The sequence below is a fragment of the Capnocytophaga leadbetteri genome, from assembly GCF_003054025.1.
Taxonomy (GTDB): Bacteria; Bacteroidota; Bacteroidia; order Flavobacteriales; family Flavobacteriaceae; genus Capnocytophaga; species Capnocytophaga leadbetteri.
Window position 1 is genome coordinate 574,979 of sequence record NZ_QBKG01000001.1, and the last position, 57,671, is coordinate 632,649.

At 41.2% G+C, this 57,671-nt stretch carries 16 protein-coding genes and 2 tRNA genes (2 of these 18 running past the window's edge); 7 read left to right on the top strand and 11 right to left on the bottom strand.

Going from position 1 to position 57,671, the window contains the following annotated elements:
* The 5 genes from C8P65_RS02745 to C8P65_RS02765 form a co-directional block, all read left to right on the top strand.
* Positions 1–12,933: the 3' portion of a T9SS type B sorting domain-containing protein gene (locus C8P65_RS02745; protein WP_107781085.1), read on the top strand. The gene continues 2,388 nt to the left of window position 1, outside the view; 12,933 of the gene's 15,321 nt are visible here — the last part of the coding sequence; its start codon lies beyond the left edge, outside the window; the stop codon is at positions 12,931–12,933.
* A 165-nt stretch (positions 12,934–13,098) separates the two neighbouring features.
* A complete protein-coding gene (locus tag C8P65_RS02750) occupies positions 13,099–15,876 on the top strand; it encodes a 2-oxoglutarate dehydrogenase E1 component (protein WP_107781087.1) in 2,778 nt (925 codons plus the stop codon).
* Positions 15,877–15,893: 17 nt separating this feature from the next.
* Positions 15,894–16,415 (top strand): TonB-dependent receptor plug domain-containing protein, encoded by a 522-nt coding sequence (locus C8P65_RS02755; RefSeq protein ID WP_107781089.1) that lies wholly within the window; start codon positions 15,894–15,896, stop codon positions 16,413–16,415.
* 40 nt (positions 16,416–16,455) lie between these two features.
* The gene (odhB, locus tag C8P65_RS02760) at positions 16,456–17,682 is read left to right on the top strand and encodes a 2-oxoglutarate dehydrogenase complex dihydrolipoyllysine-residue succinyltransferase (RefSeq protein ID WP_107781091.1); all 1,227 of its coding nucleotides are present in this window, start codon (positions 16,456–16,458) and stop codon (positions 17,680–17,682) included.
* A 216-nt stretch (positions 17,683–17,898) separates the two neighbouring features.
* Complete coding sequence (locus tag C8P65_RS02765) at positions 17,899–33,174, top strand: T9SS type B sorting domain-containing protein (protein ID WP_107781093.1); 15,276 nt, start codon at positions 17,899–17,901, stop codon at positions 33,172–33,174.
* A gap of 58 nt (positions 33,175–33,232) precedes the next feature.
* Here the strand turns inward: C8P65_RS02765 and C8P65_RS02770 are convergent, their stop codons facing one another.
* The 11 genes from C8P65_RS02770 to C8P65_RS02820 form a co-directional block, all read right to left on the bottom strand.
* Positions 33,233–34,339, bottom strand: coding sequence for a hypothetical protein (locus C8P65_RS02770; protein WP_107781095.1), 1,107 nt, complete (start codon positions 34,337–34,339; stop codon positions 33,233–33,235).
* An 82-nt stretch (positions 34,340–34,421) separates the two neighbouring features.
* A complete protein-coding gene (gene rpsT, locus C8P65_RS02775; RefSeq protein ID WP_107781098.1) occupies positions 34,422–34,679 on the bottom strand; it encodes a 30S ribosomal protein S20 in 258 nt (85 codons plus the stop codon).
* Between the two features lie 67 nt (positions 34,680–34,746).
* Positions 34,747–34,818: transfer RNA gene (locus C8P65_RS02780), tRNA-Glu, on the bottom strand.
* 55 nt (positions 34,819–34,873) lie between these two features.
* Positions 34,874–34,945, bottom strand: a tRNA-Glu gene (locus C8P65_RS02785).
* A gap of 196 nt (positions 34,946–35,141) precedes the next feature.
* A complete protein-coding gene (locus C8P65_RS02790) occupies positions 35,142–36,152 on the bottom strand; it encodes an acyl-CoA reductase (RefSeq protein WP_107781100.1) in 1,011 nt (336 codons plus the stop codon).
* A 13-nt stretch (positions 36,153–36,165) separates the two neighbouring features.
* Complete coding sequence (locus tag C8P65_RS02795; RefSeq protein ID WP_107781101.1) at positions 36,166–38,676, bottom strand: DUF5686 and carboxypeptidase-like regulatory domain-containing protein; 2,511 nt, start codon at positions 38,674–38,676, stop codon at positions 36,166–36,168.
* A gap of 70 nt (positions 38,677–38,746) precedes the next feature.
* Entirely contained in the window at positions 38,747–40,312 is a 1,566-nt protein-coding gene (locus C8P65_RS02800) for a UDP-glucose--hexose-1-phosphate uridylyltransferase (RefSeq protein WP_107781103.1), read from the bottom strand.
* Positions 40,313–40,318: 6 nt separating this feature from the next.
* Positions 40,319–41,383, bottom strand: a complete 1,065-nt coding sequence (locus C8P65_RS02805; RefSeq protein WP_107781105.1) for an aldose epimerase family protein — start codon at positions 41,381–41,383, stop codon at positions 40,319–40,321.
* A 12-nt stretch (positions 41,384–41,395) separates the two neighbouring features.
* Entirely contained in the window at positions 41,396–42,553 is a 1,158-nt protein-coding gene (locus tag C8P65_RS02810; RefSeq protein WP_107781107.1) for a galactokinase, read from the bottom strand.
* 66 nt (positions 42,554–42,619) lie between these two features.
* Positions 42,620–43,663 carry a phosphotransferase enzyme family protein gene (locus C8P65_RS02815; RefSeq protein ID WP_107781109.1) on the bottom strand — a complete coding sequence of 348 codons (1,044 nt, stop codon included), beginning with the start codon at positions 43,661–43,663 and terminating at the stop codon, positions 42,620–42,622.
* A gap of 51 nt (positions 43,664–43,714) precedes the next feature.
* Positions 43,715–44,578, bottom strand: coding sequence for a nucleotidyltransferase family protein (locus tag C8P65_RS02820; protein ID WP_107781111.1), 864 nt, complete (start codon positions 44,576–44,578; stop codon positions 43,715–43,717).
* A 425-nt stretch (positions 44,579–45,003) separates the two neighbouring features.
* Here C8P65_RS02820 and C8P65_RS02825 point away from each other — a divergent pair, with 425 nt between their 5' ends.
* Positions 45,004–56,946: a T9SS type B sorting domain-containing protein gene (locus C8P65_RS02825; protein WP_107781113.1), complete on the top strand. Its 11,943-nt coding sequence runs from the start codon at positions 45,004–45,006 to the stop codon at positions 56,944–56,946.
* A 304-nt stretch (positions 56,947–57,250) separates the two neighbouring features.
* On the top strand, positions 57,251–57,671 hold the 5' end (the start) of the coding sequence (locus tag C8P65_RS02830) for an anaerobic C4-dicarboxylate transporter family protein (RefSeq protein ID WP_107781115.1). Its footprint extends 905 nt past the window's final position; the window shows 421 of its 1,326 coding nt (coding positions 1–421); its start codon is at positions 57,251–57,253; its stop codon lies beyond the right edge, outside the window.

Here is a 57,671-nt window from a genome sequence, read left to right on the forward strand (position 1 = left end):
TATAATGTGCTTATCAAACAAACAGCTACTAATACAGCAGTAGTGCCTTGTACTTTTGAAATCAGCAATATAGTTATCAATCAAAAGAACCCTTCGTTGACAGTGATCACTACAGATATGGCTTGTGATACTAACAAAGGGAATATGCGCATTCAGGTAAATGATCCTCCTTATAATCCTTATACTATAGTGGTGCGTGAAAATAACCAGACGGGAGCTGAGTTATATAGGTTTACCTCATCAGGTACTACTACTTATAATGACATTACCCTAAATAACTATTTCAATCACGGTACTTATTTTGTAGCGGTAGAAAATAGTTATGGTTGTACAATTACTAAAGGGGGGGTAAAGATAAACAAAATACCAGAGCTAAAAGCTACAGCTTCAGTATTTAAGCCTATTACCAATTGTGCGCCAGGTGTTATACGAATAACAGCTTCAGGAGGTAAAAAAGTAGGCTCGTATGACTTTGAATATAATGGAACTCACAATACTAGTGCAACTGATTATTTTGACTTAGAGGTTACTACTGCTGGTGTTTATAATTTTGTGGTAACAGATGCTAATGGTTGTACAGCGAGAGCTTCAATAACTATTACTAAGCTAACACCACCAGTTGTTACAGCAAATTATGAGATAAAGCAATGTGGTCAGCAGATATTAATAAACTTTACTGAACCACAAAGTACATATTCTTATACTTACCAATACGCCTTAGAGGGCAAGGCTCCACAGACGGCACGTACAATCGCGGGGCTTACGGCTAATACTACTTATACTCCTACGGTACTATATACTATCAACGGGCAAACGTGTACGCTTACCTTACCGGCTATCACTATTCCAGATTTAACGGCCACTGATAACCTTATTGCTGCGGCAGGGGTAGTGAAATTAGTGGGCTGTGAACAAGGTGCTAATGCTAATAAAGCTTTAGTACGTTTCTCTAATGTACAAGGAGGGGTGCCCCCTTATGAATACAGTTTTGATGGAGGAGTTCGTTTTGGTACGGTTAGCCAAACGTGGCTGTCACCAGGTACTTATCAGTTGGCAGTAAGAGATCGCCATGACTGTAGTAGAGATAATATTACTATAAAGGTAGATGATAAAATAGCAACTCCTACTTTTAGTACCAACCTCACTTATAATTGCGAGGGTAAGGCTACTTTAAAAATAAATAATGACAAGGGTACTTATACTTATACCTATCGGGTAGATGGGGGTGCGCCGCAAAACAGCAATACCTTTACTAATCTTGCTGTGGGTACCCATACTATCCTGATACAGTATGCTAATGCCAACCCTCCTACTAAGAATGTATTATTCTTGGAAGATTTTGGAGTAGGTACTACCCACGTAAAGACTCCTTATATAAATGACTCTTATGTATTTGAACCTCAAGATGGTAGTACTATCTTATATAATCGTGCTGGAGTAGGTAGAGCCAATCCGTATGGACCTACTGTAAATGATGGTGAGTATACAGTAGTAGATAAAATGCGTCCAAACCTATGGGGTGATGACCCTGTAGACCATACAGGAAAGACTAATGGGCGTATGCTATTTGTCAATATAGGTAGTTCAGCAGGAGTAGCAGGTATATTGTACCAGCGAAAGATGATGGACATTATTCCTAACAAGCCAATACAATTTTCTATAGCTCTTTATAACCTAATAAGGGGAGATGGACGCACTACAGCTACTAACGACCCTAATATCAAATTAGAACTTTATAAGACAGAAGCAGATGCTTTAGCACAAACTAATGTATTAGCATCAAATAATATAGGTTATATACCTAAACATGCTAATGTAAATGATTGGAAAGAGTATAAGGTACAGTTGAATCCTGGTAATAATACTATTCTTTATGCGGTAGTGCGTTCGTTTAATGATCTGACAGGAGGTAATGACTTGGTGATAGACGATATTTATCTATACCAAGACCCAGAGACTTGTCCGTCTACTTATACTACTACAGTGGTAGTGAAAGATAATCAAGCATTTGGGGTACAAAGTAATACAGAGCAAGTAACCAATGCCAAATGTTATGGGGGTAGGGGTACTTATCAGATAGCAGTTAAGAACCCACAAAATACGACCTACTATGTACAGAAAGATAATGTAGGAGCTTTTGTACCAGTTACTGACGCCGTTTATAAATGGGAAAATATACCAGTAGGAGCCCATACCGTAAAATTCCGTGGGGAGCTGAACAATTCTAATTGTGAATTTACACGAACCTTTACCATTACACAGCCAGCAGTTCTTACGCTTAGTTTAGATGCGAGTAAGTCAGATACATATTTAGCTTGCAATCCAGCTATAGCACGCGTAACGATGACTGCTACAGGGGGTACACTACCTTATAGTTATGCACTTTACAAGGGTACAGTTACTATTACTGCAGCACAAACCAGTCCTCAGTTTACTCTTACTCAAACAGGTACTTATAGGGTTATAGTAACAGATGCTAATGGTTGTCAGCAAAATAATAATTTCACTATTATTAATGCTCCAGTCCTTACTCTTACAGGCACTACTGATATAACTAATAATAACTATTGTATGAGCAGTGCTACGGCAGGTAAGGTGCAGGTGAAAGTAACAGACGCACAAAATATAGGTACCTCGCCTTATACATTCTTCCACAACGGTACGAGAGTAGCGATCCAGACAGCAGCTGCTTATACGTATACCAACCTACAAGTAGGAGTTCACACCTTTACAGTGATAGACAAATACGGTTGTGTGGCAAGCTATACTACTGAGATAAAACGAATGATAACAGCTGATGGATCCTCAGGAGTAGCGGTAGTGGCTAAGGACATTACTTGCCATAGTGGTAATGCAGCACGTGGAGAGTTGAACTTCAAGGTAAAAGACGGCTATGCACCTTACACTTATATAGTGAAGAATGCGGCTAATACTACGGTACAAGGAGCGCAAGCAGTACCAGCGAATAAGATAGCAACTTACTTAACAGCAACCCCAGGGGCGTATACCATAGAGGTAACCGACAGCAAGGGCTGTAAGGTGAGCGGAACAGCAACGCTTACGGCAGCAGTAAGACCTACAGCGGTAGTAAGTACTACGGCAGTAGTGTGCTATGGAGCTAATGATGGGACTATTTCATTGACTATTAGTGGAGGGACAGCTCCTTATAAGATAAGTATAGACGGTGGTACTCAGCAGAATGTAACGGGCAATCAACACCGTTTTACAGGAGTAACCGGAGGTAATCATACCGTTAGGATAACCGATGCTCGCGAATGCTACAACGATATAACAGTAACAGTAGCAGCTCCAGCAGCACCGTTAAGAGGTTTTGCGGTAGTATCAAAGCTTATAGGTTGTGGAGATAATGATGGAGATCCTGCTCATAAGAACAAGGCTAAAGTAGCTTTTACGAATGTGACGGGTGGTTATGGAACCTCTTCAGATTATCGTTATAAATTTGATAGTAACTTTGATATATATCCAGACGGCTGGTTGCCAGCGGGTACACATACGGTTACAGTAAGAGATAAGGCAGGCTGCGAATTAGATATATCGGTAACTGTACCTAAGCGTATAGACCCACCTACAGGTACGACATATACTATTACCTCTTACGATTGCGATGGTAAGGGAACGATACGCATTAGTGGTTTGCCAAGCACTTATAGTTATACCTATACTATAGGAGGTAAGATAGCTACGGGCACAACAGCTACCATTATGGGCTTAACTCCAGGTAGTTATACAATGACAATTAGTTATACACAAGGAGCTGCATCATGTCCGCAAGAGATAGTTAAGACGGTGGTAATACCAGGAGGTCAAGAATTTAAGGCTAGTGTATTGAGTCAAACGAATGTAGATTGCAAGAATAATTCAACGGGTAAAGTAACCTTTAGGGTAGAGAACTTAAGGGGTGGTAGTTATAATGTATCGCTATCAAGTTCTATTCGTCATGCGCCGGGCTATACCTCTTATGTACAGTCACCTACTTTTGAGGTAGATAATCTCGAGGCAGGGACTCATACTATTACGTTTAATTATAGACCAGCAGTAGCGGGCGCACCTACTTGTGTGGTAAGTAGGACAATAACTATTACAGAGCCGGCAGAATTAACCTTAACAGCTACGATAGTGGAGCCAGCGATGTGTAGCAATGCTCATTTTGCAAAGGTACAAGTAACGGCTACGGGAGGAACAGGAGCTTATACATATTTTTATTTAGTAGGAGGTACTCTTAAGGCAACGAATACTACAGGATTATTTACTGGGGTAGCAACGGGAACACCTTCGTTTGTGGTAAAAGATGCGAATGGCTGTTCTAAACAGGTAGATTTAACGAACTTTATTCCTACTCCGAAGACGGTTAGCTTTACAATACAAGCTACAGAGTGTTATGCGGGCGATAATCAAGGAGTAATAAAAGTGAAGATAGCCGATGGTAATGGAGGTTATACAGTATCGCTTAACGGATCGGCAGCAGTATCGCCTACGACAGATAGTGTAACGCATAGCTTTACGGGCTTGCGTCAAGGTAGTTATACCGTTACGGTAAAAGACCAATACGGCTGTAGTGCTCAGAGAGCGATAGATATTTACCCATCACTAACGGTAAAGGTAAACGTTACTGATCAAGGGGCATGTACACAGGCTAAGTTAGAAGTATTGACAAGTGGAGGTGCTAATGGAAAAGAATACAGATTCTACAAAGCAGGCAGTACCCCACCACCTTACGGTACGGCTAATACATATACATTACTATCACGTTTTAGTACTCCTTCAGAAGATTGGGTAGTACAAGTGAAGTCTGACCTTTGCGAAAAGACCTATACGGTAACACTACAGAATGTAGGGGTAGCAACTTATACGCAGCAAGTAGTACAACCAGAATGTCAAGGTACGGCAACGGGTAAGATAATATTAGCCAACTTAAATGGAGGTAAACCGTTTAAGATAGGAGTACAACGCCCAGGAGTGGCGGGTACCCAAACTCAGACAGGGGTATCAGGTAGTTATACGATAGCCAATGCGGTAGCAGGGGTATACACCATTACAATACAAGACGTATTTGGCTGTAGTAGTGTACGAACAATAACGATAGAGGATAAACCAGAGTTGATGGGTAATTTTGCGGTAGCATCAACGGCTACTTGTACAACGGCGTTATTCCCATTAACGTTAACGATGAGTTCGACAACGTTTAACACTTATATTAGTGGTACGCCATTGCGTGATATATACTATAGTATCAATGGCGGGGCTTACCAACAGCTAACAACACCTCAAGCAGTGATTACGCCAGGATTTGCACCAGGGACAGAGATAAGAGTTAAGTTTAAGACGGTAGCTCAGGGGGCAGGTCCTACAGGGGTAGCGATATGTAGTTCATCCGAATCGACATATAAGGTACCTCATATGCTATCGAATGTAACAGTACAAACGAATTTAGGTAACTTTGCAAATGGCTGTAATGGTGTAAATGGTTTTACAGCTACGGTAACGATACCATCAGGAGAAGGGGAAGCGCCTTATCAGTTTAGTAAAGATGGAGGTCTTAGTTGGGTTTCAGCACTTTCGGCAACGCAAAGTAATACCGCAGTATTTACAGGCTTAGAAGTAGGTAGGACACATACCTTTATGGTGAGAGACAACAAAGGTTGTACGGCTGCTTATACAGGCGATGTGTACTCAGGAACGACTTTAGGCTTGCAGGTAGGATTGGTAGCAACGCCTAATTGTGCAGCAGGAACAGGAGGAGGCTTACGAGTAGAGCTAAAACGCAATTCAACCGCTTCACTGGGTAGTCATTTTGATTGGGAGATAGTACCGCCAGTACCAGGAGGTTCGGCCACGAATGTACCGATGATAAGTGCGGGAACTGCAACAACATTAATAACACTTACTAAAATTGTTCCTGTAGGCACTTATTATGTAAAGGTAACAGAGAAGAATGGTAGTAGTTGTGTGTGGTATAGTCGAGATGCAAAGGTAAAACAATTAGATCCTATCACAGGCACAGTATCGGTAAGTTCGAATATAACCTGTGATGCAGCGGGAGTAGTAGAAGTGCTTAATGTACAAGGCGGGGGCGGACAGTATACGTATACCCTTGAACCGGTAGCACCTACGACTTTTGTTACCCCGATAGCGACGGCTAATAATAGGGTACAAGTATTGCGTGATAATATTTCCAATCCTAATGTAAATACGTTGCGTTATCCAGCAGCACCAGTAACGATAACTGTAAAGGTAAAAGTTATTGATCAGTATGGTTGTGATATAGATTTAGGTAACCACAACCTAGTAGTACAACCTAAACCAGCGATATATACAGTAACCTATACAGGCTGTAGCAATGGTAACTTTACGCTTGTAGTAACGCCAACGGAGCGAACTATATGGGCACCATCGACAAATATAACAGCCTACGAATATTCTAAGGACGGAGGTCTTACTTGGACAACTACCAATGTATTTGCGAATGAATCAGCAGGTACTTATGTGATGGTAGTACGTGAGAAGAATACGGGCTGTGAGGCTACACAAACGCTAACGGTACACGATCCATTAGAGGCGAGTGCACGGGTGAGCAAATTGATAGGCTGTGTTACTGGTACTAATGCTGAGATAACCATTAGAGTAGACAAAGGTTCGGGTAATTATACTTATAATATAACTCCACCGAGTGGTACGACTTATACAGGTAGCACATTTTTACCAGTAACAGGCAGTACAGCCTCAGAAGCTGTACAGCCTATAGGAAATACACCGGGTACTTATACGGTAACTATAAAAGATAATGGTCAGTTGCACTGTTCACCTACGATAGTAGTAGTTTCGGTGGCTTCACCTTCTTATCCAGAGATAAAAGTAAGTACTCAGTCGGTAACTTGCTTTGGAAGTACAGACGGCTCTATGAATATAGTAGAGTTGGGTAGTGGTAATTACATCTATACCAGTATTGCAGGGCCTTCAGGTCCGGTAACGGCACCGAGATGGAATTTGGGTACACGTTCGGCCAAGGATTTAGAGGCAGGCGTGTATACGATAACGGTTAAAAATAACGATAGTGGCTGTAGTACTACAACGGTAGTTAGGGTAGGTACACCACCTGCTTTAACGCTAAGTGCTACGCTTATACAGGTAGACCAGTTTGCTTGTGGTAATAACGGTCAGACTAATCAGGCTAAGATAGTAGTACCACCGACTGCTATAGCAGGAGGTACGGGCACACGTACGATAGAGTTTGAAGATGCATATGGTAATAAAGTATATAGCAACACTTATACCTTAGGGATAGCAGAGGGTTCGGTAGTAACTATTACGCTACGAGATGCTTCAGGCTGTTATACGAGCGTTACTAAGACTATAGTGCCTTATGAACGCATAGATGTGGCTAACTTACAGGTGGTAAGTGCAACTACTTGTCAGGTAGCAACTGTTACCCTAACGATGACTAAAGATGGCGTGTTGCCATTTGGAGCAGGGGTTATCTACTACTATGAGGGAGCGACAGCCCCAACGGTAGCGATAGGCACAGCGCCTTGGCAGACAGGCAATACTTTTACGGTAACGCCTAATGCAACCCATAAGTTCTGGATAGGTAATAAGAATACGGGTTGTATAGTATCATATGATTATATATCACCTGATCCTAATACCTTTAGGATAGTAGATGTACAGACACGGAATATAGCTTGTGGTTCAGATGGTACGGCTACCTTCACCTTAGAGGGCTTAGATAGCTTGCATACTTATCAGGTATCGGTAACTCCATCAGGAGGAACGATAAATCCGTCACCTATGTTTGCAGGTACAAATACTAAGTTTAATATCTCGGGCTTAGCAGCAGGTATTTATACAGTAACGGTAAAAGACCAACAAACATTGTGCGAACAAGTACAAAGGTTTAGTATAGAGAGTCCGACACAAACTCTTACCGCTACGACGAGCGTACGATCAATTACCTGCGTATCGGGTAATAATGATGGAGAGATACGCATAGAGAATGTAAGTGGCGGCTGGGGAGGCTATCAATACCATATTGGTACGACTATAACACCACCAACAGCCTCAGGAGCGTGGACGACGACCACCTATAAGAGCGGCTTGGTATCAGACACATACTATGTATGGGTACGAGATAATTTGAGGAAAGACTGTCCGCTATTAGTAGCGAGCATCACGATGAATAATCCAACACCTATTAGCGGTACGCTAACGGTTACTCAAGAGAACTGCGTGGCAGGTACTGGAGAGATAAGCGTAGCGACTATAACAGGAGGTGATGGAGTGAATTATACTTACCAACTGATAAAAGACGGAGTGAAGGAAGGTATACCACAGAGTACACGAACCTTTACCGGTCTGGGAGCTGGTAACTACGAGGTAGTGGTAAGCGATAGTTGGGGTTGTCCGGCAACGCTAACATTAGCGACAGGAAAACTTCACGAGCCGATCAGCAATGTACAAGTACAGATAGTCAAAGAGGTAACTTGTGCGAGTCCTACGGGAGCTACCTTGAGTGTGACCCACCAAGGAGGTAGTAATAGTATCACCTATACGCTTACCCCATCGGGTGGTGGTACTACAACAGTAAGCACTATACCAGTATTTATAGGAGTGCCAGCAGGTAGTTATATAGTAGGAGTGAAAGACAACAAGACAGCTTGTGCTATAGTAACCACTACAATAGAGGTAACGCCAGCTGTACCGGTAGCCTTTACTTACACCCAAACTAATGTAGGCTGTCACGGAGGTAATAATGGTAGGATAGACGTAACCATACCAGGTACACAAACACAGACAGATTATGTGATACAGATAGAAGGAGCTGGAGGCTTTATAACAAGAACCGAAACGGTAAATACAACGCCTAAGGACTTCTCTATATTGGGACTAAAAGCAGGGGTATATACGGTAACTGTATATTCATCAAGAGCTTGTCAATCGTCACAAACTATTACTATTACAGAGCCTGCACAGTTGGTAGTGAGCAGTACAACGGTAACAACCCACTTTAGCTGCGATACGAATAATCAGGCACGTCAGGCAATCGTACAAGCGATAGCTGCGGGTGGAGTTACAGGTACTTACACTTATAATTTTGAAGTGTTTGACGGACAAAGCACCAGCACTACAGGCTATACAAATAGCAGTGTAGTAAGTATCAGCAGCAACGGTAGCTACACTCAAACGGTAGTAGTATATGTAAGAGATGCTAATGGCTGTACTGCTAATAGTGTAAACAGTCCAACGGTAATACCACCGCTAAAACGGATTACAGCTATTAAAGCACAACAGACCCGTCCGATAGATTGTCAAGGGCTAGAAGCGGTAGACTTTACTATAGAAGGCGGTTCTAATCAGGGCTATATAGTGAGAGTGACAGGAGGTACAACTACGCCAAGTATCTATACAGTAACCTCAGGGGTGAGTGTAGTATCAGTAACCTTTACTGCGCCAGGTTATTACGAAGTAACCGTAACAGACAGTGCTACGGGTTGCTATGATAGTGTAAACTACGGAATAGCTAATTACGATAATATATCGATAAGTGCGGCACAAACCAAACCGGTAACTTGTGCAGCGGGCAATGATGGTGAGTTGACATTATCGATGAGAGGTTATGCGGGCAACTATACCTTTAGAGTAGTAAATGAATACGGAGTAGAGGTAGTAAGTTCTACAGCAGGTAGAAATGATACAAGTGACCCGAGAACCCAACCTATAGGAGGTTTAAGTGCAGGTAAGTACTATGTAGAGGTAACAGAAACACAGTACCCATATTGTACAAAAACCGCTACCTTAGCTACTTTATCAGGTCCATCATCAGCATTAACGGCAAGTACAACGATAACGAACCAGATAAAATGTGGTAGCGGACAAACAGGTAGCTTTATGGTAACAGCCGCCGGTGGCTGGGGCAATTATGAGTATCGCTTAACAGTAGGTACGCCAACGCCAGCAGCACATAGTGTATATGGTAATTATAGCAGCACTTCAGTGTTTGAAGGCTTGGTATCAGAAACCTATACTGTATGGGTGAAAGACCAAAATGGCTGTGAGACTAGTGTAACTCAAGTTATGAGTCCACCAGCTCCTATAGCAGCAACAGTAACTAAGACTGATGTGAAGTGCTTCAGTGAAAGAGGTGGTAGCATTACGGTAAGTGGTACTACAGGCGGTAGTGGTAACTACACGTACGAACTGTGGGAAGTAGGAGGAGCGCAAATTTACGGAGCGCAAACCAGTACGACCTTTACAGGGCTTGATGCACGAGAGTATAAGGTGAAGATAGTGGACGGTTGGAACTGCGACTTGACCATACCGGTAACTATAGATGAGCCACAGGAAATAAAAGTGACGGCTTCGATAGTAAGTCCAACGACCTGCTTACAAACACAGGCTACGATACAAGTAACGGCTACGGGCGGTAGTGGTAGCTACCAATACCGACAAGGTACAAGCGGCACATTTACTACTAATAACTTGTTTACATTGCCACCGGGTACTTATGAGTTCTATGTACAAGATGCTAATGGTTGTCCATCAGCAGCATCTAACAAAGTAGAGGTAGTAGCAGTACAACCTGTAAGCTTAACGGTAAATACCGCTGATGCGTTTGTGAAATGTAATGGAGAAGCTACAGCACGTATAACCTTCTCGGCTACGGGTGGTGTAGGGGGCTATCAATATAGCTTGCACCACGGCAATCCAATAGCTCCAGCAATGACTATCTCGGCTACACAAATCAATGCGACCGACTGGGCGTTTAGTGGCTTGGCTACAGGTACTTACTTTGTGAAAGTGAAGAGTGGTGTAGACTGCGAGGATAATAGCTCTCAGATAGATATAAGAGAAGCAGACGCTATATCAGTAACCAGTACGGTGAGCAACGTTACTTGTAAAGGTGAGAAAGATGGTAAGATAATTGTAACGGCTGAGGGCGGTACTGGTACGATAGTGTACGCTATTAGCCCACGTTTTGATAGGGTAGTAGAGAGCGGTGTGTTTGAGAAATTAGCACCAGGAGAATATGTAGTGAGGATACAAGATGCTAATGGCTGCCATAGAGATGAGATATTCAAAATTACAGAGCCAGACTTGATCAGAGTACGAATAGATAGACAGACTGATGAGGTTTGCTATGGTGCTAATGACGGAACTATATCAGTAACTATTACTGGAGGCACCCAATCCTACAGTACCTCTATAGATGGTGGAGTTAATTGGTATCTAGGTAAGACCTTGTATACAGGCTTAGCATCGGGTACTTATATAATAAAAGTAAAAGATGCTATGAGTTGTACCACTGAAAGTGATCCGATAACCATAAAAGGTGGAGTAGACCTACAAGCAACAGCTACAGTAGAATACAGCTGTCCATCGAATAGTGTGAACAATGCTATTAGAGTGAGAGTAAATACAGATGTAGCAGCGCAAACTACCTTTGCTTTAGACGGGGTAGCACAAGCAAGCAATTACTTTACCTCAGTAACAGCCGGAGTACATACTATTACGGTAAGACACCAAGGAGGCTGTGTACAAACACTGACTGTAAATGTAGAGAACTACGCACCGCTTAGTAAGACGGTAAGTGTGACCCATATCACTTGTTATGGAGAGATAGATGGTAAGGTACAGATAAACGTGACAGGAGGAACGGGTAGCTATACTTATAGTATTACGCCACAGGCAGGTACATTTAGTGGTACTAATATGTTTGTGAACTTACCTAAAGGACAGTATACTATCCAAGTGAAAGATGCTGTAATAGGTTGTGAAGTTAGTGAGCGTATCACTATAGAAGAGCCAGATGTATTGAAATTAGGTGTAGTGAAGACAGTGACAGAAACTTGCTATCAGCAATCAGATGGACAACTTGAGTTTATGATACAAGGAGGACGCGCTCCTTATAGCTATGAGCTAAAAGACTCACAAGGTAATGTGATAGACACCAGAATGGGTATAGCAACAGGCACGACGGTATCGCGTACTAATATGGCGCCAGGGGCTTATAGCTTAGTCTTTAGAGATGGCAACTGTCCGCAAACCCAAAATATAACGATAGCAGCAGCACCTAGTCTGCAAGCAACAGCTACTGTAGGTTTTGAATGTTCGACAGTATCTACAACAAGCTCAAATCCATATATACAGATAACGCTTGCTAGAGATAACAGCGATGGGCTGATATCATCACAGACACTTTCTTACTCTATAAACGGAGAGCCTATTAAACCGTTTGTGGGTTATGTAGACGGTAATCTACAAGTGTTGAGGACAAGAAATATAGAGAACAATGGGATATATACGATAACGATATTCTATCGACCATTAGGAATGACCTCTCTATGTTCAAGTACCTTGGCAGGAACGGTAAGTGTAACGCGTTATCCGGGCTTAGAGATATTAGATAAGACAGATCCACGCGAAATCAACAAGGTTAGAGTGAAAGTAGTAGGAGGTAATCCACGAGAGGGAGATACACCTTATTCTATAACATTCAATGGCAGTTATGAGAATGGAGAGAGCGAATATATGCTTAAGCCAACAGACCCAACGAGTCGAGTGGTGAATGGACGTATCTTTAAGTTGGTAGTAGTGGAGGCTATAGATGCTAATAATTGTAGTTCTACACTTACGATAGAGAAGGAGTATATGAAGTCGGTACCGCCGGATTTCTTTACCCCTAATGGTGACGGACAGAATGACGGTTGGGATCCTGATATATACCGCAGTTATCCTAACTTAACGGTAGATATTTACGATCGTTATGGACGTTATATAAAGACACTTCGTTCGGGTCAGGTATGGGATGGTCGTTATGAAGGCAAAGAGATGCCATCAGGAGACTATTGGTATATACTGCGCACACACGAAGATGATGACCGACAAGAGTATATGGGACACTTTACCCTATACAGATAACAATAAAAGCAAGCACTACGAAAATAGTGCTTGCTTTTTATTTTGTTGTATATTAAGTAGTTAGTAACTTACTTAGTTTTTTTTAACACGATTTATTGCTTAATTCAAAACTAAATACTATCTTTGCATACCTTTAACGAAATATAAACGAAAAAATAACTATTTATGGATAAGTATTCTTTCTTGAATGCCGCAAGTACGGCGTATTTTGGTGATTTATATGACAAGTATCTTGAGAATCCTGATGCTATAGAACCCAGTTGGCGTGCTTTTTTTCAGGGTTTTGACTTTGCTCAAGAACAATATGGTGCTCCCCTTCAAGAAGCGGTGCCAGTAATGGTGCAGCAAGTAGTAAGCAATGAGGCTAATAAACCGTCAGAAAAAATTGAAAAAGAGTTTAAAGTGCTGAACCTTATCAATGCTTATCGCACTTATGGACATTTACTTACGCAAATAAACCCATTGGCAGCGCGTGAACCACAGTTGATAGACTTATCTATTGAGCGTTATGGGCTTAGTTCTGCAGATTTAGATATAGTGTTTGACAGTGCTAAAGAAATAGGGCTTTCTCCTACATCTTTGCGTCAGATAGTTAGTACTTTGCAACAGTTGTTCTGTCGTTCCGTAGGGGTAGAATATCAGTATATTCGAGAGGAAAGTGTACGTCAATGGATAGACAAACATCTTCAGAAAAATAACAATACAACTCCTTTTTCAAAAGAAGATAAAATAAGGCTTTTGCGCAAACTGAATGAAGCTACGTCTTTTGAAAACTTCTTACATACTAAATATGTAGGACAAAAACGTTTTTCGTTAGAGGGGAATGATGCTTTGGTAGCTGGCTTAGATTTTATGGTAGAAGCAGCTGCCGAGAAAGGAGTGACACATTTGGTGCTCGGTATGGCACATAGAGGGCGTTTGAACGTTCTTGCTAATGTTTTTGGCAAAAATCCTCAGGATATTTTTTCAGAATTTGATGGCAAAGACTATGAAATGGACGATTGGTTTGATGGTGATGTGAAATATCACTTAGGCATCACAGCTGAACGTACTTCGCGATCAGGTAAAAAAATAGATATGAACCTCGTGCCTAACCCTTCGCACTTAGAGACTGTAGCTGCTGTAGTAGAAGGGATTACACGAGCAAAACAAGATAGATATTGTAAAGATAATCCGTTGAAAGCACTACCTATAGTTATTCACGGCGATGCGGCAGTGTGTGGACAAGGTATTGTGTATGAAACAGTGCAGATGTGTGGCTTAAGAGGCTTCAAGACAGATGGTACTGTACATATAGTTGTGAATAATCAAGTAGGGTTTACTACTAATTATACCGATTCGCGTTCGTCTATCTATGCTACTGATATAGCAAAAGTAAATGATAGCCCTGTGTTACACGTGAATGCAGATGACGCCGAAGCAGTACTTCACGCATTCTTATTTGCTTTAGACTTTAGACAAGCTTTTGGTAAAGATGTTTTTATAGATTTGATAGGTTATCGCAAATACGGACATAATGAAGGAGATGAACCTCGTTTCTCTCAACCTAAAATGTATAAACTTATTGGTAAACACGATAATCCTCGCAATATCTATGCTCAAAAATTGATAACAGAAGGGCTTATACAACAATCATTGGTTACTGAAATGGAAAACGAGTACAAAGCACTACTCGATGCCCATTTAGAGACTTCAAGAAAAGAACCTTTAACGGTGATTAAACCGTTTATGCAAACAGAATGGCAAGGATTTAAAATAGCTTCTCCAGCTGAAATGCTTCAATCGGTAGATACTACTATCAACAAAGAGACGCTTACTAAAATAGCTGAAGTATTAACCGAAATGCCTGCTGATAAGAACTTTATTAGCAAGGTGAAGAAAGTTGTAGCAGATAGAAAAGAGGCATTCTTCCAAAATAATCATATCGATTGGGGAATGGCAGAGTTGTTAGCTTATGGTTCGTTATTGACAGAAGGTTATGAGGTGAGACTTACGGGTGAAGATGTACAACGAGGTACCTTCTCACATCGTCATGCGGTACTAAAGACCGAAGATACTGAAGAAGAAGTTTGCTTCTTGCAAGATTTAAAACATAAGAAATCAATGGCTAAGGGTGATTTTCATATCTATAACTCGCTTCTTTCAGAATATGGGGTGCTGGGTTATGAATACGGATATGCTTTGGCATCACCATATACACTCACTATTTGGGAAGCACAGTTTGGTGACTTCTCAAACGGAGCACAGATTATGCTTGACCAATACATTTCTTGTGGAGAAGACAAATGGAAAGTGCAAGATGGCTTAGTGATGCTACTTCCTCACGGATATGAGGGGCAAGGAGCAGAACACTCTTCAGCACGGGTAGAACGCTACCTACAGTTGTGTGCGGAAAACAATATGTATGTGGCTAACTGTACAACGCCAGCTAACTTTTTCCACTTGTTGCGTCGTCAGATGAAGACTACTTTCCGCAAGCCGTTAGTGGTGTTTACTCCTAAGAGTTTGCTACGTCACCCTCAGGTGATTTCTTCTTTGGAAGACTTGGCAGAAGGACAATTCAGAGAAGTAATAGCTGACCCTATAGTAGATGCTAATAAGGTGAAACGAGTGGTATTCTGTTCAGGACGTTTTTACTACGATCTTTATGCAGAGCGCGAAAAGTTAGGGCGTGAAGATATAGCTTTGGTGCGTATAGAGCAATTGTTCCCTTTACCAGTAGAGCAACTCAAAGAAGTAGTAGCTAAATATGTTAATGCTACTGATTTTGTGTGGGCGCAAGAAGAACCTAAGAATATGGGGGCTTATGGCTATATGTTAATGAACTTTGATTTGGTGAAATGGCGTTATGTTGGTACACCAGCCTATGCAGCTCCTGCTTCTGGTAGCCATACTCGCGATCGCAAACGCCATAATGAAGTAATAGCCAAAGTGTTTGAATAGTTTAAATTTTTAATAATATGAAAAAGATTATTACATTAGTACTGCTAATGGCTACTTATATAGTTTCAGCGCAGCAAATGCCAAGTATTAAGTGTGCTCCAGCCCGAAATGCCCAACAACCTTTGTGGGTAGTAAATGACGTAGTGCTTACCGATGAAAAAGTGAGTAGTATAGTTCAAAAATCTCTTAAGTCAGATGATATTGAGAGTATGAATGTACTAAAAGGTGCAAGTGCCGTGGCTATATATGGTAATAAAGCCCAGGGAGGTGCTATTGTTGTCACTCTAAAAAAGAATAATGATACTAGTAGCAACGATAAAGCTGTAGGATCATTATCGGTGACGGGAGTACCTTCTAATACTGACCTTTTGGTGATAGTAGATGGCAAAGAAATGTATGCTACTGAAGCAACAAACTTTATGAGTAATATATCCCCTGAAAAGATTGATAGCATCACGGTGCTGAAAGACCCTATAGTTCTTACTAAATATGGTGATAAAGGTAGGAATGGGGTACTTATTGTTACATTAAAGAAATAATGACTAATTACTGTTTTTTTATAACTAAAACTAAAATACTATGTTAGAAATGAAAGTTCCCTCACCAGGTGAGTCAATAACTGAAGTAGAAATAGCCCGTTGGTTGGTAAAGACGGGAGATTATGTAGAAAAAGATCAAGCTATAGCTGAAGTAGATTCGGATAAGGCTACTCTTGAACTTCCAGCAGAAGCAGCGGGCGTTATTACCCTACAAGCTGAAGAGGGCGAAGCTGTGAAAGTAGGACAAGTGGTTTGTTTGATAGATACTGCAGCTCCTAAACCGGCAGGAGGTCAGACATCAGAAGTTAAAGTAGAGACACCTAAACAAGAAGTTTCAAAACCAGCTCCAGCACCAGTGCCAACAGCTTCTCCAGCAGCTCCTTCATATGTTGCACAGGCTCCGAGTCCTGCTGCACGCAAAATATTAGCAGAGCGTGAGATACCAGCGGCCGCTGTAAGTGGTACAGGTAAAGGAGGTCGCATTACTAAAGATGATGCTCTAAAGGCTTCAAAACCTTCAATGGGAACACCTACAGGAGGTGTTCGTACCGAGGTGCGTGCTAAGATGAGTATGCTACGCCGCAAAGTAGCTGAACGCCTTGTAAGCGCTAAGAATGAAACTGCTATGCTTACCACTTTTAACGAAGTGGATATGACAGCTATTTACGACCTTAGAGCACAATATAAAGATGCTTTTAAAGAGCGTCATAATGTAGGGCTTGGTTTTATGTCTTTCTTTACATTGGCAGTGGTGCGTGCTCTTAAGCTCTTCCCTGATGTGAATTCAATGATAGACGGGCAAGACAAAGTGACTTATCAGTATTACGATATATCTATTGCTGTATCAGGGCCTAAAGGGTTGATGGTACCTGTAATAAGAAATGCTGAAAACCTTTCGTTTAGGGGGGTAGAGGCTGAAGTGAAACGCTTAGCTACTCGTGCTCGTGACGGACAGATAACTGTAGACGAGATGACAGGAGGTACCTTTACCATTACTAACGGAGGTGTGTTTGGTTCGATGCTTTCAACCCCTATAATTAATCCTCCTCAATCAGGGATATTGGGAATGCATAACATAGTAGATCGTCCTATTGTAAGAAACGGACAAATAGTGATAGCACCGGTGATGTATGTAGCACTTTCATACGACCACCGTATTATAGATGGACGTGAGTCAGTAGGATTTTTAGTAGCAGTAAAAGAAGCTCTTGAAAATCCGGTAGAATTATTGATGAATGGCGATGTAAAAGGAGCTTTAGAATTGTAGATTGAATTTTGAATTATTAGAAAAAAGCGGTGTTTGTGAAAAACATCGCTTTTTTATGTATAATAGTATGAAGTGTTAAAATGATGTTAATTGCAATAAAAAATAAGGAGCTTAAAAATAAAAAATGTACCTTTGCAGTTGAGACGGAAAGTATAACTATTAGCCAACCACTCATCTATTGTTTAAATATTTATCTAATTTATAGTATCTTATAGTATGAAACGAATAATACTATTACAATGTTTCTTTTTAGCAGCTATATGGGTTGCTACAGCACAAACACAAACTACTTTTAACGAGCGTTATAAAGCCACTGTCAAAGGAGATATGATAGTGGTAGGGAATACTGTAATTGGTACTACCAAAACAGGTGATAATAATAATCGAAATCTCAATAATAATGATGTAAAACAAGTTTTTGTAGATATAGATAATGATCTAACTACTTTTAATTCAAGTTCAGCAGAGGTAAAAGATCCTAATCCTACTAGTGCTTGTCCTCGTAAAGTAAAAAAAGCTTATCTTTATTGGGCTTCTTTTCCTCTTTCTGAAAGAAATGATTGGCTCACTACCAAAGTAGATAAGTCAAAGGTCAATAAAGTAAAGTTTAAGATTGATAATGGAGCCTATCAAGAAATTATAGGAGATGAAGTTTACAGTAACAAATCAACTATTTTTATATATAGAGCTGATATTACTGACAAACTCAATAAGGTTGCAGGTACCTATACTGTAGCCGATCTACAAGCAGGACAAGGACGTGGTTGGGGACTAACAGCAGGTTGGACTCTTTTTATTGTTTATGAAGATACCTCTGAACCAGCACGCAATATTACCTTATTTGATGGCTATACAGAGGTAGACGCAGCACATCCTCGTACAGTAAAAGTATCAGGATTTAAAACAGTGCCTGCTCCACTACCTGTAAATGCTAAAATTGCTTTTGCAGCAGTAGAAGGTGATGCTACGGGAACGGGTGACCAATTAAAGATAACTACTAATAAAATATCAAATGAAGTTCTTTATGCACCAGATCGTCCTTATAATAACTTCTTTAATAGTACCATTACTGATGAAAATGGTATAAACTACAATCGTAAACCAAAATCTAATAATATGCTTGGTTTCGATATAGGTGTGTTTAAATTAGAGAATGCTAATAAACGTATTTTAGGCAATGATACTACTGAAGCAAGTTTACACCTTACAAGTGCAGGTGATTACTATGTGCCCTTTATGTTTGCTTTTAATGTAGAGGTTATTGAGCCTACAGTACTGATGAGTAAACGGGTGTTTAATTCAGCTAACCAAGATGTTACAGGTAAAAATACTATTGCTTTGGGTGAGACTTTACGTTATGAAATAAAATTTCAAAACCAAGGAAATGATAATGCTAAAGACTTAGAGATTACTGATATAATTACCGATAACTTAGACTCCTCAATTACTAATATAACGACTTCTGACAATAAGATTACTACTAATTATAATCCTGCTAATCGTAAACTGATAATAAGTGTACCTGATGAGTTAGTGAAGAAAAATGGTAAGGAATATACGGTTTCTTTTAATGTAAAAGTAACCAATAAATGTAACCAATGGAAAAATCCGTGTGCTAATGAGATAAAGAATATAGCCTATGCCACTTATAAAGGTGAGTTAAATAATACTACTACTTTTACTCCAAAAAGTTCGAGTACGCTCTTTACAGCTTGTGGCTTAGGAGTAGAAGGCCCTTCTAATTTTATCGTAAATGCCAATTTTAGTAACTGTACCTTTAAGAATGATCCTGTCGTACTATGCCAACCCTCATTGGTGCTTACAGCAACAGCAGGTTTTACCTCTTATACGTGGTCAAAAGTAGGCGATGCCTCTTTTAGCCATACGGGGGCTGCTATAACTGTTACAGAAGCAGGTACTTATAAGGTTGCTAAATCAAAAACAGGCTGTGCAACTATGTATGAAGAGTTTGAAGTAAACCCTAATGATAAAGAAGCAGCACACCCTATAGAAAAGAAAATAATAGACAAAGAAATTTCAGGAGAGATATATGTATGTTCTTCTGATGGTAAGAAGTACCCACAAGTATATCTTTGTGGTAAAGATGCTTCTCTTAATATAAAATTAGCAGTAGCTAATGCTGAAAGTTATGTATGGGAAAAGATGGCTGCTACTTGTGCAGGAAAATCACTTGACTGTCCTGCAAGTCGCCCTTCTCAAGCTAGTTGTTGGTCAGCATTTGGTACAGGGGCTGAAAAACAGATAACAGCAGCAGGTGATTACAGACTAACAATTACTTATGCTGGAGGCTGTGTTGTTACCTATTATTTTAGACTTACTAAAGATGATACAGAGCTAAAAGCTACCGTTAAAAACGAAATATGCAATACTAAAGGAAGTATTACTATAGATGCTTTGGGGGCAGGTTTCAAATATGCGCTCAAGCAGAACAACATCATTGTTAAATCTTGGCAAACTAGTCCAGTGTTTAGTGGTCTGAGTGCAGGTATTTATAAAGTATTAGCTACCAATCCAAGTGCTAATACTACAAGTGTAGTAACTTGTATATACGAAATAGAAAAGACAGTACTACAGAAAACACCTAAGTTAAAGCTGACAGTTACTAATCCGCTTTGTAAAGGAGGTAATGGTAGCTTGCAAGTGCAGCTTTCTGATGCGCCTTATTATCCTTATACTTATAAGGTATATAAAGATAATATTTCAGGAGCTTTGGTAGAACAAAAAGTGATTACCTCGGCTACTGATGCCGCCGCAGCTGGTTTTATAAAAGCATTACCTGCTGGTATTTATGTAGTAGTAGTCGAAAACAATGATGGTTGTACTATACGTGCTACAGATAAGATAATAGAGCCTACCTTATTGAAATTAGATGTAGCTCCTCATGATATTATGTGTAATGAAGGTACTATAAATGTATCAGCACAAGGCGGTACAAAAGATAGTAATGGTTATACTTTCGAACTTTACAAAGCAACTACTTTCATAGCACGAGCATCTTCACAAGCTTCGCATACTTTTACAATAACAGATAAAGGAGTTTATACTGTAAAAGTGATAGATGCTAATAACTGCGAGACTACAAAAACAATAACTATACAAGAACTTCCAGCACCTACTATAGGTGCTATTACGCCTCAGCTATACGATTGTGGTGCTAAAGTGAAAATAGTGTTCCCTGAACCGCAAAGTACTGTTAGTTATACTTATGAGTATAGTCTGACAAGTGCTAAACAGACATCTCGAGAGTTTTTAAATCTCACACCAGGCCAATCAGTTACTCCTCGTCTTTATTACACTTATGGAGGCAAAACCTGTCAAATAGATTTACCTGCAGTTCAACTTCCTAATGCTGCTAATGGTAACCTTATCGCTTCAGCAGGGGTGGCTCAATTAGTAGGTTGTGGTACAGGTGCAAACGCAGGAAAGGCTTTAGTGCACTTTACTAATGTGCAAGGAGGAGTAGGTACTATTACCTATAACTTTGGCGATGGGGTTTGGACGGAAACTTCATCTAAATGGTTAGCACCAGGCACTTATAATCTATCAGTAAAAGATGGTATAGGTTGTGCGCGTACGAATCTGAAAGTAGAGGTAAAAGACAAACCTAAAGCACCTGTATTTAGTAATACATCTATAACCTATACTTGCGATGGTAAAGGATCTGTAACTATTAAGAATGATAAACCAAGTTATACCTATAAATATCAGTTAGACGGTGGGGCTGAAACTACTACAGCACAATTCTCTAACTTATCACCAGGTATTCATACTATTACTATTAAGTATGACGACCCATTAGCTACGCAGCCGGGAATACTATTAAAAGAAGACTTTGGTAAAGGGAATCCTTATACAACTCCACCACCAGGTATGACCCCTGCTTATACACTGATAGACCCTAGAACTCAATACTTGAATTGGAATACCTATTTTGTAGCAGGTAAGAAAGATCTTGGAGGTACTACTAAAATTTGGTGGGACGGCTCCGCTCATTTTCCTAATGACCATACCAACCCATCTGACAATAGCTCGCGCTATTTAGCAGTAGACTTTGGTCCTCTTATAGAACAAGGAGCCATTTTCTATGAAAAAGATGTAATAGATGTGCTACCCAATCAACCTATTGAGTTTGAAATGTTTGGATTCAACTTGGTGAGTTCTTATAGCGGAGCGGGATGTGTAAATCCTGTGATGATAATGGAGATTGTAGCCCTTGATGATGCAGGTAATATAGTACAAGAGGGAGGTACAGACAAAATATTAGGACGTATAGAATCGCAAGAAATACCTCAGAATGGCAATAATATGAACGCTTGGTTCCGTTTTGCTTCTGATGGTACAGGGGTTAATGCAGGGGTAAGTCCTGTAGCTAAAGTAAATCCTGGTACTTACAAGCGTTTAAAGATAAGAATACGCACTAAATGGAATACCTCGGCTTGCAATGACTTTGCTTTTGATGATGTAACAGTCTATCAGGTACCAGAGTCTTGTGGTTTTACAGCTACTCATACTATAAAAATAGAAGATGGCAAAGGTTTTGCAGTAGATACCTCTACTGAACAAATTACTTCTGCTAAGTGTAATGGAGAATTAGGACAATACAAAGTAAAACTAAAAAATATGCCTAATGGGCAGTACTATTATGCAGTAAGTGGTTATAATAATTTCAATTTCAACGCTTCTACTCCTAACAATGATACATTTGTATGGAATGGTTATGCGGGTAATTATACCGTAAAATTCCGTGGGGAGCTGAACAATTCTAATTGTGAATTTACACGAACCTTTACCATTACACAGCCAGCAGTTCTTACGCTTAGTTTAGATGCGAGTAAGTCAGATACATATTTAGCTTGCAATCCAGCTATAGCACGCGTAACGATGACTGCTACAGGGGGTACACTACCTTATAGTTATGCACTTTACAAGGGTACAGTTACTATTACTGCAGCACAAACCAGTCCTCAGTTTACTCTTACTCAAACAGGTACTTATAGGGTTATAGTAACAGATGCTAATGGTTGTCAGCAAAATAATAATTTCACTATTATTAATGCTCCAGTCCTTACTCTTACAGGCACTACTGATATAACTAATAATAACTATTGTATGAGCAGTGCTACGGCAGGTAAGGTGCAGGTGAAAGTAACAGACGCACAAAATATAGGTACCTCGCCTTATACATTCTTCCACAACGGTACGAGAGTAGCGATCCAGACAGCAGCTGCTTATACGTATACCAACCTACAAGTAGGAGTTCACACCTTTACAGTGATAGACAAATACGGTTGTGTGGCAAGCTATACTACTGAGATAAAACGAATGATAACAGCTGATGGATCCTCAGGAGTAGCGGTAGTGGCTAAGGACATTACTTGCCATAGTGGTAATGCAGCACGTGGAGAGTTGAACTTCAAGGTAAAAGACGGCTATGCACCTTACACTTATATAGTGAAGAATGCGGCTAATACTACGGTACAAGGAGCGCAAGCAGTACCAGCGAATAAGATAGCAACTTACTTAACAGCAACCCCAGGGGCGTATACCATAGAGGTAACCGACAGCAAGGGCTGTAAGGTGAGCGGAACAGCAACGCTTACGGCAGCAGTAAGACCTACAGCGGTAGTAAGTACTACGGCAGTAGTGTGCTATGGAGCTAATGATGGGACTATTTCATTGACTATTAGTGGAGGGACAGCTCCTTATAAGATAAGTATAGACGGTGGTACTCAGCAGAATGTAACGGGCAATCAACACCGTTTTACAGGAGTAACCGGAGGTAATCATACCGTTAGGATAACCGATGCTCGCGAATGCTACAACGATATAACAGTAACAGTAGCAGCTCCAGCAGCACCGTTAAGAGGTTTTGCGGTAGTATCAAAGCTTATAGGTTGTGGAGATAATGATGGAGATCCTGCTCATAAGAACAAGGCTAAAGTAGCTTTTACGAATGTGACGGGTGGTTATGGAACCTCTTCAGATTATCGTTATAAATTTGATAGTAACTTTGATATATATCCAGACGGCTGGTTGCCAGCGGGTACACATACGGTTACAGTAAGAGATAAGGCAGGCTGCGAATTAGATATATCGGTAACTGTACCTAAGCGTATAGACCCACCTACAGGTACGACATATACTATTACCTCTTACGATTGCGATGGTAAGGGAACGATACGCATTAGTGGTTTGCCAAGCACTTATAGTTATACCTATACTATAGGAGGTAAGATAGCTACGGGCACAACAGCTACCATTATGGGCTTAACTCCAGGTAGTTATACAATGACAATTAGTTATACACAAGGAGCTGCATCATGTCCGCAAGAGATAGTTAAGACGGTGGTAATACCAGGAGGTCAAGAATTTAAGGCTAGTGTATTGAGTCAAACGAATGTAGATTGCAAGAATAATTCAACGGGTAAAGTAACCTTTAGGGTAGAGAACTTAAGGGGTGGTAGTTATAATGTATCGCTATCAAGTTCTATTCGTCATGCGCCGGGCTATACCTCTTATGTACAGTCACCTACTTTTGAGGTAGATAATCTCGAGGCAGGGACTCATACTATTACGTTTAATTATAGACCAGCAGTAGCGGGCGCACCTACTTGTGTGGTAAGTAGGACAATAACTATTACAGAGCCGGCAGAATTAACCTTAACAGCTACGATAGTGGAGCCAGCGATGTGTAGCAATGCTCATTTTGCAAAGGTACAAGTAACGGCTACGGGAGGAACAGGAGCTTATACATATTTTTATTTAGTAGGAGGTACTCTTAAGGCAACGAATACTACAGGATTATTTACTGGGGTAGCAACGGGAACACCTTCGTTTGTGGTAAAAGATGCGAATGGCTGTTCTAAACAGGTAGATTTAACGAACTTTATTCCTACTCCGAAGACGGTTAGCTTTACAATACAAGCTACAGAGTGTTATGCGGGCGATAATCAAGGAGTAATAAAAGTGAAGATAGCCGATGGTAATGGAGGTTATACAGTATCGCTTAACGGATCGGCAGCAGTATCGCCTACGACAGATAGTGTAACGCATAGCTTTACGGGCTTGCGTCAAGGTAGTTATACCGTTACGGTAAAAGACCAATACGGCTGTAGTGCTCAGAGAGCGATAGATATTTACCCATCACTAACGGTAAAGGTAAACGTTACTGATCAAGGGGCATGTACACAGGCTAAGTTAGAAGTATTGACAAGTGGAGGTGCTAATGGAAAAGAATACAGATTCTACAAAGCAGGCAGTACCCCACCACCTTACGGTACGGCTAATACATATACATTACTATCACGTTTTAGTACTCCTTCAGAAGATTGGGTAGTACAAGTGAAGTCTGACCTTTGCGAAAAGACCTATACGGTAACACTACAGAATGTAGGGGTAGCAACTTATACGCAGCAAGTAGTACAACCAGAATGTCAAGGTACGGCAACGGGTAAGATAATATTAGCCAACTTAAATGGAGGTAAACCGTTTAAGATAGGAGTACAACGCCCAGGAGTGGCGGGTACCCAAACTCAGACAGGGGTATCAGGTAGTTATACGATAGCCAATGCGGTAGCAGGGGTATACACCATTACAATACAAGACGTATTTGGCTGTAGTAGTGTACGAACAATAACGATAGAGGATAAACCAGAGTTGATGGGTAATTTTGCGGTAGCATCAACGGCTACTTGTACAACGGCGTTATTCCCATTAACGTTAACGATGAGTTCGACAACGTTTAACACTTATATTAGTGGTACGCCATTGCGTGATATATACTATAGTATCAATGGCGGGGCTTACCAACAGCTAACAACACCTCAAGCAGTGATTACGCCAGGATTTGCACCAGGGACAGAGATAAGAGTTAAGTTTAAGACGGTAGCTCAGGGGGCAGGTCCTACAGGGGTAGCGATATGTAGTTCATCCGAATCGACATATAAGGTACCTCATATGCTATCGAATGTAACAGTACAAACGAATTTAGGTAACTTTGCAAATGGCTGTAATGGTGTAAATGGTTTTACAGCTACGGTAACGATACCATCAGGAGAAGGGGAAGCGCCTTATCAGTTTAGTAAAGATGGAGGTCTTAGTTGGGTTTCAGCACTTTCGGCAACGCAAAGTAATACCGCAGTATTTACAGGCTTAGAAGTAGGTAGGACACATACCTTTATGGTGAGAGACAACAAAGGTTGTACGGCTGCTTATACAGGCGATGTGTACTCAGGAACGACTTTAGGCTTGCAGGTAGGATTGGTAGCAACGCCTAATTGTGCAGCAGGAACAGGAGGAGGCTTACGAGTAGAGCTAAAACGCAATTCAACCGCTTCACTGGGTAGTCATTTTGATTGGGAGATAGTACCGCCAGTACCAGGAGGTTCGGCCACGAATGTACCGATGATAAGTGCGGGAACTGCAACAACATTAATAACACTTACTAAAATTGTTCCTGTAGGCACTTATTATGTAAAGGTAACAGAGAAGAATGGTAGTAGTTGTGTGTGGTATAGTCGAGATGCAAAGGTAAAACAATTAGATCCTATCACAGGCACAGTATCGGTAAGTTCGAATATAACCTGTGATGCAGCGGGAGTAGTAGAAGTGCTTAATGTACAAGGCGGGGGCGGACAGTATACGTATACCCTTGAACCGGTAGCACCTACGACTTTTGTTACCCCGATAGCGACGGCTAATAATAGGGTACAAGTATTGCGTGATAATATTTCCAATCCTAATGTAAATACGTTGCGTTATCCAGCAGCACCAGTAACGATAACTGTAAAGGTAAAAGTTATTGATCAGTATGGTTGTGATATAGATTTAGGTAACCACAACCTAGTAGTACAACCTAAACCAGCGATATATACAGTAACCTATACAGGCTGTAGCAATGGTAACTTTACGCTTGTAGTAACGCCAACGGAGCGAACTATATGGGCACCATCGACAAATATAACAGCCTACGAATATTCTAAGGACGGAGGTCTTACTTGGACAACTACCAATGTATTTGCGAATGAATCAGCAGGTACTTATGTGATGGTAGTACGTGAGAAGAATACGGGCTGTGAGGCTACACAAACGCTAACGGTACACGATCCATTAGAGGCGAGTGCACGGGTGAGCAAATTGATAGGCTGTGTTACTGGTACTAATGCTGAGATAACCATTAGAGTAGACAAAGGTTCGGGTAATTATACTTATAATATAACTCCACCGAGTGGTACGACTTATACAGGTAGCACATTTTTACCAGTAACAGGCAGTACAGCCTCAGAAGCTGTACAGCCTATAGGAAATACACCGGGTACTTATACGGTAACTATAAAAGATAATGGTCAGTTGCACTGTTCACCTACGATAGTAGTAGTTTCGGTGGCTTCACCTTCTTATCCAGAGATAAAAGTAAGTACTCAGTCGGTAACTTGCTTTGGAAGTACAGACGGCTCTATGAATATAGTAGAGTTGGGTAGTGGTAATTACATCTATACCAGTATTGCAGGGCCTTCAGGTCCGGTAACGGCACCGAGATGGAATTTGGGTACACGTTCGGCCAAGGATTTAGAGGCAGGCGTGTATACGATAACGGTTAAAAATAACGATAGTGGCTGTAGTACTACAACGGTAGTTAGGGTAGGTACACCACCTGCTTTAACGCTAAGTGCTACGCTTATACAGGTAGACCAGTTTGCTTGTGGTAATAACGGTCAGACTAATCAGGCTAAGATAGTAGTACCACCGACTGCTATAGCAGGAGGTACGGGCACACGTACGATAGAGTTTGAAGATGCATATGGTAATAAAGTATATAGCAACACTTATACCTTAGGGATAGCAGAGGGTTCGGTAGTAACTATTACGCTACGAGATGCTTCAGGCTGTTATACGAGCGTTACTAAGACTATAGTGCCTTATGAACGCATAGATGTGGCTAACTTACAGGTGGTAAGTGCAACTACTTGTCAGGTAGCAACTGTTACCCTAACGATGACTAAAGATGGCGTGTTGCCATTTGGAGCAGGGGTTATCTACTACTATGAGGGAGCGACAGCCCCAACGGTAGCGATAGGCACAGCGCCTTGGCAGACAGGCAATACTTTTACGGTAACGCCTAATGCAACCCATAAGTTCTGGATAGGTAATAAGAATACGGGTTGTATAGTATCATATGATTATATATCACCTGATCCTAATACCTTTAGGATAGTAGATGTACAGACACGGAATATAGCTTGTGGTTCAGATGGTACGGCTACCTTCACCTTAGAGGGCTTAGATAGCTTGCATACTTATCAGGTATCGGTAACTCCATCAGGAGGAACGATAAATCCGTCACCTATGTTTGCAGGTACAAATACTAAGTTTAATATCTCGGGCTTAGCAGCAGGTATTTATACAGTAACGGTAAAAGACCAACAAACATTGTGCGAACAAGTACAAAGGTTTAGTATAGAGAGTCCGACACAAACTCTTACCGCTACGACGAGCGTACGATCAATTACCTGCGTATCGGGTAATAATGATGGAGAGATACGCATAGAGAATGTAAGTGGCGGCTGGGGAGGCTATCAATACCATATTGGTACGACTATAACACCACCAACAGCCTCAGGAGCGTGGACGACGACCACCTATAAGAGCGGCTTGGTATCAGACACATACTATGTATGGGTACGAGATAATTTGAGGAAAGACTGTCCGCTATTAGTAGCGAGCATCACGATGAATAATCCAACACCTATTAGCGGTACGCTAACGGTTACTCAAGAGAACTGCGTGGCAGGTACTGGAGAGATAAGCGTAGCGACTATAACAGGAGGTGATGGAGTGAATTATACTTACCAACTGATAAAAGACGGAGTGAAGGAAGGTATACCACAGAGTACACGAACCTTTACCGGTCTGGGAGCTGGTAACTACGAGGTAGTGGTAAGCGATAGTTGGGGTTGTCCGGCAACGCTAACATTAGCGACAGGAAAACTTCACGAGCCGATCAGCAATGTACAAGTACAGATAGTCAAAGAGGTAACTTGTGCGAGTCCTACGGGAGCTACCTTGAGTGTGACCCACCAAGGAGGTAGTAATAGTATCACCTATACGCTTACCCCATCGGGTGGTGGTACTACAACAGTAAGCACTATACCAGTATTTATAGGAGTGCCAGCAGGTAGTTATATAGTAGGAGTGAAAGACAACAAGACAGCTTGTGCTATAGTAACCACTACAATAGAGGTAACGCCAGCTGTACCGGTAGCCTTTACTTACACCCAAACTAATGTAGGCTGTCACGGAGGTAATAATGGTAGGATAGACGTAACCATACCAGGTACACAAACACAGACAGATTATGTGATACAGATAGAAGGAGCTGGAGGCTTTATAACAAGAACCGAAACGGTAAATACAACGCCTAAGGACTTCTCTATATTGGGACTAAAAGCAGGGGTATATACGGTAACTGTATATTCATCAAGAGCTTGTCAATCGTCACAAACTATTACTATTACAGAGCCTGCACAGTTGGTAGTGAGCAGTACAACGGTAACAACCCACTTTAGCTGCGATACGAATAATCAGGCACGTCAGGCAATCGTACAAGCGATAGCTGCGGGTGGAGTTACAGGTACTTACACTTATAATTTTGAAGTGTTTGACGGACAAAGCACCAGCACTACAGGCTATACAAATAGCAGTGTAGTAAGTATCAGCAGCAACGGTAGCTACACTCAAACGGTAGTAGTATATGTAAGAGATGCTAATGGCTGTACTGCTAATAGTGTAAACAGTCCAACGGTAATACCACCGCTAAAACGGATTACAGCTATTAAAGCACAACAGACCCGTCCGATAGATTGTCAAGGGCTAGAAGCGGTAGACTTTACTATAGAAGGCGGTTCTAATCAGGGCTATATAGTGAGAGTGACAGGAGGTACAACTACGCCAAGTATCTATACAGTAACCTCAGGGGTGAGTGTAGTATCAGTAACCTTTACTGCGCCAGGTTATTACGAAGTAACCGTAACAGACAGTGCTACGGGTTGCTATGATAGTGTAAACTACGGAATAGCTAATTACGATAATATATCGATAAGTGCGGCACAAACCAAACCGGTAACTTGTGCAGCGGGCAATGATGGTGAGTTGACATTATCGATGAGAGGTTATGCGGGCAACTATACCTTTAGAGTAGTAAATGAATACGGAGTAGAGGTAGTAAGTTCTACAGCAGGTAGAAATGATACAAGTGACCCGAGAACCCAACCTATAGGAGGTTTAAGTGCAGGTAAGTACTATGTAGAGGTAACAGAAACACAGTACCCATATTGTACAAAAACCGCTACCTTAGCTACTTTATCAGGTCCATCATCAGCATTAACGGCAAGTACAACGATAACGAACCAGATAAAATGTGGTAGCGGACAAACAGGTAGCTTTATGGTAACAGCCGCCGGTGGCTGGGGCAATTATGAGTATCGCTTAACAGTAGGTACGCCAACGCCAGCAGCACATAGTGTATATGGTAATTATAGCAGCACTTCAGTGTTTGAAGGCTTGGTATCAGAAACCTATACTGTATGGGTGAAAGACCAAAATGGCTGTGAGACTAGTGTAACTCAAGTTATGAGTCCACCAGCTCCTATAGCAGCAACAGTAACTAAGACTGATGTGAAGTGCTTCAGTGAAAGAGGTGGTAGCATTACGGTAAGTGGTACTACAGGCGGTAGTGGTAACTACACGTACGAACTGTGGGAAGTAGGAGGAGCGCAAATTTACGGAGCGCAAACCAGTACGACCTTTACAGGGCTTGATGCACGAGAGTATAAGGTGAAGATAGTGGACGGTTGGAACTGCGACTTGACCATACCGGTAACTATAGATGAGCCACAGGAAATAAAAGTGACGGCTTCGATAGTAAGTCCAACGACCTGCTTACAAACACAGGCTACGATACAAGTAACGGCTACGGGCGGTAGTGGTAGCTACCAATACCGACAAGGTACAAGCGGCACATTTACTACTAATAACTTGTTTACATTGCCACCGGGTACTTATGAGTTCTATGTACAAGATGCTAATGGTTGTCCATCAGCAGCATCTAACAAAGTAGAGGTAGTAGCAGTACAACCTGTAAGCTTAACGGTAAATACCGCTGATGCGTTTGTGAAATGTAATGGAGAAGCTACAGCACGTATAACCTTCTCGGCTACGGGTGGTGTAGGGGGCTATCAATATAGCTTGCACCACGGCAATCCAATAGCTCCAGCAATGACTATCTCGGCTACACAAATCAATGCGACCGACTGGGCGTTTAGTGGCTTGGCTACAGGTACTTACTTTGTGAAAGTGAAGAGTGGTGTAGACTGCGAGGATAATAGCTCTCAGATAGATATAAGAGAAGCAGACGCTATATCAGTAACCAGTACGGTGAGCAACGTTACTTGTAAAGGTGAGAAAGATGGTAAGATAATTGTAACGGCTGAGGGCGGTACTGGTACGATAGTGTACGCTATTAGCCCACGTTTTGATAGGGTAGTAGAGAGCGGTGTGTTTGAGAAATTAGCACCAGGAGAATATGTAGTGAGGATACAAGATGCTAATGGCTGCCATAGAGATGAGATATTCAAAATTACAGAGCCAGACTTGATCAGAGTACGAATAGATAGACAGACTGATGAGGTTTGCTATGGTGCTAATGACGGAACTATATCAGTAACTATTACTGGAGGCACCCAATCCTACAGTACCTCTATAGATGGTGGAGTTAATTGGTATCTAGGTAAGACCTTGTATACAGGCTTAGCATCGGGTACTTATATAATAAAAGTAAAAGATGCTATGAGTTGTACCACTGAAAGTGATCCGATAACCATAAAAGGTGGAGTAGACCTACAAGCAACAGCTACAGTAGAATACAGCTGTCCATCGAATAGTGTGAACAATGCTATTAGAGTGAGAGTAAATACAGATGTAGCAGCGCAAACTACCTTTGCTTTAGACGGGGTAGCACAAGCAAGCAATTACTTTACCTCAGTAACAGCCGGAGTACATACTATTACGGTAAGACACCAAGGAGGCTGTGTACAAACACTGACTGTAAATGTAGAGAACTACGCACCGCTTAGTAAGACGGTAAGTGTGACCCATATCACTTGTTATGGAGAGATAGATGGTAAGGTACAGATAAACGTGACAGGAGGAACGGGTAGCTATACTTATAGTATTACGCCACAGGCAGGTACATTTAGTGGTACTAATATGTTTGTGAACTTACCTAAAGGACAGTATACTATCCAAGTGAAAGATGCTGTAATAGGTTGTGAAGTTAGTGAGCGTATCACTATAGAAGAGCCAGATGTATTGAAATTAGGTGTAGTGAAGACAGTGACAGAAACTTGCTATCAGCAATCAGATGGACAACTTGAGTTTATGATACAAGGAGGACGCGCTCCTTATAGCTATGAGCTAAAAGACTCACAAGGTAATGTGATAGACACCAGAATGGGTATAGCAACAGGCACGACGGTATCGCGTACTAATATGGCGCCAGGGGCTTATAGCTTAGTCTTTAGAGATGGCAACTGTCCGCAAACCCAAAATATAACGATAGCAGCAGCACCTAGTCTGCAAGCAACAGCTACTGTAGGTTTTGAATGTTCGACAGTATCTACAACAAGCTCAAATCCATATATACAGATAACGCTTGCTAGAGATAACAGCGATGGGCTGATATCATCACAGACACTTTCTTACTCTATAAACGGAGAGCCTATTAAACCGTTTGTGGGTTATGTAGACGGTAATCTACAAGTGTTGAGGACAAGAAATATAGAGAACAATGGGATATATACGATAACGATATTCTATCGACCATTAGGAATGACCTCTCTATGTTCAAGTACCTTGGCAGGAACGGTAAGTGTAACGCGTTATCCGGGCTTAGAGATATTAGATAAGACAGATCCACGCGAAATCAACAAGGTTAGAGTGAAAGTAGTAGGAGGTAATCCACGAGAGGGAGATACACCTTATTCTATAACATTCAATGGCAGTTATGAGAATGGAGAGAGCGAATATATGCTTAAGCCAACAGACCCAACGAGTCGAGTGGTGAATGGACGTATCTTTAAGTTGGTAGTAGTGGAGGCTATAGATGCTAATAATTGTAGTTCTACACTTACGATAGAGAAGGAGTATATGAAGTCGGTACCGCCGGATTTCTTTACCCCTAATGGTGACGGACAGAATGACGGTTGGGATCCTGATATATACCGCAGTTATCCTAACTTAACGGTAGATATTTACGATCGTTATGGACGTTATATAAAGACACTTCGTTCGGGTCAGGTATGGGATGGTCGTTATGAAGGCAAAGAGATGCCATCAGGAGACTATTGGTATATACTGCGCACACACGAAGATGATGACCGACAAGAGTATATGGGACACTTTACCCTATACAGATAACAATAAAAGCAAGCACTACGAAAATAGTGCTTGCTTTTATTTTATAAAATACTGACAATTATTCGTTATTGGTATCTATATAGCGCATACGTTCATCCAAATCATTGTTGTAAATCTTATTAATATGAGAGATGATACTATTAAAAGTATCTTCTAAAAGATTAATATTGTTTTTAATGGTCTCTTCTTTAAAATCAGGGTTGTTTTTAACGTTGTCTGCTAATGATTTGATTTCTGTCTGAAAGAGCCTAAAACGAGCTTTTATACTAGGAATATCGATTCTTTCAGGGAAAGTGTCACTCAGCAATTCTTGTAAAGTATCTTGCATCTGTGTAAGCCAAAAATATACTGAGTAATAAGAACTTTCTACTCTTGAGTTTTCTCCTATTATTTTGTCAGAATATTGACTTACTTTCTGGAAGTTTTTAGCAGCTAATTCGAGTACTGGACGATATAAAATCACATTGTCATTCGCTTTTGCTTCTTCATCTAATGATAGCTGAATATTGTAGTATCCAGTCTTCTTAGGGGAAAATGCTACTTCAAATTCTTTCCAATCGTCTACTAAAGCTCTTCTTTTTACATTAGCAGATAGAGGAGAAAGTGTGTCAAGTGCTAACTGGGTGCTTAATTCTTCTTTCTCTCCTTCAGAAAATACTAAATTGAGGTGAGGGTAGTTTATTTTCTTAGAACTTACTGAAAATGTATAAGGTATATTAGCTACTAAAAAACGTCGCCATTGTAGAAAAGCCTTTCCTTCTTCTTTTATTTTTTCTACTCTAAAAACAGTGTCTTTTATACTATTAGGTGGAGTACGCCAGTCGCGTTCTACTAAGGTATTTATACTTTCTGTTTTAGAACTAATAGGGTGAAGACGGCTGTAAATGAGTAAGCTGTCAGGGTTAGAAAGCACTAAAGCATCAGTGTTTTTTATCTTGTTAGGCGCCATTGATATGATGATCTGCATTAATGACTGAAAGTTTTTCCATTGCCTTAAATCTTCCTGAGCTTTTGGTGTGAGCTCTGTTAGTTTTAGCTCTTTAAAATCAACTGATTTTACTTTATGTTCTGTAGGGATATTGTCAGAGGTCTGCTGGCTTCCATCACACGATATTAAGCCTGCTACTAAAAGTAGAAGACCTACTTTAAAAGCTTTGTTTTTCATATTCTACTATTTTCATTAAAACACTAAAGCCAGACTTACTTACATAAATCTGGCATCAGTGATAAATCTAAAACCTAAATGACTACTTAGCTAATTTGTTTAAGTGCTTAGCTAAACTGCTTTTTAAATTCGCTGCTTTATTAGCGTGAATAATATTTCTCTTAGCAAGTTTATCAATCATAGAAACTACTTTAGGGAAAAGAACCTTAGCTTCTTCTAGATTTTCTAAAGCGCGTAGTTTTCTAACAGCATTACGTGCTGTTTTGTGTTGATAGCGATTGCGTAAACGAGCTGCTTCGTTTCTTCTAATTCTTTTTAACGCTGATTTATGGTTTGCCATTTTTCCTTACTATTTTATTTTTATCATTGTATCTTTTTACAGATACTTTTCGAAATATTGTATTTTGTAGTCCGTAGGGGAATCGAACCCCTGTTACAAGGATGAAAACCTTGCGTCCTAACCCCTAGACGAACGGACCTTAACCTTAATTATTCAACTAAAAATAAAGTTGTATAAAAGACATTTTTTATTTGTAGTCCGTAGGGGAATCGAACCCCTGTTACAAGGATGAAAACCTTGCGTCCTAACCCCTAGACGAACGGACCTTAATTTTTTCAATCTGCTTATTATTAGCAATGCATTTTTCTCTCAATGCGGTTGCAAAGGTACGACTTTTTTTTATTCCTGCAACATTTTTAGTGAAAAAATTAAATATTTTTTTCTTATTTTTTTATATAAATCTGATTATCAGTATTTTGTAATATTATTTACTTAAAGATTCTTTTCTGTCATTTTACTCTTTTATTCCAAATTTGAAAGAAAATTTAGTGTATCTACATTATCAGCATACTCCCATAACTGGGGGATTTGTGTATTTCCGAAAGCTATTTCATCGGGTAGTAATCCTTTTGCTACTACACATTGTATTTGCTCGGTATCGGTAATGAGTTGTTTTTTCAGAGCTTCTGTATCGGTATAATACTCGTAAAACAAGGTAGCTATGGGTGAAGCATAACTCTTGTCTTCTTTTAATATTAGAAAACCATTTTCGAGTAGCTTATATAAGCTCATTAGGTATACAGCCTTGTTATAATCATAGTTGTTGGCATATTTTTGTTCGTTAATAATATCCCGATAGGTGTAAATAGCTTGAAAAAAAGCGTCAAAAGAGTAATTTTCGGGTACAAATAGTTTAGAAACACTTCTACAGCCAAGTCCGTAGTACTGAAAGATATCCTTTCCTAAGGCAGTGAGCTCCTCTTGGGTTTCTTTGCCAGTAAGTACAGCTACAGAGTTTCTATTTTTTCTGATGATATGAGGCTTTTTGCCGAAATAGTATTCAAAATAGCGCGCTGTATTATTGCTTCCTGTAGCAATTACTGCATCAAAGTCAGTTACTTTCTCATCTGAAAAGGTTACAGCTTCTGCCCATTCAGGTATTAGGTCTCTTAGTTGCTTTACTATAAAAGGGAGTAGTAGTTTGTCTTCCGACGAAAGTTTTACTACCGCTTTATGGCCTGACACCCATACGCATAGTAGGTCGTGAAAACCTACTAAGGGGATATTGCCGGCCATTATCAGCAATATTTTCTTTACATTTTGTGGTTCGGATAGCTTATAAGCCGATAACCATCGTTTTATATTAGCTTCTGATAACGTTGTAGCCCAAGTGGTGCGAGCAAAAGTTAAGTTATGCTGTGTAAACCAACTGTTTTGCTGCTCAGCCTGTGCAAATATAGCTGAGAATCGCTCGGTATCATTGAATAACTCTCCTAATAATATCAGTTTTTTTGTTAATTCACTATTTGTCATTTATCATTAATCATTAAAAAGATGGTTCTATGCCTAAGCGTATGCCGAATTTAGGGTTACGTACCCCATTAACATCGTTGAAATCACTGCGCCATACAAAGTCTAACCGTATAAAACGGAAGTTGCCTAAACCGATATTTTCAATACCAAAACCGTATTCCCAATACAGCTTTTCAGGAGAGTTGAACACTATATTACTCATATTAGCTGTCTTATTCTTTTCTGAGAGTGTTCCGTAAGCAAATCTACCGAAAAGGAGACTCTTAAAGCGTGTTTTCTGTAGGAACGGTACCCTATTGAACAAAAAGCCATCAAAATGATGTTCAAAATAGCCATTAATATAAGTATCAGTGATAAAATCGTAGTAGTCAAGCAGTGCAAAAGTGTTTTTAGCTGTAGAGTACGACTGGTTAGCTGGGGTAGGAGCAAGGGCAATAAGAGGAGCAGTGCCCAATACTTTTCCAGCTTCGAGGTTAGCGTGTAGTATGCCGTAGCCAAACATAGGTATAGGTTTGCTTGCTAATATTTGTACCTTGTCATAATCAAACTGACTATGGCTAATACCACTTACGCCTTTAGTATATTTGAGAGTATAGGTAGAAAACAGCTTTTTGCCGTAGCGTTGTTCTACTCCATAGCCGAATACCTTTCTACCAGGGGTAAAAGTCAGTTCGGTGCCGGTGTAAAAATTGTCATAATCGCGCAGTATATCGCCTGTTTTGGGATTGCGATAAGCTATCAAGAAGTTCTCTTCGCTAGCGGAAGATAAACTTTGGTAGGTGCCAAATACCGAAAGCCGTATATTAGCTGCTATATCGTAGTTGATAACCCCTTGTATCTTCTTATTGCGTGTCAGATAGTAGTTTTCGCCCCTTGCAATGATGAAGTTAGTGGTCTTTTCGAAATCTAAATTGGTGTCATCATGCATCACGAAGCTACCTAACTGTAGGTTATCATCTTGGTAAGCAGCCCCGATACCGATGCGCGGGCGGTAAGAAATAAGGTATTTGCCGCTAACTCCGTATTTAAAAAGTTTATCTTTTAGTCCGTAAGCTCCGTATACATAGGTGCGAAAACGGTCGTCAGTAGAAATAAACGAGCGGAAGCCAGCCCGCAAGCGCAGTCCGTCAACGTTGTTGCTTGAGAAGGCTTGCCAGAAACGCCCAAACTGCATATACTTACCTATGGGTATGTAGCCAGAGGTTACGATGTCGGTCAGGTCGCCTATCATTTTGATGCGCTTATTGTCGCCTACTTCAGCTATAAGTCGCTTAGTTTTTGTTAAGTCAGTTCCACCGATAGTATGGGTGTCCCAATAACTATCTTCTTTTTTGAACTGGTTTTTTGATATTTTTACTACTTGTTGGTCGTAAAAGGTAGCAGGTTTGGGCTGGTTGAGGATAATATGAGAGAAAGAGATGTTGTTTTTCACATATAATCCTTTTTCTTCATCTTTTTTAGTCAAAAGAGTAAAATCGCCCTCCTGAATTTCGCGTTCGGGTAGGTAGATGCTGTCATTTTGTATGCTAAAATACTTCTCAAAAGAGAGACCGCGTACCAAATTGATGTTTGTCTTAGGGGTGGTACGCATTTGTATTGATTTTACTATATAGGTTTTAGTATCTACTTCAAACTTCCCTTCGAGTGCTAAATCTTGGTCGTCTCGGGGGAAGAAGTTGATACGGTAGAACGAGCGGTTGCCGTCTTGTATGGTGTCACTCAACACGTATAGATACACTCCATAACCAAACTCTGCCAATGGGCTAACAAAAGGCTTGTTGAGTATCATATAAGTATTGTCGTAAATGTCGAAATCGTCAAATGATTGGCTTACACGCTCTAAGCCAAATCCTTGTTGTACAATACCTTGCGAGCGTTCAGCCTCTATATCAATTCGTTTTTTATTCAGCTGATTATTGCCGTATACATTTTCTATTTTCTCGGTGAGGTACATCGGCAGCGAGAAAGTTTCTTTGTATTTTTTCTCAGAAAGTATACGTCTAATAGTGTCGTACTCTTTGCCTAATGCTTTTTGGAGGAAGATAGTATCGAGGTTGTTTACGCCCAACTCGGTAGTACTATGTTTGCGGTACTGATAAGCCGTAGCATTTTGCAGTCCGCGTTTTTTCTTGTTTTTCCAAATACCTTGTAGTACTGTATATGCAGGGTTTTCTTTCTTAGGGAGGGCTTTTTTGGGTTTAGCCACTATGGTTACCTCGCTTAATTGTTCTCCTTCGGGCAGTACAATTACCAGTCCTTTAGTATTATCTTTATCTAAATGTACTTTTTTAGTAGTATATCCTATGAGCGAAACCTCTAATTCGCGTTGTTTTTTTTCTGAATATAGTGAGAAACGCCCCTCCTCATCGGTATAACCGCCGATAGTTGTTTTTGGGAATAGTACATTGGCATAAGGTACAGGTAAACCGTTTTCGTCAATAACTTTTCCTGATACGTGTGTCTGTCCAAAAACTGCTGCTATAGGCAGTAATAAAAGGATTAAAAAAAGTATTTTTTTTGTCATAAAGAAAAAATTAAAGTGCAAAAGTAGTAAAAAGATAGGGAATTAGCAAATTTACTAATTCCCTATTTTCTTAAAGATTGTTTACTGCTTTTATAAACTTCCTAAATCCTTCTTCACCTTCTGGGGTGTGCTTGAAAACACCGCAGTTTTCTAATACTTCGCAAAAAGTATCTCCGATAGCCTTATCAATAAAACTGTCTAAACCATTAGAAGTGAGTGGAGTAGAGCAGTGGCTTATGTGTTGCTCTAACCACTTAGCGTGTTTTTGAAGGGCTTCGTCCTTGCTCATCTGTGCATATACGTTCTCAAACGGCTTGCCTGCAGCTATAGCTTCAGCAAGGAGCTTTTTAATACTTGCCATTTCAGTTTTGAGCCTACCTGGCAGGATAGCTAACCCCATAACCTCAATAATGCCAATATTCTCTTTTTTGATATTGTGTAGGTGTTCGTAGGGGTGGAATATCCCCATTGAGTGAGTACTATCAGTGCGGTTGTTGCGCAAAGCGAGGTCGAGTTCGTATTGACCATTTTTGAAGCGAGCCACAGGGTTCACTGTATTATGGCGAACCCCTTGTGTATAGGCGTAAATACCAAGGCTTTCATCGCTGTAGTCTATCCACGATTGCAAGATATGGTCAGCTAAGTCGATAAGGCGGTCTTTGTCGCCGCGCAATCGCAATACACTCATAGGCCAGTTTACGATACCTGCTTCTATATCTTCAAACCCTTTAAACTGCACTTTTTCCTTTACAGTAGCTTTTTCCATCGGAAACTCGTGCTTACCTCCTTGAAAGTGGTCGTGTGAAAGTATTGAGCCTCCTACTATAGGCAGGTCGGCATTAGAGCTGAGGAAATAATGAGGAAATTGTGCTACGAAGCTCAACACGTGCTCAAAGCAAGCGCGGTCTATCTTCATAGGGCGGTGTTCACTCGAAAAGACGATACAGTGCTCATTATAGTAGATGTAGGGTGAGTACTGAAAATACCAATCCTCGCCTGCCAAGTTGAGAGGGATAGCACGCAGGTTTTGTCGGCCAGCGTGGTTTACCCGCCCCATATAGCCTTCGTTCTCTTTGCAGAGCAAGCATTTTGGGTAGTTAGTGGCTACTACATCTTTTTGAGCGGCAATGTCGCGAGGGTCTTTCTCAGGTTTAGATAGGTTGATGGTAATCTCTAAATTGCCATACTTGCTAGGGTGTTCCCATAGTATATTCTTGGCAATCCTATCGGTGCGAATGTAATTGCTCTGTTTGTTTAGCTCATAGAAGTTATTTGTAGCTTGTACCTTGTCTTTTTGGTAAGTTTCCCAAAAAGAGGCGGCTATCACTGAAGTGCGAGGCAATACTTGTCCCATAATCTTGGCGTTTAGAAGGTCGCGGTAGGTGATAGTGTCAGCAGTAAGTTTGCCTTGCGTAGCTGCCCATTCTACAATGCGGTTGAGTACTTCTGTAGGATAGGTAATCGCTTGAGCGGCAGCTGTTATCTGTGCCTGCTCTTCAGCGGTAAACTCGCGATAACTATCGCAACCAATACTCTCTAATACCGCATTGGTAACGAGTATGCGATCCTCTTTTTTTACCAAGTTATGCAGCACTGCATAGGTAATAAGGGTTTCTATTTCAATGTAAATATCCATTTTTTATTAACGTCTAAACCTATAAATAGTTTCGTGCTTATAAACTTCTCCTTTTTCGAGCGGTTTTACTCCGAAATTAGGTTGGTTGATACCATCGGGGAAATCCTGCATTTCGATAGCTACTCCTGCAAAACGAGAGTTCTTAGCAGGTTTTTCCTGAGGAGTACATACCTTATCAAATACGGGTACCTCGTCTAAAAAGTTACCAGTATAAATCACTGCGACCCGTTGGGTAGTATAGGCTTCCATAGTGATACCACTTTCAGGAGAGTGCAATACCAACTGAGGAGCTGCATTCAGTCCGCTGTGGTTGAGCACAAATGGGTGGTCGTATGCACGAGTGATATTGAACTGAGGGTGTCCTTCAGCTATACCTTCCTTGATGATTTTCCCCTTGCGAAGGTCGAAAGTTGTGCCTTCAACAGCTAGGTATTTGCCAGTAGGTATTAATCCTTCTGCCAGCTCGCAGATGTTATCAGCCGCGATTTGTAGCTTTTGGGCATCGCCGTTTACCTCTAAGTCGCCTGCCAAGTTGAAATAACTATGGTTGGTGATGTTTAAGTAAGTTTTAGCATCTGCTACCGCCTCATAAGCGATGTGCAGACTATCATCTTCAGTAAGGGTATAGCGCACTTTGAAATCGACAGTAGCAGGGTAACCCTCCTCGCCATCAGGACTTACATAGTGCATTTCTATTCCGTTAGCGAGCTCTTTTACCTCGAAAATCTTACTGCTGAAGCCTTCTTTACCTCCGTGCAATGAGTTTTCGCCATTGTTTTTGTAGAGATGATAGGTTTTGCCGTCTATAGAGAAAGCAGCTTTGTGTATTCTGCCTGAAGTGCGCCCTATGGTAGCCCCATTGTAAGCCCCATTGCCTATATAATCTTCTAAATGCGCATAGCCTAACACTACGTTTTTAAGTACGCCGTGTTTGTCTTTTGTGCAAATTTCGGTAATAGTACCGCCTAAGCTAAGTACAGACACGCGAAAACCATTCGCGTTCTGCAAACTATATTGATAGACAGCCTGTCCGTTATGAGTTCCGAACAGGCTTTTGTTGATGGTTATCATTCTTGTCTTGTATTAAAGTTTTCGTGCGCCTTCACTTACAGCAGCGATGTAGAAGTCGGCAGCATATCCTATTTTGTTTTTGTAAGCCTCGCCTACATTTTTGATAAAGTCATCTACTTTGTCTTTCTTCACGATGCTCACGGTACAGCCGCCAAAGCCAGCACCTGTCATACGCGAACCCACTACTCCTGGTTGTTCCCAAGCGAGAGCCGCCAAAGTGTCGAGTTCTACACCGGTTACTTCGTAATCGTCGCGCAAAGAGATATGCGATTGGTTCATTAGCTTACCAAACTCAGCCAAGTTGCCTGCTGAAAGCTCTTTTTGCGCTTTTAGTGTGCGTTGGTTTTCGTATACGGCGTGTTTAGCTCTTTTCTGACGGATAGGACTCTTAATAAGGTCTTTATTAGCTTCAAATTCTTCAATAGAAAGTTCGCCCAATGCTTTGATAGGCAATTTAGTTTGTAGTTCAGCTAATGCTTCATCGCATTCGGCACGACGTTCGTTGTACTTAGAGTCAGCTAAACCACGGCGTTTGTTAGTGTTAGCGATTACAATTACTTCATCTTTAAGCACTACAGGCACGTAGTCGTATTTTAGGGTGTTGCAATCTAGTAGTATAGCGTTGTCTTTTTTGCCCATAGCTATAGCAAACTGGTCCATAATACCAGAGTTTACCCCAATAAACAAGTTTTCCACCTTCTTGCCCAAGAGCGCCATAGCTATAGGGTCGATAGAGAGGTGGAATAAATCTTTAAGTACAATGCCGGTAAGCATCTCAATAGAAGCTGAAGAAGAGAGACCCGCTCCGTTAGGAATGTTACCTGATACGAGGAAGTCGAAGCCGCTGTCTATTTTGAAGCCTTCTTCTACAAACATTTTAATCACGCCTTTAGGATAGTTAGCCCAATCGTGTTTTTTGTCGTTTACCAATTCATCAAGGGTAAACTCCATTACACCAAGGTCGGCAAAGTTTTCAGAATACATACGGAAAGTACGGTCAGCGCGTTTACTTACCAATCCGTAAGTACCTCTGTCGATAGCGCAAGGGAACACGTTACCGCCGTTATAGTCGGTGTGTTCGCCGATTAGGTTCACCCGTCCTGGGGCGAAGAATTGTTGTTCAGCATCTTTGCCGAATACTTCTTTAAACTTTTGTTCTAGTGGTTTCATATTATTGTTTTTTTAGTCTTTAGTCCATAGTCGTTAGTCCTTAGAAAGCGACTAATAACTAAAAGTTTATTTAAAATATTTTCTTGCAATAGTTCTTAATTCAGCTTCTTTATCCTCTAAACGTTGTAGCAACACAAACTGATTGCGCGCTCTGATGTAGTTTTCTTCAGGATAAGATGTTTTGAAATAGATGTCGTTGTTAAAATAATCAGCGAGGAAGCGGATACCGATGATGAAAATCATATACTTAGCTCCATCTACTATATGCGCTTTTTCTGAATCTGTCATTACAGGGTTCATCACCGAAAATCCTTTGCAGAGTGCCTCGAAGAAGTCTGTGTTAAATACTATTTTGCTATCATCAGCTTCGTTTTCTTCAGTAGGACTAACAGAGGTGCGCACCATATCGCCAAAATCGTATAGTAGGATACCCTGCATTACCGTGTCGAGGTCGATAACTCTAAAATCATCAGGGTTCGCTTTATTGATAAGTACATTGTTGATTTTGGTATCGTTGTGAGTGATGCGTATCGGAATGCGTTTTTCGTCTACTTCTTTTTGGATAAGATCGAAGATAACTTTGTGTTCTTGGGCAAATTCGTAGAGGTGTTTAGCTTTTTCTTTGCGAGCAGAAGTGGCTTGCTTATGAGCGTCTTCTAACTGTTGAAAGCGCAAATGCCCGTTGTGAAAGTTAGGAATAGTAGCTTGCAATCGCGAAGTGTCAATGTTAGCAAACGTTTTCATAAAGGTAGCGTAGGCGTTAGCAGCCTTTTCAGCTTGCCAAGGTTCTTCTATGAATTCGTATGAAGTGTAGCCTTCAGCAAAAGGGAAGATACGCCATACTACCTCATCAGCAGTTACTGAGTGCCCCCCTTTTTGGGTAGGCATCATTGGCAGGATAATGTGGTTATTGGGCTGTGTTTCCCACAGCAATTCGATATTGGCAATAATAGCAAGAGGTGTTTTGAATACATTGCTGTTAATCCCTTGTAGGATATAGTTGTTAGCACTAGTTTTTACTAAATAAGTGCGATTGATATGCCCATTGCCATAAGGCTCAATAGAAAGGATGTCTCCTTCTAAGATGAATTGATTGGCTATTTCTTTCATTCTTATAAATAATTAGTTGTTAAATTCTTATGTTTTTAGTTGTTATTGCATTTAAAATCTGTCTGGATAGGCGCCTTTATCTACTAGCTTTTGTATCTCGTTTTGTACGAGTGCTAAATCTTCGTGGTACGTCATACCAAACCAAGTGTCGTGGTTGGGCAGTACCTCTAATTTGTAACCGTAGTCTTTGATAGCATGTTGTACAACCATTGGAATGTAAAACTCGGCTTTAGGGTTTTCTTTGTTCTCTGCTACGAAATCAGCAAAATAGCGTTCGGCTATCTCGAATACCTCGTGAGTGAAGCCCCAGAAATTCATTGATACATAAGTGCTTAGCGGATATTGAGTGTTTGTCTCCTCGTCTATGGCGGTGTGCTCATCTAATTTGCGCAACTTGGTAGCCTCGTTGATAGACAGCAAGTGGTGGTTTTCATCTACTTGGCAGATACCACGTGATACGGTGCCATTTTCGCTAAGCGTATTCTTGAGCAGATACCCACCTGAGAAGAAAGTCTTTTCTTTCTCTGAGTTAAGAGCCTCATACATTAGGCGGTACCCCTCTTTTCCGTAGTAGTCATCAGCATTTACGATAAGGAATGCCCCTTTTACAAAGTCTTTTACACATAGCATAGCGTGCCCCGTACCCCAAGGTTTTTTGCGTTCTATTCCTTTAGGATTGAAATCATCTTGATACACGTAAGTAATAGGCACTCCGGCAAAACGGTTTTCTAAGTGTTGACGTGCCAAATCGTCTATTTCGTGACGAATGATAAGCACTATGTTATCAAAACCCGCTTCTAGAGCATCGTAGATAGCATAATCGAAGAGAGCATTGCCATTATGTATGTTTTCTAACTGTTTGTCGGAACCAAAACGACTGCCTAAACCAGCCGCTAATATTACTAATGTTGTCATATACTGTTAATTTTCAATATGATAAGGTTAAAAAATACGGTGCAAATGTGTTGTTTGGTGTAAGTCGTGGCAAAGATACGAAATAATTATTAATTATCAATTATTAATGGTTAATTTTTTTTAATTTCGATTGAGAAGGCTGAGAGGGTTGGGACAGGTGAGACGTGATAAAGGGGAACCTTCGGTGTTCCTATAGTGTTCCTATAGTGTAGGTATATCTTTAGTATAGGTTTTAGGTTTTAATGGGGGGTGCTAAGAGCTAAATGCTAATGACTAATATTAACAGTAGTTTAACATTGTGTAACTATTTGATAATGAGTTGGATGTGTTTTTTTAACAAAAAGTATTACAAGAGTTTGTTGCGGTTTTTGGTGGATATGAAAAAAAACACTACTTTTGTAGCACTATTTGTGTAAATAAATACAATGAAAAAGTTTCTTACAGCAATTTTATTTTTGTTTTTTTCTGGGCTTAGTTTCGCCCAAGGAGTTGATTGTATCGATGTGCAAATAACTCCTATCATCGGAAGCTGTTATGCTGATAATGCTATCAAAGTAACCGCTAAAAATAAAAGTCCTTACCCCACCGCCTGCAAACCTTCAAGCGGGCAGTTTATCGTCCAATTCAAAGGAATGGGAAAGGATAATGAAGTTTATAAAATGACTCCATATCCTGTAGCAGCAGGAGGAACAGCCGAGCATACCTTAGAAAACTTAGAGTCAGGCACCTACCAAGTCATAGTGCGCGATGCTATGACGGGGGCTATAGTAGAACGCTCTGTTACTATTGCTAATAGCTATAAACCGATGAATATACAAGGGTTAGAAGGATTGGCTCCTACTTGCAACCAACAAGGAGGGGTGCGCTTTCGCATCCCTAACGGAGGTAGAGGTCCTTTTGATGTAACCATCCTTGATGATGCTGGTGAAAATGTGCTATTGCCTACTCAAAGGTTTGCAAGACCTACTGGCAATAACTATATTGAGGTACGCGGTACCGCTACTAACCCTATTACTGCAGGACAAAGACTGAGAATCCAAATTAAGGACGTGACTACTACTGGAGATAATTGTGGCGAAACGCGCAGACTACCTATTCAAGTACCAGCTTTAGTACAAACACCTGAGTGTCTCAAAATTAAAATGTATGATTATAGAGAGATGATAGTGAGTGATACTAGTTGCGGTAAATACAGAGCTTCTTTTATAATTAGAAAATTAGAAGATAATACTCCTCTATACCAAGGTGCTCCTAACGTAAACGCTTTATTGAATTATTTTAGACTACCTGGTACTGCTGTAGTACGTTTTTTAGACTCTACTGACCCTACTAAAATAGGAAAAACACTCGATATTTCAAGTACTTTTGATAATAACCGCTATCATATAAGAGATCATATTATTCAAAAAGGCGATGTTTTAGAAATTACTATCAAAGGCGGACAAAATACTATCAAAGAAACCGTACGCTTCAACGAACAGGTTGATCCTGCTACTTGCGCAAGCAATCGCTTGTTTTCTGTTGCTAATGGGTCATATAATATGGGAATACCTGTCGGATGTACTACTGGTACAACTAGAGAATTGAGCCTCTTTTATTCTATTCTTGATGGCACATACCGAGAAATGCCTAATGTTACCCAAGGGGGAACCTATCGCTATTATGTGTATTTCCAAGATCCTTATAAGACAGATATTGAAAAAATGGAGCACTTTACGCTCGAAAAAGGTGCTTCAGCTTCCGGACCTTGGACTCCAGTGCCTATGACCGATGCCGCTGTTGCTGCCCCAGGACAAGCACGATGGACGCACCGCCGTATTTATCTAACAACAGTAGGCGAAGGATATTATAGAATTACCTATAAAAATACTAATAACTGTTTTGAAACTTGTACAAGAGTTATTAGAATATTTTACCCCAATCCTTCTCTGCCTTCTATCGAAAAAATATGGGATTATTACAATCCTCTTTATGGTATACACGAGGGCACTGGCGCTTTTATGATACGCTTTCTTTCAAACCAATTTGTAAGTCCCTTAAAGCTAGAGGTAGAACCTGCTGATGGTACTAAAACAATGACTTATACTCCTCAAGTAGGGCATTTAACAGCTACACAAAGTCGTACTATTACCTTCCCTCTTACCCTCTCCCAATCGTTTAACAGTGCAAGTAGTAACTGGATTCCTATGGGCTATACTAACTTGCCAGCAGGGCGCTACCGTATAAAGGTAACCGATGCCTGCGGGCGATCTACCACCCGCGAGTACGACCTCTTAAAAACGGAATATCAGTCTGAAAAATTGTCCTTCAAAAAAGACTGTAATGTAGCCGAAATGGTATACAAAAGCAATGGAGGATTTTCTCATACTAACCTTAATATTTCTTTGCAAAAATATAATGATAACGGTACCTTTGTAGGACAGCCTATCATTCGAAATACTAATCCTTTCAATGGCTCATTCATCAATTTGCTACCTGGGAAATACAAACTCAAACTGATTGGGTCAGGAGGACTTCATAGTACTGGATATCATCCCAATAAAACGTGGTTTTATATAGGGGTGACAGAACCTGGTATACCTATAACCGAGTTTGAAAAAGATATAGAGGTTAAACCTATCGAACCCCTCAATCCTATGCTTAGCTCCTTGCTGTGCGACCAAGGGGTGGGCACCTATATGATTGCTGCTGATGTCGCGGGGCAGGCTGTGAAGTTCCCACTTACTTTCAACCTTTATGAAAGACCTAGTGCTACGGCTACTAATACTACTACGTCTACACCGATAAAAACCCATACTTACCAAGAGAGTGATAATAAATATTATCACGTGTTTGATGGCTTAGCTCCAGGTAAGCACTATTTGATAGAAACCAAACACGTTTGCCAAACAGTACCTAAGTACATCAGTTTAGATGTCTCAGATACTTTCGACCCTACTTTGGTGGTAGACCGCCCTGTGCCTTTCTGCAAAGGCAATGTGGCTACTGTACAGCTGTTAGGAGTACCCGAAAGTATTTTCGAAATCCAATGGTTTAAGTTAGATACTAATGGCAATAAAACTACTACCAGTCCTTATCGCATTAATAGTAGTTTTTCAGAACCTATTTATGAAACAACTTCCTATCTAGCAGAGTATCGTATCCGACCAGGGGTAGGATGTAGCAATAATAATTGGTATACCAAAACAGCTACAGTAGTGATGCCTCCAGCCGATATGCCTCGCATCACAACTCCTTGTCCACAAAATATTACGGCTACTGCTACAGTAGGCAGATGCGATACTCCTGTGTGGTGGACAGAACCTGTAGGGGAGCCTTCTTGTTTAGGAGGACTTACTACTACACGCACCCATACCCCTGGTGATAGATTCTCTATAGGTACTCATACCGTTACCTATACTTTTACTGATGTATCAGGCAACACAAATTCTTGTACATTTTTTATAACGATAAAATCGAATGCAGTAAAGCTTAAGAAGTCGCATCGTTATGTAGATACTTCAGGTAATCCTATTACTCAAGTACAAGTAAATCAGCCTTTCTATTACGAATTGAAGTATGAGAATAATGGGGCTGAAACTATCAGCAAAGCAGTAATAAATGTAAAATTGCCTGATAACACTACCTTAATATCTAATGGTGCCCCTGACCTTAGTGGGGCAGGAGATGGTACTTGGAATAATCCTCAACCTACTTCGGCTTATAGTGCAGCCAATAAAACCTGGCGTTTTGAGATAGGTGCTAATGGTACTACTTCAAGCCTTAAGGCAGGCGACCCTCAACGGGTAATACGTATTCCACTAAAAGTGGAAGGTGATTGCAATACTCTTTTTGCTCCTTGCGAGAATTATTTGCAAACTGATTTATCCTTCAATTATGAAGGAGGGCCTATAGGGTGTCCTTCTGCTGCAATTACTGAAGAAGCAACCCTTTCGACCACTATAGATACTTCGGGCTGCGATCGTCAAGAAGTACATTGTGCTGCAGGAGCTATGACTTTCAATGCCATAGGTGGATTTACAACTTACCAGTGGTACGATAGCAATGGAGCTATCATAGGAGCAAATACAGCTTCGTATAGTCCGATAAATCCCGGCATTTACAAAGTAGTAAAGACTAAATCTTGTCACGGAGTTAATTTAACAGTGACGGAGACTATAGATTACATATCAGTGGGGAACATACAAGACCCTATAAAGGCGCAGGCGCAGAATATAGGGGTTACTTGTGCACAGGACGGCGGTTGGACGAGTCAGTTTTATCTTTGTACAGGAGGTTCGAAGGCTATTTCGGTGGATTATAACAATACTCCTTATGAGTGGCAAAGCTGGAATGGCAGTTGTAATGGACAGGCATCGACCCAACCAGACTGCCGTATAAAGACGGACGACTGCTGGAGTACATTAAGTTCAGGTAAAACCTTTACGCTTACTACGGCGGGCTTGTACCGTTTGAAATTCTTGAATTCGGGCTGTGATAAGGCGTTCTATTTTCAGGTGATTACGGGTGGCTTATCGGGTAGTTTATCGGATAAGAAAGACGAGACGCCATTTGAACAAGGATCGGTAGCTTATCATTTGAGTGCGAGTGGGGTACAATATAAGGTAGAGATTTATAGGAATGGAACTTTATTCCGCACGGATATAAAGACGGATAATACGGGTCTTATAGAAAACCTAACGGAGGGTACTTACCGCTTTAAGTTTACTTCGCCACAGATACCAGGTTGCGAGTATACGGCTAATGAGACTATCGGCAAGCAGACGGATATGAAGATGACAGCAACCTTCAAAGGCTTTAAGGAAGGTTCTTGCAACACGGCTAAGTTGCAGTTAAAAGCAGAAGCTGGACAGCCTACTTATCGTTTTTATATTTGGAAGATAGATGGTCAGAAACAATATGCTGATGAGGCTACGGCTTTGCTATCAACTCCTATTGGTATACAATTAGCCAGTCAAGGGGCTACGGGGGTAGAGCTAGAAGTGCCTAATATTACCCAAATGGGTGAATACGAGTTTTTAGTAGGTGACCAGCGCAACGGAGCGAAGGCTTACTCTAATAAAGTAGTGATAAGTCCACCATTACCACATAGCTTTACGGTATCGGCCACACAAGAGATACAATGTGAGAGCAACCCTAATAGCGGCCATATTAATTTGATATTTGCGCCAGGAAGTCAGAATATCAACCGTACTATCAACTTGTATAAGTTAGATAATACGGGAGCCAGAGTACTACCGGTGTTTAAGACCAGTGGGGGCGGTCTGTTTACGGGCTTACCAGCGGGCACTTATGAGGTAGAGATGATATCGAATGTAGCGAGTGCAACTTGCCGCTATGTGAAGAAACCTATAGAGATAAAAGCAACCCAAGCACCGCTTAGAGCGTATGCAGGGGTAGTGGCTGACCGCTCTTGCGATACGGCAAACAACCAATACAAAGTAGCGGTGAACAACGTATCGGGAGGTACGCCACCATACCGTTATAGTTTTGATGGTGAGACAAGCTATGTACTGACCAATGTAGGTTATATAGGCGGAAGCAGTACTATCTATGTGAAAGACAGTAAGGACTGCCGCGTTAGCATACCTATAACGGTAGAGATGACCAGTATGCCAACAGTGAACTTAAGTCCTATAGCATATCGTTGTGATAATGGCTATGGTTCGGTAACGATAACACTAAGCTCTTCGGCTTCTCAAACCTACCAATATATATTAGACGGTAGTGCTACTCAAACCCTTGTAGGGAATACTATCCACCGTACTTTAGCGCCAGGAACGCACTCGCTAACGGTGTACTACACCCCAGCCAATTCATCAACTACCCCTAATGTACTCTTTACAGAGGATTTTGGAACAGGTGATGTAAATACTTGTGTAGATAGTGCTAATACAGATTTAGTATGTGGTACAAACAGTATCACCCTACAAGATGGACAACAGCTTATTACCAAACAAGCACCAGCAAAAGCGGGTTGGACGATACCGTCAGACCCTACGGGCGGTAGATACTTAGCCGTAGCAGGTAATGGTAATGGCGAGGTAGCGTACAAACGCACCTTATCGGGAGTGGCTCTTAATACGCCGCTTACGGTGAGTGTGGATGCGGTGAGCTTACTTACCAGCACAGGGGTACCAGCACAGTTTAGAGTAGCGCTTTGCAAGGCCGATGGTACAGCCCTTATAACCAAACCTTTAGGAGCAGTAACTAACGGAGCGAGCTGGAAGAACTTAAGCGTTACCTTTACAGCAGCAGAAGTAACAGGCTTTACAAATAACAATATACAAATAAAAATCCTCAGCTCAGCTTCACACTCTTATGCTGCTTTGGGTAGTGACTTTGCGCTTGATAATGTGAAAGTATCGCAAGCGACTACTTATTGTGAATTGAAGGTAACACAGCTTATCAACATAGAGGCTAACAAGCAGATGCGCGTAGAGAAATACGGAGCAGAGAAGAATGTGAGCTGTATAGGGGCAGCTGATGGACAGGTGCGTATACGGGTAGTTAATGCGCCATCGGTAAATATAAAATACGCAGTAATAGATATTAACACCTCTACTCTTACTTGGACACCAACGACCCTTGATGCTCAGGGAGTATTTACTATCACGGGCTTGGGGGCTACCCAGAGCGGTAGCGTACAGATACAAGACGCGAGCCAATCGAACTGTATAGGTACAGTAGAGTACAAGATAGGAGAACCTACCCCAATAGTACCATCAGTGGTGCTAATGGAGCGTGTAACTTGCCTTAATGGAGGAAAAGCTAAGATAAAAGTATCGGCTACGGGCGGTAATACGGAAGGGTATCAGTATCAGTTAGTGTCAGTAACGCCTAGCTTTGTACCAGCGACCGCTACGCCTAATCCACAAGAGATAGGCGATATACCGGCAGGTACTTATACTTTAGTAGTAAAAGACAAGAATGGCTGTAGTACAGAGACTACAGTGATAATAGATGGAATGCAAACTCTTACGGTGTCGGCAGAGCCTACATCGATGTGTTACAGCACGGGTGATGAGAAGAAGATAGTACTAACGGTTATTAGTGCTAATGGAACAAGCTATAAGGTAACACGTGCGGGCGGTAACACCTATACTTTCAATAGTAATATCTACACTTACCCAGATGCTTTAGAGGTAGGCGTTCATACCTTTACGCTAACTGATGGTTATGGTTGTCAGACAACGGTATCGGCAGAGATATATGCACCGCTTAGCTTACAGGTATCGCCTACAACCCCATTGTATGCGAGCTGCAATGGCAGTACGCAAAGTTTTGACTTATCGGTAACAGGAGGAGTACCTACTCTACCAAAAGAGTTTAGCTATAGCATAGACGGAGGAATTACCTTTACTCATATAGCTAGCAGTACTACTAGTGCCTCAGTGTCAATAGCAGTACCTACAGCAACTAGTACTATAGTACAGTTTGCGGTAAGCTATAAGCCAGACGGCAGTGAATGTAGAAGAGAGCGCTATGTGAGCATCAGCTACGACCCACCACGCTTTTTGAGTAGTACCTTTACTACTACTAAGGCTATTTGTGGTGAAGATAACGGTTCGGTAATCATCACCCCAGCTGATTATTATGTAGGTACTACTTCGCATACGCTGGTAATACGCAATGCGGCTAATGTGGTACAAACTAGTACTACGGCAATGGCGGCAGGCAACTATGTAGCCTACTTAACTGATGCCAGAGGTTGTGTGGCTACCCAAGCCTTTACGATAGATAAGGTAGACCCATTAGTATCAACAGCGACTATCACTAAGCAAATGGGCTGTACAGCAGCTGATTTAGCAGAGATAACGGTAACGTTGGGTACAGGCGGTACGGCACCTTATGTAGTGAAGGTACTTAATACAGGTACTAATGCAGAAGCTACCCAAACGGCTACCTCGAATAATATATCATTAACTTTTGGTAGCTTAGATTACGGTAATTACTCAGTAACGATAACCGATGCGAATGGTTGTAACAAAGAGCATAACTTAGTGATAAATCCGAACTCGAGTGTGATGAGTATCACCTTCCCAACTGTTTTGGGTTGCGTATCACAGACACAGGCTATTATTAGCACGACTAGTTCGGGCACCTTTAGCTCGACTACTAAGGCGTACTTTGCGGTATATCGTACAGGCATACAGAACCCTCCAGCTAGTTCGGCAGCTAATAGCGTATCAACTATTAATCCTAACGGAGGTACTGATATGTGGTACTTAGCTACGGCATCGGGTACAGGAGTAACGGTGAATATTCCTAATTTAACGCCAGGGGTACGTTATACTTTTGTAGCTTACAATATCACTACGGGTTGTAGATTTACTCAGCAAGCGGCTTCGCCAGCGCCAGGAGGCTCGACTTTATCGGCAACTTTTGATATACAGAATGTAAGATGTGCGGCAGGCAATGATGGTACGTTTACCTATACATTGTCAGGTGTAAATGCAAGCACTAATGCTATTGGCTGGAATATCTATAAAGCAGATACGCACCAGTCAGTAGTAGCAGGTACTACCCCATCATCATTTACCACACCAAGGAATGTAAATACTTCCTTGCCAGCAGGTAAGTACTATATAACCTTTAGAGAATCGCCAAGTGGTTGTGTAAACTCATTTGATTTTGAAATCAAACGTTCGGCTATAGAGCTGCAAATCACTACAGCAGAGACTAAGAAGGCGACTTGTATAGCTGAAGGACAGATATGGTTAGGCATCAGAGGAGGAACCGCTACTTATACTTATAACTATGTAACGGCAGGGGGTGTAGCTCCTACGGTATACACGCAAACGACTATGGCCTCTAAATACGTAGATATGCCAGCGGGCGTGTGGGATGTGTATGTACGCGATGCTTTTGGCTGTCTGAAGATGAGTACGGTTACAGTTACGGCTTACGATGTGCCAAATGTTGTTACGGCAACTACGTTGGCTTGTCAGGCGTACACTAATAACAATAACAAGATACCAGTGCGTATTGAATTGAATAAGATAGGACAAGGGGCTCACTTCTATAGCTTAGATGGAGCCGCTACCCAAACTATCCAATGGACAGAGTCTAACAAATCGTTTGAGGTAGAAGTAACGCCACTGGTAGCCCATACAGTTACGGTAACCGATGTAAATGGTTGTGCAAGTGGTATAACCTTTAGCACTACGGCACTTATTACCGCTACGGCTACTCTTACTAAGCTGAAGAGTTGTGCTACGCCTACCGCTCAGATAACAGTAAGCGTATCTGGAGGAACAGGTACTTATAGCTATACTTTACAGCGCCTTGATAACGGAACGGTAGCAAGCGAGACTATCGCTACTGATGCTGCCTTCCCAACTCCTACCGGAGGGATAATACCCCTTGGTACGGCAACCTTTACTCAAGAGGCTACTTACCGTATGTACATCTATGATGCAGAGACGGCAGATTGTAGGCCTATAGTGAAAGAGTTCGTGGTACAAGACCCAGAACCTATAGATTTAACGGGTATAGTGGTACAACCTTATCACGAGAAATGTAACTTAGGTTTAACGGCTACCCCAGTGGGTAGTATAGAGGTAGTGATGCCAAAACGTTCAACTACTGAAGCTTATACCTTTACGATAATTAGTGCTATTGACCTTACTACGGGTAGTACCCTAACGGTAACGGCTACTCCTACTACTTCGGGTACACACTCAGCTACCTTTACAGGCTTGCACGGTACCCCACAAGGAGTGAAGTACGATATTCGTATTACCAACCAAGAGGGATGTACAGCGGGTGTTTATACAGTGGTAACCTCACCAGAGCCTATCACTTTTGAAGACGGCGTACTAACCGCTACACAGTATAAGTGCGAAAACGGCGCAGGACTTTCTACTCCTAAGGTAGTACTTGATGTAACGAAGATAAAAGGAGGCGTACCACCATATACTACTGAGTTCTATAGCACGGCAAGTAGCACTTTATTGGGCAATGGTACAGAGTATACGCTACCAGATTTAACAGGCGGTAGTTACTATGTACTAGTAAAAGACAATGCGGGTTGTAGCTCGGCTACGGTAAGTGTAACAGTAGCCCCAGCCTTCGAGCTTACTACCCTAAGTGTTACCACTACGGTAACGGCTACTTGCGCGGTAGACGAACAAATACGCATAGATGTAGGCACTACGGGCTATATAGCAGGTACAAGGTTGCGCTACACTATCCAAGGTACGGACAATAGCATCGCTACGGTTACAACAGTGGCAAGTCCGAGCCTTACCATCACCTTACCGGGTTCTAAGAACCTAAAAGGCAGTGGTTATACAGTAGAGGTTACTAATGAGCAAACTGGTTGTAGCATCACAGGGGTACACAAGGTGAAAGACCCTAATACCTTTGCGGTAGTATCAAGCAACCCAGTGAGAGCTATTTGTCATAATGACTTTGGAGCGATAACTCTATCGGTAGTAGATACTGACTTATCAGACGGCGACCAATCGGCAGGCTTTACCTATACGATAACTTCAGTAGGTTCAACCTCACCTACCAATATCTCAGGTAGCGAAGCTGGCAATACGATGACCATTACCGGTCAGCTAAAAGGCGGTACTTATGATATAGAAGCCACCTCGAATGCTACGGGATGTGCGATAGCTAAACACCGCTTTATCATACCATCAAACCCTGATGAGATAAGGGTAACTGATGTGATACAAATAGTATCAGTAAACTGTGATAATGAAAAGGCTATAGTACGACTTACTGTTAGCGGCGGACAGCAAACCTATACGGTAACCCTCACCCCTATAAGCGGCACCCCAGGTACGGCAGTTACTAAGACTGATGTACCAGCGGGCTCACCAGGGGTAGAGTTCTTAGGACTTAACGCTACAGGGCCAGGAGTACCAGGTATTTATCAGATAACGATAACCGATGCGTTGGGCTGTACTTCGTTTACAGGTTCTAGCACTATAACGATAGACCCTTATGATACCATACAGGTAGCTAGTGTAACGGCAGAAGTAACTTCAATTACTTGTATAGGGGCTAACGATGGTAAGCTGAAGGTGAGCAATGTAAGAGGCGGTACTCGTCCGTACTACTATAAGTTAGTATCGACAGCTACTAATGCAGCGGTACAGACTATTAGTAAGAATGCCTCAGAATACACTTTTGAAGGGGTAGAACCAGGTACTTATAGAGTAGAGCTTTACGATGCTAAGAACTGTATGGTATCGTTACCAGGTACCTTTGCATTTGTTGACCCATTAGCTATTAGTGCAGATATAGATGAGAATAACTCTAGCTTCTACACTTGTAGCGGTCAGAATGACGGTAGCCTTACTATAGATAATTTGGTAGGCGGTACAGGTACTTATACTATCGACATTGTAAGAGCCGATAACAATCAGAAGATAACCGGACATATAGATGTAACGGGTACTACCGATACCTTTAGCAACTTACCACCAAGTCCTAAGGACACTTATTACCAGTTAGTAATTAAAGACACGAATGGCTGTGTGATGACAAAGACGGTGACCTTTACGGTGGTAGAGTTCCCAGATATCAACGTGAACTACGTAGAGAAAGAGGGCACTTGCGAGGCTAATACGAATAATTATAAGGATTATTTGGTGGTTAAGTTCCGCAGTCCAGAGGTTGATTTTAGCAAGATAACCTATAGTCTTAACGGCGCGGCTACCAGAACCTCGTTTGTACGTACGTTGGGCAATGTGGGGTATATAGAAGAGTTCGATAGAACGATAGTGAGTCAGACTATCGAGGTACATTACGATACTACGAGCCCTGTTAGCGGCCATTGTAGCGCAAGTAAGAACTTTACTATTGATTTATACGTACCACTCACCCTTTCTGATACCACCAGTTCAGCAACGGCTATCAATACGGTACAGGTAGAGGCTAAAGGAGGAACGGTTACTAATCTGAAGGGCTACACTTACTATTACAATGGTGTAGATAGAGGTGATAGCACTACTTATAAGATAAACCACAACGATCCGGAACGCATAGCGCCAGATGGTACACGCATCAAGATAGTAGAGGTAATGGTACAAGATGCTAATGGCTGTACGGCAACCCTTACGTTAGAGGTACCGTACCACGATATAGAAGTACCGAACTTCTTCACTCCGGATGGAGATGGCGAGAATGATGTGTGGAAGCCTAAGTACTTAGACAATAATGTGAATGCACGTATTTACATATTTGACCGCTATGGCAGACGTTTAGCGAACTTAGCACCGGGAGAAGGCTGGGACGGACAATATGATGGACGTTCGATGCCATCGGGGGATTATTGGTATATTATAGAGATCAATGATCAGCTGTACGACAAGCGTCAGTTCTACGGCAACTTCACATTGTATCGCTAATCGATAATTGATTAATTGATAATAGTAATATAATTAAACAAACGACAAAAGCCAGCAGTTAATTGCTGGCTTTTGTTTTTGTTGTTTTTAAGCGAACGATGAGCAAAAGATTAGCGAACGATGAGCGAAAGATTAGCGAACAATAAGCGAAGGATAAACGATGTAAGTTTACTCGTTCTAAAAGTCAAAAAGACCTCAAAATCTGTTAAAAAAATATTCTTTTTTTCTTTTTTGTTTCGAAAAAGATTTATACCTTTGTGCCAATTAGCAAATTGACAAATCGACAAATTGACAAATCAACAGTATGGTTTATATTGAATTATTAATAGTACTCCTCGCTATATTTGTAGGGGCGAGGGTAGGAGGTATCGGGCTCGGTATCTTCGGTATGATGGGCTTAGGTGTTTTGGTGTTTGGCTTTGGGCTTACCCCAGGCAATCCGCCGATTGATGTAATGCTTATCATAGTAGCGGTTATCACAGCAGCAGCTACCCTACAGGCAGCCGGAGGCTTAGACTATCTGGTGAAAGTAGCAGAGAAAATACTGCGCAAGAACCCAGCTATGATTACCTTTCTTGCACCTGTAGTGTGCTACTTCTTCACTTTGTTTTCGGGCACAGGGCATATTGCCTATTCGCTTTTGCCTATTATTTCAGAAATAGCCACTGATAGCAAAGTACGCCCTGAGCGCCCGCTTTCTATCTCGGTAATAGCCTCGCAACAGG

Excerpts from the sequence above, each read along its gene's own strand:
- C8P65_RS02795 (WP_107781101.1), bottom strand. The coding sequence starts at position 38,676 with ATGACAAAAAAAATACTTTTTTTAATCCTTTTATTACTGCCTATAGCA.
- C8P65_RS02810 (WP_107781107.1), bottom strand. The coding sequence starts at position 42,553 with ATGAAACCACTAGAACAAAAGTTTAAAGAAGTATTCGGCAAAGATGCT.
- C8P65_RS02820 (WP_107781111.1), bottom strand. The coding sequence starts at position 44,578 with ATGACAACATTAGTAATATTAGCGGCTGGTTTAGGCAGTCGTTTTGGT.
- C8P65_RS02765 (WP_107781093.1), top strand. The coding sequence starts at position 17,899 with ATGAAACGAATAATACTATTACAATGTTTCTTTTTAGCAGCTATATGG.
- C8P65_RS02750 (WP_107781087.1), top strand. The coding sequence starts at position 13,099 with ATGGATAAGTATTCTTTCTTGAATGCCGCAAGTACGGCGTATTTTGGT.
- C8P65_RS02790 (WP_107781100.1), bottom strand. The coding sequence starts at position 36,152 with ATGACAAATAGTGAATTAACAAAAAAACTGATATTATTAGGAGAGTTA.
- C8P65_RS02805 (WP_107781105.1), bottom strand. The coding sequence starts at position 41,383 with ATGATAACCATCAACAAAAGCCTGTTCGGAACTCATAACGGACAGGCT.
- C8P65_RS02770 (WP_107781095.1), bottom strand. The coding sequence starts at position 34,339 with ATGAAAAACAAAGCTTTTAAAGTAGGTCTTCTACTTTTAGTAGCAGGC.
- C8P65_RS02755 (WP_107781089.1), top strand. The coding sequence starts at position 15,894 with ATGAAAAAGATTATTACATTAGTACTGCTAATGGCTACTTATATAGTT.
- C8P65_RS02800 (WP_107781103.1), bottom strand. The coding sequence starts at position 40,312 with ATGGATATTTACATTGAAATAGAAACCCTTATTACCTATGCAGTGCTG.
- C8P65_RS02825 (WP_107781113.1), top strand. The coding sequence starts at position 45,004 with ATGAAAAAGTTTCTTACAGCAATTTTATTTTTGTTTTTTTCTGGGCTT.
- odhB (WP_107781091.1), top strand. The coding sequence starts at position 16,456 with ATGTTAGAAATGAAAGTTCCCTCACCAGGTGAGTCAATAACTGAAGTA.
- C8P65_RS02815 (WP_107781109.1), bottom strand. The coding sequence starts at position 43,663 with ATGAAAGAAATAGCCAATCAATTCATCTTAGAAGGAGACATCCTTTCT.
- rpsT (WP_107781098.1), bottom strand. The coding sequence starts at position 34,679 with ATGGCAAACCATAAATCAGCGTTAAAAAGAATTAGAAGAAACGAAGCA.